This is a genomic window from Streptococcus suis (assembly GCF_046032515.1).
In the GTDB taxonomy this organism is placed as follows: Bacteria; Bacillota; Bacilli; order Lactobacillales; family Streptococcaceae; genus Streptococcus; species Streptococcus suis_AL.
The window spans coordinates 1-57,671 of sequence record NZ_JARQPJ010000001.1 but is presented as its reverse complement, the minus strand read 5'-3'; the positions used below and the strand labels follow the sequence as shown (position 1 = coordinate 57,671).

Sequence of the window (57,671 nt, the reverse complement as noted above, 5' to 3'; positions counted from 1 at the left end):
TTGGGCTGTCCAATCAGGCTTGCCGATGGACTGGACAAATTCTGTCAGACGATTAAAAAACCATTGACGAGAATAGGTCTGTCCCTTCTTATCGAAGATATAGCGTCCAGACAGATGGGACTCCATATAGGGTATCAATTCCTTGGGCAGAGTGAGCACCCGCTTGGCTCCTCCCTTCTCAACTGTCAGGACTTGAAAATCCAAATTGACCTGCTGACTAGTCAGCTCTGCTATTTCACTAGGAGTCAGCCCTAGTAAGGCAATCAAAAGAGCAATCAGTTGCCCATCAAGCCAAGGACTTTCTTGAAAGAGGAGAGTTAAATCCTCACGCTCCAGTTTCTTTTTGACGCTGGCTGGTTCTGACATCGTTTGCAATTTATAAAAACGATCCAGGAGATTATTTTCATAAAGAAAGTAGAGAAATTGATTGACCGCTGACATTTTTCTTTTCTGAGCAGCAGGTTTCAAGTCTAGAAGAGACTGCTGATAGACCAAAAGAGACTGTTGGCTAATCTCCCCCTTTGTTACTGTCACAAACTGCTGCAGGTCATAGGTATAGGACTTTTGGCTGTTGACACTGACCTTTTTGCTCTGGATAAAAGATTCAATCGCCTGCTTCATTTCTTGCCTTCTTTTGATGCTAGGGGGAAATTATGCAAGAGAGCATTAATGGCTTTGAGAATGGATTTGCGGGTAATGATTCCCATAAATTCTCTATTTTCCCCAAGGACGGGTAAGAAAGATTGATCTACTAGCTTGCGCATCACTTCTGTCAAATCATAATCCAGACCAACAGTCTCTTCATCTGTCTTTACAATCAAGGAAATATCTCTGTTTAACTCATCATCCGATAGTTCATTTTCAGCTTGATATTTAATGATTTCCGTCAAGCCAATGGTGCCGAAGAAAAGACCATCTTCTGTTACCACAGGTACGCGTGAATAGGTCATGTGACTGAGTAACAGTTTTGCATGGTCAATATTATGGGTATCGATAATAACAGCCAATTTATCTGCTGGTGTCAAGAAGGTTTCTTCTTGGTCCAACAAAAAGGCTTCAAATTCTCTTGCAATCATCTTGAAATATCCTTTGTCAATGCTGGGTAAAGTTGGTGCTGTCGATTGTAGTAATCCACATGGAAGTGATCATCATAGATGGTCACAAGAGCATAGAGACATTCTCTGATTAAGCCGCGTGGTTGACTAACGGAGCCAGGATTGAGGAAGAGGGTCTTGCCACGCACTTCGGCATCAGGCACATGCAGATGCCCATACAAACAAATATCCGCATCAACTTCCTGTGCCCAATAATCCAAGCGTTGCCAGCCATAGTTAATACCATAGAGATGACCATGGGTCTGGGCAATGGTCACACCATCCAATTGAGTAATGAGCTGGTCTGGATAACCGCCAAAATAGTCGCAGTTGCCATTAACCACTTGAATACCTTCCCAAAGACTATCTTGACTGTCCAGCTCCGAATCACCATTGTGGAAAATAGCATCAACCTTGCCAAGATAGTGTTTTTTAATCTCTTCTACAATCTGTCTATCCCCATGAGAATCACTCATGACTAGGATTGTTTTGCTTGCTCTTGCCATACTGGAAATGCCTCCACTAATTTTTCTAGTGCTTGTGCACGGTGGGAAATCTGATTTTTTTCTTCTAAGGTCAACTCTGCCGAGGTCTTGCCTGTTTCACCGACGAGGAAGAGCGGGTCATAACCAAAACCATTTTCCCCACGGAGGTCCATACCGATAAAACCTTCCCAGTCAGCTTCGACAACCAAACTATCACGATTTGGAGCAGCCATGACCAGAGTACAATGGAATTGTGCCGAACGATCTTTCAGGTCAAAGACCATAGCTAACTCATGCAAGAGCTTGGCATTATTGAGCTCATCTGTGGCATCTGGACCTGAAAAACGTGCAGACCAAACTCCTGGCAGTCCGCCAAGTGCATCAACCTTCAAACCAGAATCATCTGCCAAGACCATCTTGCCTGTCAGCTCTGCTATGGTTTCAGCCTTGAGCCGTGCATTTTCCTCAAAAGTCATCCCTGTTTCTGCTACATCTGGCAGGTCAGGATAGTTGTTGAGGTTCTCGACCTGGTAGCCAAAACGCTCAAAAAACTTACGGAATTCCTTGGTCTTACCTTCATTTTTTGTAGCAATTAAGATGGTATCTCCTACGCTTGCCAATCCCTTGTCTTGACCGAAGAAATCTGCCGTGCTAACTCCTGCTTGGGGCAGATGGACTAAGAGAAGTTTGTCGTTCTCTGTTACCAGAATAGCTCCTTGGTGTTGGAGAACCTTGAACTGACGATTGTTTAACTCATTCAAAATACCACAGGCAAATTGGAAGAGGGCAAAGTCCGACTGAAGTTTAATCACTTCAATTTTGACACACTGGTTAAAGTTCTCATCATCATAATTACCTGCAATCAGTTTGTCAAACAATTGACCAATCTGGTAAATTTCCTGCTCTCTCCCATTTTCACCAAATGAACCAAATAGATTGGCAAAGCTGGCTTTTCCGATAAACCAATTGTGTTCATCTCTGTATTCGTATATCTTGTCTGTCATAGTTCTACATGCTCCACATGAATATCAATGCCCATCCAGCTTTCAGCAATTTCTTTAAAAGCTGCCGGACTAGCTGTTGTGTAAAATCGGTGCTGAATATCCTTTTCGGTACGGCTGCGATTGATTTGAAAATAATTTAATAAAACAGAAATATCCCGCGCACACTCTGCACCACTGTCAATCAACTTGACATCCTTGCCCATGGCATTCTGAATGATAGGGCGAAGCAGGGGATAATGGGTGCAGCCCAAAACCAAGGTATCCACTTTCCCAACAAGTGGGCGAAGTGTCTCATAAACAACCTTTTTAGCAAGACTGGATTGGTGGCTATTGGACTCAACCAGAGGGGCAAACTTGGGACAGGCCAGACTGGCTACCTGCGTTTCTGGAGAAAGGGCCTGAATTTTTTCACGATAGATATCGGATTGAATGGTCATAGCCGTTCCTAAAACACCAACCTTACCAGTTTGCGTTGCCTTAATAGCTGCCGATGCTCCAGGCAAGATAACTCCCAAAACAGGAATATCCAACTTTTCCTTAACTTCTTCCCAGGCTACCGCTGTTGCCGTATTGCAGGCAAAAACAATCATTTTAACATTTTTTGTCAAAAGGAAATGGACCAACTGCCACGTATATTCTCTGATTTGTTCTGCTGGACGGGGTCCATAAGGTGCCCGTGCCGAGTCCCCGATATAAACGATTTCTTCATGGGGAAGTTGGCGCATTAACTCACGCGCAACCGTTAATCCCCCCACACCTGAATCTAAAAAACCTATTGGTCGATTATCCATACTACTGAGAATAGCCAGAAAATCTGACTAGCCTTTCTTTTCTACTCAAAAAATGGGATCTGGGAATGAATATCCCAGTCCCAGTTTGATTATTTTTTCTTGCTTGCCACTTTTTGTTGGCTCTTGATTTGGCGAAGTACTTGTTGTACTTTTGCTTCGCTTGGTTTTTGACCCATTTGGCTCATCATCAAACGCAAAGCATTTTCATCTAAAATTGGTTTGTCAGCAATATAGTTTTCAACTTGTTTGCGTGACAAGTAAATACCCAAGGCTACACCACCTGCAAAGGCCAATACAATCAATAAAATAGCTAAACCGATGTTCATCTGTCAATCTCCTGACTCTTCTAAAAATAATTCATTCAGAATTGCACTGCGACAATCTCTTAATGAATCTATTATACCAAATTCAGCAGTCTTTTCCAAGACTTACCTGTCAAATTCAAAACCGTAAATAGTTGCGAAATAGTCCTCAGGAGTTTCAGCTCGACGAATCATCCGCGCTGTGCCGTCTTCCTGCAAAAGAATTTCTGAAGAACGCAGACGACCATTGTAGTTGTAGCCCATAGAGAAGCCGTGGGCACCACTGTCATGGATGACCAAGGTGTCTCCTACTTCTGCGCGTGGTAATTCACGATTGACTGCGAACTTGTCGTTGTTTTCACAGAGGGAACCAGCCACATCCACCACTTCGATTGGCGCATCTGGGCGGGTAATGTTGGTGATATGGTGGTAGGCACCATAGAAGGCTGGACGCATGAGGTTGGCAGCTGATGCATCGACACCGATATAGGTCCGATAGGTTTCCTTACGGTGAAGGACCTTGGTAATCAAGTGACCGTGTGGAGCCAACATAAAGCGTCCCAATTCCGTAAAGATTTTGACATGTCCCATACCAGCTGGCGTGAGAATTTCCTCGTAAACCTTGCGAACACCCTCACCAATAACCGCAATGTCGTTTGGTTCTTGTTCAGGACGATAGTTGACCCCAATCCCACCTGATAGGTTGATGAAGTCCAAGGTCACGCCAGTTTCCTCACGAATTTCCAAGGCCAATTCAAAGAGTTGACGAGCTAAGACAGGGTAGTAGTCATTGGTTACAGTATTTGAAGCCAGAAAGGCATGAATCCCAAACTCCTTGACACCAAGCTCTTTCAATTCCTTGTAGCCCTTCATCAACTGGTCCTTGGTCATCCCAAATTTAGACTCTTCTGGGTGGTCCATAATGTCCGTTCCAAGTGAGAAGACTCCTCCTGGATTGTAACGGAGGCAGACCGTTTCTGGGATTCCAGCAACATTTTTCAAAAACTCAATATGCTCATAGGCATCCAGGTTAATGGTCGCCCCAACTTTTCTGGCATAGACAAATTCTTGTGCTTGGGTATCATTGGATGTGAACATGATGTCCTTAAAGCCCAATTTTTCACTCATCAACACTTCTACATCCGTTGCACAGTCCACTCCACAGCCTTCTTCTTGTAGAATTTTTAAAATAGCTGGAGTCGGTGTCGCCTTGACCGCAAAATATTCCTTAAAGCCCTTGTTCCATGAAAAAGCCGCATTGAGGGCACGGGCCTTCTCACGAATACCTTTTTCATCATACAAATGGAAAGGTGTCGGAAATTGTTCCGTAATGGTTTCTAAAACTTCTTTACTAACAAATGGTGTCTTGGTCATGTCGCTACCTCATCAAATATTTTTCCTATTATACCATAGAATTTGATTTTCAGAAAATGAAAACCCACTCAAACGAGTGGGGAATTAAATAAGCAAAGAAAGCTATATTTAACAATCTATTTGCTAAGGGGACTGTTACCAAATCAAATTCAAACACAAGCTCACCAAGTAGTTTATACACTTCTATACTGTATTAATTTGGACAAAATCGTGTTTCCCAATAGCCGTCCATACATACCCTATATGAAGGGATATAACATCCAACCAGAACAGCTCCGGAACAAACAATGTTACCAACATAGGATAGCTTTTTCCCTACTAGCTGACATACAAAGCCACCAATCTGTGAACAACCTTCATGCCATTTTCCTCCCCCCTCTTTATGCTTTGTACAAACCCAATACATACACGGTCTACCGACACTTCTTTCTCTCATCTGTGCCCTTATTTCTTCCTCAGTTTCTATCACTAAAGACGATTTATTGAAACTCATTTCTTCCCAAAGTTCCACCAATTCTGGTGAAATCTCTTCTACCGCTAGCTTAACAGAGGCATTAGTATCTAGGTTTATAATTGTAACTGTCCCTTCTCTTTCCAAGAGTGAGTAGTCAACCAATATAGTCTCAATGGTATTCGTTTGCACGTCAAAGCCAATCAGTAAAAGAGAAGAGATAGAAACTGATAAATTCATAGTAATATCTCTCCCTGATATTCGAGAGGTTATTTCTTCAGAATACGGTGTATCCACTGAATATTGAAATATATACTTCACCACATTTCCTTGATTATCTGTAATCTCTAGAATCTTCTTATTCTCCCTATCAATATTCGGATACAAATTAAATACCGCTGAACTCTCAACGACGTTAACCACTTCAGATGGGGTATCGGCAAAAACTGTATTTCCTAAACAAAACATTAAACAAATTACACTAAATAAAATCTTAATTACGTTTCTTGAAGCAACCATAGAATTCATCCTTTCCTTACTCTTTACAAGAGTCGTATTATATGCTAATATGTTATAAAAATACCTAAAAAAATGAAACAAGGTGAGCTTATGAAAAGTGAGACTATTTTTTACATCATTGTATTACTATTGATTCTATCAGCAACCTTTCTAAAGTATGTATCCCTACCCGAAGCTACATACATGCTACTTTTCTTCAATTACCATCCCAAAACAAACAAAGATAGAAGTCTCTTTATTCTCCTATTGCTTTTGTTGATAATTGTTTTTAATTTACCACATCTTTAGTATTAATATACAAAAAATATAGTATTTTGTCAAATAATTATACATTTCATCTCGTATACGTCCTACTTTGTTTCCTAACTTTCTGCCATCTCCATATCAGACGGGCTAGTTCCCTCAATCTCGTATCATTTGATCATTTTATGGCAAATCAGCAATTATTAGACACCTAGAAACCTTACGTTTTATGTTTCTAGGTGTTTTTATATTGGCTTTTTAGTATAAAAAGTCCAATATGATAATCTGCCCTAGAAACATGCGATTCGATAGTAAACGTCTATGAAATGGCTAATAATACTGATGAGATTGTCACAATTCAAAAGACTCTTGCCCGCTCTGAATGCTCGTATACGTTTTTACAAGTGTCATCACTCTCCCATCTAAAACTTGCAAAATAAATTATGAGCGCTATAATGTGAATATCATTAAAAAAGGAGTAATATATGTCAACATTAGATTTTGATTTTACAGAACGCTTGTATGCCAACTATCTAGCTAATCCAAGCCTACAGGCAACCGAAAATGCCGTGAGCCACAACGGACTTTTGAAATCCTTAGAAACACGCCAAAGCGCCATCGACAATGACTATGTCTTTTCAATCGACTTGACCAAGGACGCTGTTTCAAACCAAAAGGCTTCTGGACGTTGCTGGATGTTTGCTGCATTGAATACCTTCCGCCACAAGCTCATCTCTGACTTCAAACTGGAAAATTTTGAGCTATCACAGGCCCATACCTTCTTTTGGGATAAATATGAAAAGTCCAACTGGTTCCTCGAACAAATCATTGCCACAGCTGACCAAGAAATTGGTAGCCGTAAGGTAAAATTCTTATTGGATACCCCGCAACAAGATGGCGGTCAATGGGATATGGTTGTTGCTCTATTTGAAAAATATGGTGTGGTACCGAAATCCGTCTATCCAGAATCTATCTCATCCAGTGCCAGCCGTGAACTTAATCAGTACCTTAACAAATTGCTCCGTCAAGATGCACAAATCTTGCGAGACCTCCTTGCCAAAGGAGCTTCCTCGGAAGAAGTTCAAGTACAAAAAGAAAACTTACTTCAAGAAATCTTTAACTTCCTAGCCGTCAACCTTGGACTCCCTCCACGCAGCTTTGATTTTGCATATAGAGATAAAAACAATGTCTATCACCGTGATACAAATGTAACACCTCAGGCATTCTACGAGAAATACGTTGGTTTGAAACTATCTGACTATGTCTCCATTATCAATGCTCCTACAACTGACAAACCCTACAATAAATCTTATACAGTCGAATTGTTGGGGAACGTTGTTGGTGCCCCTGCTGTCCGCTACCTCAATGTAGAAATGAACCGGTTTAAAGAACTGGCTATTGCCCAACTCAAAGCTGGTGAGTCCGTTTGGTTTGGTTCCGATGTCGGTCAAAGTAGCAACCGTCAAACTGGTATTATGGCAACCAACACCTACGACTTCTCTTCAGGTCTGGGTATCCATTTCCATCAAGACAAGGCCGGAAGATTAGACTACTCCGAAAGTTTGATGACCCACGCTATGGTCTTAACTGGTGTTGATTTAGACGATAATGAGCAACCTCTCAAATGGAAAGTAGAAAACTCTTGGGGTGACAAGGTTGGTGACAAGGGATACTTCGTCGCATCAGATAGCTGGATGGACGAGTATACTTATCAGATTGTTGTCCGAAAAGAATTCCTCACACCAGAAGAACTAGCAGCTTATCAAGCTCAACCACAAGTCCTTGCCCCATGGGATCCAATGGGAGCTCTAGCATAACAAACGACATATAAAAAAAGAGGGCGCCCCTCTTTTTTATATGTCATAATTAGTCTCTACTCAAACCACCAAAGATACGGAGTAAGTTGAGGAAGAGGTTGATGAAGTCAAGATAGAGCTGAAGCGCCATGGATACGACCCAACCTTGGCCAACATTACCACCAGTTTGTTCGAAAACATTGCGGATACGTTGGTTATCATAAGCAATCAAACCTGAGAATACCAAAACAGAAATGATAGACATCATAAAGCTTAGACCTGAGCTACGAAGGAAGATATTAATAACACTTGCAATAATAATTCCCCATAGAGCTGCACGCAATGCCTGGGCCATACCAGAAAGATCTTTCTTCGTTGTCATCCCAATTACAGCCATGATAGCAAACATGAGAGCCGCTGACACGAAGGCGAGCACAACTGTTTCGCTAGTATAGAACATCAAAATCATGCTGATGGTAATCCCATTTGTTACTGAGTAGGCAAGAAACATTGGTAGAGCCATTGGACTATTTTTAGCTGCCATTGCTGAAGCAGAAACAACCAAGGCAATCTGACCAATCATAATCAGCATCATGATGATGGAACCTGCACTCAGCAGACTAAGCAATAAAGATTGAAAGACGGTCACAGCCAAGAAAGAAACTAGAGCTGACAGACCAATTCCCATGGCAACCACACCATAAATTTTACCGAAGAAACGGTTGAGGGCGGTATTATCCACCTGATTAATAATAAATGAATCGTTATTCATACTATTCTCCTTTAAATCATTTTATTGAAAACGAAAGACCTTACGATTTTTCCACTTGTGTTGTAAGGGCAGACTCCACTCTCTCACAGCCCAATACTTATCCACACATGTCACAATCCAAGATTCCTTGTAGCGAGGAGGAGCGATTGTCGCACCAAACATATGCTTCACAATGATGTCTTCTTCTAGTTTATTGAGTTGAATGAGTTTCTGAGCATTGCGTTTAGCAATTCGTGGATGAACCCAAGCATGGCTCTTGTTGAATTTGGTGTCTCTCCAATCATAGAAGAATAAATCATGCAATAGACCACCACGAGCTGTTGACTTGGCATCCCAACCAAATTTTTTCGCAATCTTATAGCTTGTATAAGAGACATTGATGGAATGTTCCAAGCGCGTGGAGTAATAATGATGAGGGATTTTCCCCAATTTTTGCACCTTGGGTGTGGCAATCAAGTGCCCCACGTAATGCATGTATTCTTTATCTTGTTTATATGCAACCATTCGTTAACCTCGTTGGAATATTATACCACACTATAGTACACTTGGCTTAAATAAAGCTAAACAATAAAATTCCTGCTGCAATCGCCACATTGAGGCTTTCCGCCTGCCCTGGCATGGTAATATGGACAAGTTGATCCGCCTCATCGGCTACAAAAGTTGAAATTCCTTGACCTTCATTTCCCATGACCAAGGCAAAACTCGGATTTGGCGTAACTTCCTTATAGTCAACCGACTGACTAGAGAGGGTTGTTGCCAAGATTTGTATCTGATTGCTTTTTAAAGCAGAAAAAATAGCAGTCATCGGCATTCGATAAACTGGCAAGTGGAAATGACTCCCTTGCATGGAACGCAGAACTTTCATATTGTAAATATCTGCCGACTTATCCGATAGAAATACTCCATCAAAACCAGCTGCATCAGCTGTACGAATCATGGTACCAACATTTCCAGGGTCCTGCACATCCTCCAGAACCAAAAATTTTCCTGTTAAGACATCAGGTAAGGTCTGATTTGGTAAAGACAGTTGAGCTACTACCCCTTGCGGTGTCCGTGAGTCTGCCAAATCCTGCATAATATCTGAACTGACAACTGTTACATTGGATAAGCCAGCAACCCGATGAACATATTCTTCTGATACCAAAATATGTTCAATAGGTACTTTGGCTGCCAAAGCCTCCTCCAACAAATGCCAACCTTCAATCAAATAAGAAGAAGTACGGTATTTTTTCTGTTGTAATTTCTTAACCTGCTTGACCAAATGATTGGCCTTTGAGCGAATGATCTCCATGAATGCCCCTTTTTCTTTTACTGCTCAGCAACTTCAATTTTCCAACGGCTAAATCAATTATCTTGATTTTTGAACAGTCTTACCCAACCATGATATAATAAAGTAAATGTCTTGTCAAAAGGAGAAACTTATGCGAAAGGTAAAAATGATTGCATCTGGTCGTGTGCAAGGAGTCGGCTTTCGTTGGTCTGTTCAATTTTTAGCTGTGGAAATAGGAGACATCTACGGCAGAGTTTGGAATAATGATGATGGAACTGTCACCATTTTAGCTCAGTCAGATAATGCTGAGAAGCTCAGCCATTTTATCCATGAAATTCGGAAAGGGCCTTCTCGTATGGCCAAAGTCACCTATCTCGATGTCACCCTAGCCAACTTCGAAGACTATAAGGATTTTCAGGTGGCTTATAGATAAAACTTGTATATTTTGAACAAAAAAAGTAAAATAGAATGTATCTTGTAAAAAAAGGAATGTATCATTTTGAAAAAGAATAAACGAATTTTATTAACAGGTCTAGCCCTGTCTACGCTAGTATTTCTATCAGGATGTGTGCAGACAAAGAACGGTGTTCCTACTGGTGAAGGTTGGGTCTACAACTTCCTTGTTGCCCCAATGGGAAACCTGATTAAATTCTTCGCGGAAAACCAAGGACTCGGTTTCGGTGTTGCTATCATTATCGTGACATTGATTGTTCGTCTCTTCATCATGCCACTAGGTATTTACCAATCTTGGAAATCAACCTATCAGTCTGAGAAAATGAATTACCTCAAACCAATTTTAGGTCCAATCCAAGAACGCATGAAAAATGCAAGTTCCCAAGAAGAGCAATTGGCTGCCCAACAGGAATACTTTGCTGCTCAAAAACAATATGGTGTCAGCGTATTTGGTGGAATGGGCTGCCTTCCTATCTTGATTCAAATGCCATTCTTTACGGCGCTCTTCTATGCAGCTCGTTACACGGAAGGAATCTCAGAAGCAACCTTCCTTGGCATTGATCTCGGTTCTGCAAGTCTCATTCTAACAGCTATTGCTGGTATCCTCTACTACGCTCAATCACTTCTGATGCAAGTCGGTATGGACGAAGAACAGAAGAAACAAATGAGAGCTGTGGCAATCATGAACCCATTGATGATTGTTATGTTCTCTTGGTCTTCACCTGCTGGCGTTACCCTCTACTGGGTAGTCGGTGGATTTATCGGTCTTGTTCAACAAGCTCTTACAAACTTCATCTTGAAACCACGTATCCGTGCTAAGGTTGAAGAAGAATTTAAAAATAATCCTCCAAAACCATATAAATCAACTATCAAGGATGTAACTCCTAAAGCATCCGCTATCATCGAAGAAAAAACTTCTAAGAAATCAAACCGTAACGCCGGTAAACAACGTTCTAGATAAAAAATCACAACCATCTGTTTCAGATGGTTGTTTTCTTATAAAGTATGTTTAGTTTACTTTTTGAACTTGCTTCAACTATCTGGGAAATAGTTGGAGGTTGGAAATAGGGAGTGGGAAAGAGCTCAACCATTCATAGAAGAGTTCGTCAACAATTTTTCTTTTTAAGTTGTTGAGCTGAATCGAACTCTGTTCGCCTCAGTGCTCGTCGAAGGAATAAAAGAGCCTACTAAACGACTATACAAAAAGAGAGAATCTTTCGACTCTCTCCACACCTTATTTCGTTTTTTCAACCTTCAAGATTTTTACATCATAGCTACCAGCAGGTGTTTCAATTGTTGCAACATCTCCTGTTTTTTTACCAATCAAAGCATGGCCAATTGGGCTTTCGTTTGAAATCTTGTTTGCAAAGGCATCTGCACCTGCAGCACCAACGATATGATAGACTTCTTCCTCAGTCTCACCAACTTCTTGAACAGTCACAGTCTTACCAATTGCCACTTCATCTGCAGCAACTGCATCACTGTTTACGATTTCAGCATAACGAATTTTTGTTTCGATTGTTGAGATTTGACCTTCAACAAAAGCCTGTTCATCTTTAGCTGCTTCGTACTCAGAGTTTTCTGAAAGGTCTCCGTAAGAACGAGCAATTTTAATACGTTCAACAATTTCTGGTCGACGAACTAGCTTTAGTTCCTCTAGTTCTTTTTCTAATTTTTCCTTTTCTTCCAAGGTCATTGGATATGTTTTTTCTGCCATTTGTCTTTCCTTTTCTTTTCTTTTATTTTTCATGAAAACAAAATTATGTGGAAAACCACATAATTTTGTTGTAAGAATTTACTCATTATTAAGATGTGCATTTACATACTTAGCAACGTTTTGGTTATGTTCATCAATATTATTTGTAAAGTAAACATTTCCAGTTGTAACATCTGCTACAAAGTAAAGATAGTCTGTCGTGTTGGCATTAATCACTGCCTCGATAGCCGAAAGGCTTGGACTATCCACTGGTCCAGGCAGCAATCCTGGTGTCCAATAAATGTTGTATGGTGACTCAATTGATGTATCAATCGCTGCATCTTCTGCCAAAGTTGTTTCTTGACCAAGTTTACCCTGAGCATACAAGATTGCAATATTGGATTGTAGAGGCATTGCTGCATTCAAGCGGTTAAAGAAGACACTTGCAATGTTTCGACGATCTTCATCAGTCGAACCTTCTTTTTCAACCAAAGATGCCAAGGTAAGAACTTCATTTACAGTCAAATTCTTAGCAGCAATCGTTTCATAATATGGTTGTAAACGATTATCCATCGCGGCAATCATTTGCTCAACGAGCTCTTCGATAGTTGTTTCATCGCTGTATTCATAAACCGCTGGGAAGAGGTAACCTTCCAACTGATAAATAACTCCACTATCAGCAGCTGGTAAGCTGGCAAACAATTTTGGATAAGTAGCAACCATTCGATTAATAAAATCTTGGTTGGTCACAGTAGCCATAAATTGTTCTGTGGTAAATGGTGTTTTATCATTTTTATCTTCTGTCTTGGTATTATCTGTAATAGCCTGAGCAATTTGTGTCAGTGTATATCCTTCGACAATCAAAATCTTACCTGCGGCTTCTTTTTGAGCTGTCGGAGTGCCACTTTCTTGAAGTGCTTTGGCGATGTCATCCACAGACATATTTTGTTTTAAATTATAAAAACCACTTTGGAAATTATTATAGCTCTTAATTTTAGAGTAGTAATTAAAAATAGTAGCATTCTTAATCAACTTGTTATCGACTAAAATTTTACCAATTTCTAAAGTTGAAGACCCTTCTGGAATCTCTACCTGAATAGCTTCTGTAGCTTTTGCATTAACTGGTTCCAGACTAGATTTTACCCACATATAGCCAGTAAGACCTGTCACTAGAACCGCCACTACAATAATCGACATGATAACAGAGACAATGCGTTTAGCGGCTTTATCCTGTTTTTTGCGACGTTGCTTGTTTGCTCTGTGCGACGATGATCGTCTAGACTGTGTTGGTTGCACCTGCTCTTCTGTCGCTGCAACTGGAGCTACTGCCTTCGTTGCAACAATTGTTTCTTCCAGCGAGATAACCTCTGTATCACCCGTTACAGCTGATACATCTTCCGTTGGAAATTCCAAAAATGTATCTTCCAAAGAAGACTTCTCTGAAAGGACAGGCTCAACCGGTTCGGAAACCAATGAGCTTGATGGAGCCTCGTCAAATTCTACAGTATTAGCAGCTACAAGGTTTCGTAGCTCTTCCAAGTTCCGCTCCACCGTATCTTGAGGAACCGGACTTGAAATGACTTCTTTTTCAATCTCAAAAGTCTCTGGAGTAGCCAAAGTTTCTGATGTTGGCTCTTCAATACTTTCCGTCATCACTTCTGATTCTTGCTGTTCTTCTGGCAAGTATGAATCAGGGAAAGCAATACCTTCTACTTTTACAATTTCAGTCTCTCTATGGGGGGCTTTTTCTTCGGCAAGACTAGGCTGGAGCTCGTTGATAATTTCGTTACGCTTATCAACAAGAACATCCGCTGATTGTTCCGCCAAACGTTTCACCTTCAATTCTTCCAAATCTCGTAAAATTTGATCGCGGAAGCTTGAAGACTGCGTGTTTTTTTCATTCGTATCCTTTGTCACGCTGTTACTCCTTTCACACAGTTACTATACATTATATCTTAAAGGCTTATGAATTGCAAGAACTTCCCTTTCTACAAGGCTTTCCAGTACATATCACTCCACATTTGTCCTCCAAATTGCGACAAGGAGGGGCCAAAGTCTTCAAACTGGTTCATTTCATAGTAGCCAATCAAATACTCCTTACAGGTCAGGGAAACTCCTTCAAATCCTCCCGCTAAAGCCACTTCTTTTATGGCTGCCAACAAAAGAGTCCCCACTCCCTGCCCCTTATAGGTATCCGCTACGGATAGACTGGCAATAGCTAGGTGACCGCCTGTCGGCATGTCACTCTCTGTCAAGTAAAAAATATCGTCTGTAACAGTCTTCGAAACAGAGGGACAGGATAATAAATATCCTGCTATTTCCCCATCGTGTTCCATTATTAAACATGTTTTACTCAAAGCATTCAGATAAATGGCAAGAACAGACTCAGCTATCCGTTCCTCTTTAGAAAAATTGGCATTTTCAATCAAAACAACTTGTTCTAAATCCGAAGGAGTAGCAAAACGAATTTCCATAATTTTCTCCCTTATATAGCGGAAAAACAGGGGCCATAGGCCTCCGTCTTTCTTTTTATTGGACGTTATTTGTGAGATTTGACAAGAGTCTTTCGAAGGAGTATTCATAGGACTGAATATCACCAGCTCCCATAAATACATATACTGCATTGTCATGGTCTAAAAGTGGTGAAGTGTTTTCAACTGTAACAAGTCCACCTTTTTTGTTGATTTTAGCTGCCAAATCTTCTACCTTAACCTGACCGTTGTCTGTTTCACGCGCTGAGCCATAAATTTGAGCAAGGTAAACTGCATCTGCTCCATTCAAAGCATCTGCAAACTCATCGAGAAGCGCAATGGTACGAGTGAATGTATGTGGTTGGAAAATGGCTACCAACTCCTTGCTAGGATACTTCTGACGTGCCGCATCAATGGTTGCAATGATTTCCGTTGGATGGTGAGCAAAGTCATCAATGATAACAGTATCATTGACAATTTTCTCCGTAAAGCGACGTTTGACACCTCCAAATGTCTTCAAGTGTTCTGCAACCAGTTGCAAATCAAATCCAGCAATATAGAGATTAGCAATAACAGCTGTTGCATTCATCACATTATGCTTACCAAAGGTTGGAATTTGGAATTCTCCCAACTCTTCTTCACCATGGCGAACTTTGAATTGTGAACCACTTGTAGAAGGCTTCAAGTCATAAGCAACAAAATCATTATTGTCTTCCAAGCCATAATAGTAGATTGGAGCATTTGCCGTGATACGACGAAGTTGCTCATCTTCACCAAAAACGAAGAGAGCTTTTTTTACTTGCTTCGCATAATCATTGAAAGCATTGAAAACATCCTCTAGACTAGTGAAATAATCTGGATGGTCAAAATCAATATTGGTAATGATGCTGTATTCAGGATGGTATGGGGCAAAGTGACGTTCGTATTCATCGGATTCGAACACAAAATACTGAGCATTTGCCGAACCGCGACCAGTACCATCACCAATCAAGAAGGAAGTATCTGTGATATTGCGCATAACATGTGCCAATAATCCCGTTGTTGAGGTCTTACCATGGGCACCAGCAACACCGAGGCTCGTAAAACCTTTCATAAATTCACCTAGAAATTCATGGTAACGTTTGTAGGTATAGCCCTGGGCATCAGCATAAGCGATTTCCACATTGTTATCTGGACGAAAAGCATTACCAGCAATCAATTCAACATCTGCTGTAATATTTTTCTCATCAAACGGTAAAATCTGAATCCCAGCTTGTTCAAGCCCACGTTGTGTAAAGTAGTATTTCTCTACATCACTACCTTGAACCTTATGCCCCATTTGATGCAACATAAGAGCAAGTGCGCTCATACCTGATCCCTTAATTCCGATAAAATGATAGGTTTTTGTCATGTTATTCCTCTTCTATATGTGTCAAATTCAATTCTTGTGCCACTTGGCGATCTCGTTGTTGTCTGCGCTCAGGATAATTGTAAACCTGACTCTTTCTTAAAAAGTCATACGAATTTTTCTTTATAACCTGCTCCTGTTCTCTATCTTCTTTCTTCAAAGAATAGACAGCTGGCATATCAGCGAGAATATAGTCTGTCTGACGTAGGTTGTCCGCCAAACGTGTCAACCGACCTGCCTTAGATTCAGTTGTTGAAACGACAGGAGGTTTCACCACAACTTTAGCTGGTGCTGGTTTTTCATCTCTTAAGTAGGTTGCTGATCGTTTTTTCTTCAAGTCTTCTCTAGCCTGTTCGCGAGCCAACTGCCCCTGTGTTTTCACTGGAGAAGGCTTCGCTTTAGTCAGTTGCTGAAGGCGTTCCTTGCGAGAATAATGGCTTGGCTTAGCTTCAAACAGAGGAGGCAGGAGCTCATCTTCCGTTTGTGCTACTGGTTTTGCCGACGCAACTCGCTGTGAATCGGTAGACCAGCTAAATTCCTTTTCTTGATAAGGTCCCCTGATATTGCTAATCAGGTCGCTCTCATCATATAAACTCATAATTGGATTTTCTCCAACTAGTACCTCATCATCTGCGACTAGTGGAAATCTTTTTTCATGTCTAATCATAAGTCATCCTTTCGAACCCTTATTATACCATACTTAGGCCTTATTTCCTAATTCTACGCTGAGTCAACTGTTTCCATATCACTCAATCCCTAAAATCTCGCGAATGTCCTCAACCGTCAAATTCGCTCGGCTTTCATTGCCATCAAGGACTGTTTTGACAAGGTTCTTTTTATTTTCTTGCAATTCTTGAATCTTCTCTTCGATTGTCCCTCTAGTAATCAGGCGATAGCATTCAACCTTTTCAGTCTGCCCCATGCGATGAGCCCGACTGATAGCCTGAGCTTCCACGGCAGGATTCCACCAAAGATCGACTAGGATGACTGTGTCTGCACCTGTCAAATTCAAGCCAACGCCACCTGCTTTCAAGGAAATGAGAAAGGCATCTCGACTTCCTGCATTGAAGGCCTGTGTCATTTCTTGGCGTTGGTTAGCAGGGGTTGAACCAGTCAGAGTATAGGATGTCATCCCAATTTCTTTCAGCTGTTCTTCTATTTTTTCCAGCATATTTCTGAATTGGGAAAATATCAAGACCCTGTGTTCACCTTCTTTTAGCTGCAAGAGTAATTCTTTCAAACTATTAAGTTTGCCACTCTCACCACTAAACTCTTCCATGAAAAGGCTGGGTGTATCGCAGATTTGACGTAAGCGAGTAATTCCTGATAGGATTTCTATCTTGCTACGATTGATTTGAGCATCATCTGCGCCAGCTATTTGAGTCCGCATTTGTTGAAGCTGGGCTAGGTAGATGGCTTTTTGTTCATCTGTCAGTTCATTAAGTACATTGACTTCTATCAAATCAGGCAATTCCTGAAGAACGTCTTCCTTATGACGTCTGAGAACGAAGGGTTGAATGGTCCGCGCAATGTCCTTGGCTGCTAATTTACCGAAGTCTTGTTTGCCTGGCAATAAACCTGGTAAGACAATTTGGAAAATGGACCAGAGTTCCGTCAAATGGTTTTCAATCGGCGTACCTGAGAGGGCAAAGCAATTCCCAACCTCAAACTCACGCAGTAGCTGTGCAATCTTAGATTGGGCATTTTTCATGACCTGCGCCTCATCTAAAATGAGGTAGTCAAAGCGTTCCTGTCTATAGAGCGCGACATCCTGTCTGAAGGATGGATAGGAGGTAACTAAGACTTGGTGACCATTGGCAATGATCTCTTCACGCTGTTCCTTGTTTCCATGGACAACTGCCACATCTAAACTTGGAGCAAACCGCTTGCACTCATCTAACCAGTTATAAATCAAGCTGGATGGTGCCAATATTAAAACTTTGGAATCTTTTGTCATCCGACTGGACAGAAAGGCGATCGTTTGCAAGGTCTTTCCAAGCCCCATGTCGTCAGCTAAAATTCCACCAAAACCATACGTATCCAGCATAGTCAACCACTTAAGCCCTGTCTGCTGATAATCCCTAAGCGACGTTGTTACTTCCACATCAGGAAGAGGGAACAAATCTGGCTGAGCTAGATAGCTTGCCATTTCCTCAAATTCCTTGGAGAAACTGACTTGGTTGAATTGTGACAAGGATTGAGCCAATTGGTAACCGGCAAGAGCATGGACTTGTACCTGCCCCTCCTTACCATGACGGACCCGCAGATAGACTAGGGTTTGACTGATTTTCTTGGTTTCCTCATCAAAAACAAATACCTTACCACTCGGGCTAGTATAGTGATCCTCTTGATTCAGCAAGGCTGTAATCGCCTGATCGATTTCAGATTGTTCGATACCTGATAAGTCAAATGAAATATCCAAAAGTGAGCCGTTACGTACAATTTCTAATTGAGGTTTGGCTTCAATATATAAAGCCTGTAGCCTTTCTGCTAGATGAACCTGCCCCATTTTTTGTAATATAGGCAATTGTTGTTGGAAAAATGGATAGAGCTCCTGCTGACTAAGAGCCGCTCTCTGGGCATGATATGTCCCCCTAAAGCCAGCTAGACGAATAGCCTGATAGACCCTCTCCAAATGTTGGAAATGACTGGCAAAAGGCAGGAGAGCCAAATCCTCCTCACTCCTTACCTTACGTCCATCAAAATCCAAAACCAATTGGAGTGATAAACTCTCATTTGCCTCCATCTGAATATGAAATTCTGGCTTGAAATCATGAATGATGAAGCGCTTAGGTGCCTTAACAGTCCCAATTGTCTGCAAATCCAGCAAGCTTAAAGCCAGACGATTTTGGTCAGGGAAATCCACCTGCACCTTTCTCAAACCTGATTCGGTTGGAACAAGTTCGGAAATTTGGTAAATCAGATGTTCTTGATGGCGATTGACACTATAAACCGTGCCATTTACTAAGAGATAGCGCCCATGAAAAAGTGGTCGGACTGGTTTTTCGTGAATAACCATTTCAATCATCTGCGTGTGAACGGTCACCTCAAAATGATAGAGCCCTTCCTCCCCTGTCAACGGAAGAACCATCAAGGAGGAATAGGACTGCTGTTGATAGGAAAAGTTAAAATGTTCTAGCTGATTTAACAGCTCCAACCCCTCCTCAAAATAGGCTTGTGGCAGACGAAAATGTCGTCCAAAATGAGTAAGAATATCTGAATCTATACCAACTTTCTCTGGTACCAAGGCCCAGAGAAAATCCAGGAGAGCCTGACTTGGTTCATCAAAATTTTCATAAGTAACTTGCTCATAATAATTTTTCCCTATTTGATAGTGACCGTTGGCTTTCACAATGCGCAAAAAAGCTCCGATGTCCCGCACAATGTACGAACGTGTATCTGGCAAGCGGGTAATTTTCAAGGTCCAATCTATCTGACGATCATAGGGCAATAAGCTCCCTTCAACTGATAACTGATACTTAAGCCCCAGTTCTGGTTCTGGTCGCAAAATTTCATCTAAAAAGAGACCGCCAAAATAAGTCCGACGGACGGTTTCCCTATGTTGTTCACCATCTTCTTTCAAAGACTGCTTCATATCCTTGCCTGAGGCATCATTTTTTAAAAAATACTCCGTGGCAGCTAGGTGTTGACAGTAGCCCTTACTTTGAAATAACTGGCAACTACACTGTAAATCGCTATCTGCATCGCCGTAAGTAAAGCGCTCACCAGCAATATCCAGCACCATCTTTCCATTCTCACTATGAAGAACAGTCAGTTTTCCAGCCTCGTACAAATCAATTCCTTCTTGGCGAATCCGCCCTGGCATCATGCGACCCATTCTAACTCCTTTATCCTTCAACCAATCATCAGCTCTTCTGTAAAATATATCTAATACTCTTCGAAAATCAAAATTATCCGTTGTCAACTTGCCTTGATGAACTCCAGTTCTATCTTCGACTTCGTTTCCTAGGCTACTTTTGATTTTCATTGAGTATAAAATATTATCTTTTCATTATAGCATATTTTCAATTTGAATTGTTTAAATAGGTATCAAAAAAACACCAGCTGGTAAACTGGTGTCTCTAATGAATAGCTAAATAATAAATCGTTGCTTGCCACATTTTCAAGATTGTTTTTCCGCTTTTCCAAAGCCAAAATAGAGCAAATAGCAAGAAAACAATTGCCACTACTACGTTAATCAAGCCTTTTCCATCCAAGAAAAACTTGAAAAAGAAGACAGTCACACAGGTAAGCAAGGCAAGGAGTAAGACATGAATCAGAACGCCCAACCAGCCCAGCCAGTAGCGAATTCCAAAGGGAGGGTGTTTCTTTTCATCGAAGTCTGCTAGACCAGTCAAAAACTCAACTAGCAACTCACCAAAAAATTCCATACTAGCCTACCTTTCTTACCCGTCGATAATATTTGGTTCGTCGAATCATCATCTTGATAGCCTTAAAGGAAAGTAAGGTTAGCATACTAGCCACGAATAGACAAAAAAGGAATATCACAACCGATGGCTGTTTATACTGATTATAGACCATAATTGAACCACCAGTAAAGGCGATAAAATAGGATGCCAAAGTCACCAAATTGAGCCAGATACAAGCCACTAGTCCCAGCCAATAGCGAAAACCAAAAGGTTTGTACTGACTATCTTCATAAAATACAAGAAAAAATGATGAAAAAGAAAGCAATATCAAAAAAGAACGCCAAATTGGAACCGCTACCATACCAACACCTCCAAGTCCATTCTAGCATATTTACGAATAATTGCAAAAAGGGAGTGGGATAGAACTCGCAAATTGTTAAAAGAGTTCGTCAACAAGTCCTTATTTCTAGTTGTTAAGCTGAAACAGTCTATCCCCAGACTGTTTCACTCCCACCCCCGCACAGCTCAAAAGGTTCAGTGAACCTTTTGAGGTTGGAAATAGAGCGAACTTTGTTCGCAACAGTCGTAATGGTCAGATTTGGAGTGTAAAACACGAATTGCTGAGATTTGCTTCGCAAATACTATCTCCAACCTTTAACAGTCCACTGGACTGTTAAACCCAATCAACCACTGCGCTGAGATGTTGACCCGAACTCTGAGAAACGTGACTGGACTTTTTGCCCAGCCTTACTTCCGTTTCCGTGCAATCAGATGAATCGGTGTTCCTTCGAAGACAAAGGCCTTGCGGATTTGATTTTCCAAGAAACGCATATAGGAGAAGTGCATGAGCTCTTCTTCGTTGACAAAGACCACAAATGTCGGTGGCTTGGTCGCAACCTGGGTCGCGTAGAAAATCTTGAGACGTTTGCCCTTGTCAGTTGGTGTCGGGTTAATGGCAATAGCGTCCATAATAACATCGTTGAGCACAGCCGACGGAATACGGGTATTCTGGCTCTCACTGATGGCCTTGATCATCTCAGGCAACTTATGCAAGCGTTGTTTGGTCAAGGCTGACACAAAGATAATCGGTGCGTAAGACAAGTATTGGAACTGATCACGAATATCGTCTTCCCACTGCTTCATGGTATGGTTGTCTTTTTCAAGCGTATCCCACTTGTTGACTACGATAATCATCCCCTTACCAGCTTCATGGGCAAAACCTGCGATGCGTTTGTCATACTCACGAATGCCTTCTTCTGCATTGATAACCATCAATATGACATCCGAGCGTTCAATGGCACGCATGGCACGCATAACAGAGTATTTTTCGGTATTTTCATAGACCTTACCAGACTTGCGCATCCCTGCGGTATCAATCATAGTAAACTCTTGACCTTCTGGGTCTGTAAAGTGCGTATCAATAGCATCACGAGTCGTTCCAGCAACAGGCGACGCAATCACGCGCTCTTCACCCAAAATAGCGTTAATCAAACTTGATTTACCAACGTTTGGACGACCAATCAAGCTGAACTTGATAATATCTGGATTTTCTTCTGCTTCCTGAGCTGGTAGGTTTTCAATGATAGCGTCCAAGACATCCCCTGTTCCGATACCGTGTACAGAAGATACTGGATAAGGATCGCCAAGACCGAGTGAATAGAAATCGTAGATGTCATTGCGCATTTCAGGGTTATCGACTTTATTGACAACCAAAATAACTGGTTTGTTTGTCTTATAAAGGATACTCGATACATACTCGTCAGCATCCGTCACACCTTCTTTGCCTGATACGACAAAGACGATAACGTCCGCTTCATCCATGGCGATCTCAGCCTGATGCTTGATTTGCTCCATGAAAGGTGCATCCACATCATCAATACCGCCTGTATCAATCAAGGAAAACTTACGATTCAGCCACTCACCAGTAGCATAAATACGGTCGCGGGTCACACCTTCCACGTCTTCTACGATAGAAATACGTTCCCCCGCAATACGGTTAAATAGTGTTGATTTACCAACGTTGGGACGGCCAACGATGGCGATAGTTGGTAGAGCCATAGCTCCTCCTCTTCTAGTTTACAATAATTTATTCTTTTCTAAGATAGACTTTGTTTCTGGTTGTTCAGCCTGACCAAACTGGGCAACCATACGCTCGGACCAGGTTTCTGTCTGACGGGCACCTGCATAGGCTGTCTGAACTTGGTCGTAGGCTTGGATTACTTCCACGTCTTGCTCCACATATTCTTCCTGAAAGACAATGGCTTCACTTGCCAAACGTGGTTTGACAGGATGGTTTTGAGCTGGTCGACCAAGGGCAATGCAGAAAATTGGATAGGTATAATCTGGCAAGTTGAACAGCTCTGCTATTGCCATAGCCTTATGGCGAATCATACCGATAAAGACACCACCGTAACCTAGGCTTTCAGCTGCTAAAAGGGCATTTTGCCCTGCTAGGCTCGCATCAACTGAAGAAATCAGGAGATTCTCTGTTCCTTTGGCATCAAAGTCTGAACCATGGAGTTGAGCCGCCTTGCTGGCACGATTATGATCGCCCACAAAAACCAGAATGGCCTGAGCCTGTAAAATAGCTGGCTGGGGCACCAAATCATAGAGAGCCTGTTTTTTTTCCTCCGACTGCACCACAATGATGGAATAAGACTGGAAATTCTTCCAGCTAGACGCAGCTCGCCCAGCTGAAATAATAGCTTGCAAATGTTCCGCCTCAATGGGCTCTTCCGTAAAACGACGGACGGAAGTATGGTTCAGCATCAAATCAATGGTTTCATTCATCGGCGGTTATTTCCTTTCAAATGCAAATCGCGAGCCAGATAGCGAATCCGCTCCATAACCCGTTTGGCCTGCCAGGTCTCATCACCAGACTTGCCAGAGGCGAAATGACGCTCCAAATCATCAAAGGAGAAATTGGAGGTAAAGAAGGTCGGCAGATTTTCCTGCATGCGGTATTGTAGAATGACCTGCAGCACATCGTCACGCACCCACGGACTATGTTGCTCTGCTCCAATATCATCTAGCACCAATACCTGAGCCATCTTGATTTCATCAATTCGCTCCTTGACAGAACCATCTTTGATGGCATTTTTTATATCTACCACAAAGGTTGGATAATGGAGCATGGTGGTTGATTGAAGATGGGTCTTGGACAAGAGATTGGCTAAATAAGCCATCAAATAACTTTTTCCAATACCGAAATTGCCATAGATGTAGAGCCCTTTTGGTTTTTCCTCAAATCGTTTGACAAAATCTGCAATAGCCAGCATGACTTCCACACGATTTTCATCACTCTTATCAATATCCGCCACTGTTACATTCTTCAAACTCGCAGGCATATTGATGAGCTGGATACGGTTCTTGATAGCTTCCAAACGACGGTATTCGACCAATTCTTCTGTCTCAAGATAGGAAACATCCGCATAGCCCTCATTCATAACCAAAACAGGTTGATACCCCTTGGCAATATAGGATTCATCCTGCTTGACAAAGAGGTCACGCTGACTGATATATTCCAAAAACTTAGAAATGGAGAGGGTGATTTCCTGCTGGGTCAAACCTTCTTTTTTGATAAAAGAAGCGACTTCAGGATCACTCACTATCTCCTGATAGAGTTGCTGATAAGATTTTGGACTTGGATTGGTTGTTTGCGACAACCTGTCTTGAACTGATTTCATCAGCCACCTCCTTTGTTTTCCATTTCTTCTAATTCACGATAAAGAGCCGCCAGCTTGGCTTGACCTTCCTGCGTTTGTCCTTGCTGAACCTCTTCCTTACTCCACTCAGGCACATTGGTTTTGGTTTCTTGCTTGGGTTTACTTTGTGGCTGACCTGTCTTCAACTCTCTTAGGTAAAAAACAGCTGCCTCTGCACTGCCAATTCCCTTGTAGGAAAAATCATTGCCTAGCTTCATGGCGTATTTTTCATTTAGATTGGCTGAGTCCACCTTGTTAAAGGTATAGAGGACCAAGACATTGATAACTTCGTCAAGCAGACCCAAATTGGCCAAATCCGTCAAGCATTTTCGTTCTGTTCCTGTCACAGCTGCCTTCCGTTGCTCCTTGATAAAGGACAGGAAGGTTAGGCTGGATTTTGATTTCGCTTCACGAACAATTGCTTGTTCTTGGGCAGTGAGGTTGGCGCTTTCTGTTGGCAATGACTGACGTGACTGCTGCAAGCGTTTGGTCGAGATCGTCTGTCCAATAGCTGTTGCTTTAGCCTGCCGATAGGTCTCCAACCAAGTCCACCCTGCCTGCTCTGCTATGTAACTAAGCGCAATAATATCCTCAGCTTCATCCTGAAAAAGAAGCTTATCTTTAGCCATTAATGCCTTGAAGGCAGACCAGTCAAAATCATGTTTCGGTTCAAAAACAACTGGAGCCTGCCCATCCATGGTAAAGACCTGAGAAAATGTTTTTGAGATATTTTGTTCTTGATTGGGTTGGTGAACAAGCAGATTCTCCATGCTTGACTCCCCAATCTTCCTTGCCAACAAGTTCTTATACAAGGGTTTCGCTAGAAAACTTTGTACGGTCAGAGGGGCTTGTAGCGCCAAACCTGTTAATTCATCTGCACGATAGAGTTCTAGGAGCCCCATGGCAGTCAGAACATCCAGAGCCTTCTCCAAACGATTCATCCCAAAATCCATGTGATTGAGAATGACAGTCCATTTGTAACGTCCTTGCCCTTGATCGGCAAAACTATAAAAGTAATAATAAAGCGCTAAAGCATCAAAACCGATAATCGGCTGGTAGCATTGGCTAAGACTGATAATATCAGGTGTAAACGGGCTGATTTTTATATAGGCAAATAAATCATTTGGTTTCATCTTTTTTTCCCGGTTTCACCTTACTTCCTTTGGAAATCATCTGCTTAAGCAAATTTTCTAGCTCTCCAACATCTTTGAAAGAACGATAAACCGATGCAAAACGCACATAGGTGATTTCATCCAATTCGACCAATTCTTCCATTACCAAATTCCCAATGACATCGGATTCTATTTCACTATCACCTTGTGCTCGAACCTTCTGTTCAATCCGATTCACCACTTCATCAATATCATCGGTTGACACAGGGCGCTTTTGAGCAGAACGAATAATCCCATTGAAAATCTTTTCACGTGAAAACTGCTCTCTAGTTCCGTCTTTTTTCACAACGACTAGAGTTTTCTCTTCAATCCGTTCATAGGTGGTAAAACGTTGACCACATTGGTCGCAGGAACGACGACGACGGATGGTATTGCCATCTTCAGCCTGACGACTATCAATGACACTTGATTTCAAACTCTGACATTTTGGACAACGCATACTCTTTCTCCTACATAAACTTTATCACTTCAGTATAGCATAAAAATGACAAAAATAAAAGAAAGCGAGAATTACTCACTTTCTACCAATAATTCATCTTGCTTTTTCAATCGACTGGCAACCCATTCACGAACCAAGCGATAGACAACCGCAAAAATTGGGGTAAAGAAGACCATACCAAGTAGGCCAAACAAATTACCACCAATCAGGGCTGCAGCCAGAGTAAATAGGGTAGGAAGACCAACTGATTGACCAACCACGCGCGGGTAAATCACATTCCCTTCAATCAACTGAAGAATCTGGAAGAGTACGATAGACCAGAGTGCCAAGAGCGGATTTTGTACCGCCACAAAGAGAGCACTAATCAAACACGCTGAAAAGGGACCGATATAAGGTACAAATGATAGGACCCCTGCCAAAATACCAGCCATGCTGGCATAAGGAATTCCTGAGAGCGAATAACTAACAAAGACAAGTGTCCCAATGATACACGCCTCAACAATCTGACTCATCAAGAATCGGTCATAGGTATCAACAATAACTTCTCCAATATAGTTCACTACTCTGACAGCCTTCTCTGGCAAGGTAGCCTGCAAGAACTTTCTCGTCATCGCCTGCAAGTGTTCCTTGCTCCCTAAAATCGCTAGAGTGAAGAAGAAAGCCATTATCAACGTCATAGTGTTCGAAAAAATCCCCGTCACATTGGATACCAAGCCAGATAAAATCGGTGTGACCAAACTTGAAATAAGTGTTAAATTCTTCAACTGATCCAAAAAGCTGGCAATCTGGTCTCCGATTTGTCCCGACAAAAGACCATTTGATTCAAGAAAATTAGTTAGGGCATTTACCGATTTTGGAATGGCTGTGCTGCTAACCGAAACCAGTTCTGAAACAGTCGTCACCAATGTAGGAAGAACAATCACCACCAGTCCTGTCACAATTAAAGCAAATCCAATTAATACTCCAACAATTGCCAAAGACCGCTTGGATTTCTTTAAAAAAGAAATTTTTTCAAACTGATCTTCTAATTTTTTCATGGGAACATTGAGAATAAAGGCAAAAATAGCTCCAATAAAAAGCGAATTCATACTACCTAATAATTGTTGAATAGCCCCATAAATACTAGACCAGTTGAGAACAGCTAACAATGTCGCTCCAGATAAGAGTATCAATATGACTTTTTCTTTAAATGATGTATTCATAACTTTTCCATTCTTACTTATTGGCTATTATTTTATCACACGCTTATAGAAAAAGAAAGAGGGGCTGGACAAAAAGACCAACCTCTCTTTTCAAAGTTCGTGTCAACATCTCAGCGCAGTGGTTGATTGGGTTTAACAGTCCAGTGGACTGTTAAAGGTTGGAGGTAAGATTTGCGAAGCAAATCTCAGAAATTCGCGTTTCACACTCAAAATCTGACCTCTACGACTGATGCGAACAGAGTTCGCTTCATCTCCAACCTCAAACTATCTCCCAGACAGTTTTGTAGCGAACTTTGTTCGCTCTATTTCCAACTTCCAACTGTCCCCCAGACAGTTGGAACTATGCGGGGTGGGAGTGAAACAGTCTGGGAATAGACTGTTTCAGCTCGACAACTAGAAATAAAGACTTGTTGACGAACTCATTTTTGAAAAATAGAGTTCTTTCTCACTCCCTCCACTCTACTCTAAATCAATCACGCATGGCATATCCGACACCACGAACTGTTTTTATATATGAATCTTGATGTGGCAAATCCAGTTTACCACGTAGATAGCGAATATATACATCGACGACATTGGTCTCAGAAGCCGCTTCATATTTCCAAACACGCTCAAGAAGTTGTTCTCGACTAACAGGCTCCGGGCTATTCATTAAGGTTGCCAGCAGATCATACTCTCGGCGGGTCAAATTAATCAATTCATCACCTCGAGTCACTGTTCGATTTTGAAAATCAACCTTCAAATCACGATAGGCCGCATGCATGTGAACCTGTTTACAATTATTGTCAATAAAATCACGACCACGAAAAATCGCAGAGATTTGCTCCACTAAATCACTGATGACAAAGGGCTTCACTACGTAGGAAACAGCATAAGAGAGGACTTCTTCCCCATATTGACTAACTTCTGTCGGCTCAACTACCACAATCATGACCGTGGCTGGTTTTATCGCTAATAGTTCTGTAGCCAATTCCTTGCTGGACATGTCTGAAAGCTGAAAACTCATCAGAATCAAGTCAAAATCCGTTTCATGTGCCAAGGACATAGCCTCTTTCCCTGTCGATGCATAATCAACAAGATAGTCTTTTTTCTGCAATTCCATGGAAACAAAATGCGAGAGATTGCGTTCTTTACCAGCAATCAAAATTTTCTTAGCCATTGTCCATCCTTTTCTATTCTTTCAAATGGTGTAGGAATCGTATTATGACTAGAAAGAAGGGCGCTTCCACGCCCATCTTTTCTATTTTGATTCGCTATACCAGTCGTAATGGAAGATTCCTTCTTTATCTTTACGGTTATAAGTGTGAGCACCAAAGTAGTCACGTTGTGCTTGAATCAAGTTCGCTGGCAAGTTTTCAGAACGGTAGCTATCGAAGTAGGTAATAGCTGCTGAGAATGTTGGTACAGGAACTCCTGCTTGAACTGCCAAGGCAACAACATCACGAACTGCCTGTTGATACTTAGCTGTTACATCAAGGAAGTACTCATCCAAGAGCAAGTTTGCCAAGTCTTCATCACGTCCGTAGGCATCTGTGATTTTTTGCAAGAAGCGAGCGCGGATGATACAACCTGCACGCCAGATTTTTGCGATTTCACCAAATGGCAAGTTCCAGTTGTTTTCTTTTGATGCTACGCGCAACTGTGCAAAACCTTGTGCATAAGACATGATTTTTGAGAAGTACAATGCTTGACGGATTTTTTCTACCAATTCAGCCTTGTCGCCTTCGTATGCAAACGGAGCTGGTTTTGGAAGGACCTTGCTTGCTGCTACACGCTCATCTTTGTAGGTTGAGATATAACGAGCAAATACAGATTCTGTAATCAATGACAATGGCACACCCAAGTCAAGTGATGATTGGCTTGTCCATTTACCAGTTCCCTTGTTACCAGCTGCATCCAAAATGTAGTCAACGATTGGTCCATCTTGACCTTGATCGTCTTTACGTTTCAAAATATCTGCTGTGATTTCAATCAAGTAGCTATCCAATTCGCCTTTGTTCCACTCAGTGAAAATATCAGCCATTTCATCTACTGACAAACCGAGTAAGTGTTGCATGAGGCCATAAGACTCCGCAATCAATTGCATGTCGCCATACTCGATACCGTTGTGTACCATTTTTACGTAGTGACCAGCTCCATCTGGACCGATATAAGTCACACATGGTGCTCCATCTTCTGGTGCTTTTGCTGAAATTTCTTCCAAGACATCTGCCACCAATTCGTAAGCTTCTTTCTGACCACCAGGCATGATAGATGGACCTTCAAGGGCTCCTTTTTCACCACCAGATACACCTGTACCGATGAAGTTAATACCTGAGTTTGCCAATTCTTTTGAACGACGGATAGTGTCTTCGTAGAAAGTATTACCACCATCGATCAAGATGTCACCTTCATCCAAGTGCGGCAAGAGCGCTTGAATGGTTGCATCTGTACCAGGACCAGCTTGAACCATAAGCATGATGCGACGTGGTTTTTCGATAGATGCCACAAAGCTTTCCACATCGTAACTTGGTACCAAGTTTTTACCTGGATTGCTTGCAACAACATCTTCTGTTTTATCAGCAGAGCGGTTGTAAATAGCTACTGAATAGCCACGTGATTCAACGTTAAGTGCAAGGTTGCGGCCCATAACGGCCATCCCTACAACACCAAAATTTGCTTTAGTCATTTGTTTACTCCTCTAATTTGTATCCTCTTCATTATACACCGAATGGGGAAAGTTGACAAGAATTTTCAGATAATTTAACTATCTTGCCAATCTGAGTTAGTCCTCATCTCCAAATAACCCTTGTAATTGGGCAAAAGGACTATTGGCCTCTTTTTTCTCTTGAGCTTTTTGTTGGAAATCTTCTTCAGTCATTAAAGTCCAAGCTTGACCAGATGGTAGTTCCTGTCCAGCTTCTTCTTCAGGTGTCAAGACTTTGATTGGTATAGCCAGTAAAATATTATCTGCTACACTCTCATCAAGGACAATGTGGTCATCTTCTACTACCAGTACCATATCCTCATCAATCAAATCTTGTTCTTTAAGAACTGCTTCATTGGCAACAAAGAGTTCATTGACGTTTTGGACCTCATGCAAAACAACTGGTTGCAGAGAACGACTGGATGCCAAGGTAATATCATAAGTCATCTGGTAGTCCAAGAAAAAGAAACCTGATTCAAAGCGAACATTTCCACTTACTTGTACAGGCGACAAACCTAAAACTTCGCTATTTCGAGCTTGTAAGTCTTCCTGCAAGTCCAAGGTCTTCTCAAAGGAAATTCCATCTGGATTTTTCTGAATATCGTAAATATGAAACATTGTATTCCCCTATTCAGCTAGTTCTGTGATGTAGTTATAAACTTCTTGTCCAGCAACTGCACCATTTCCAACAGCCGTCGCAATCTGACGCAGTTGATTTTGGCGAATGTCACCGATGGCATAGATACCTGATTGAGTCGTTTCCATCTTTTCATTAGTGATAACCCAACCAGCTTCGTCTGTAATTCCTAGGTCCGCAACTGTATCAGTCATCGGATCCAGACCGACATAGATAAAGACACCACCGAAGTCCAGTTCACTGACTTCTTCAGTTTTCACATTTTTGATAACCACGCTTTGTACACGTAAGTCATCGCCCTTGATTTCTTCGACTACGCTATCCCAGATGAAGTTGATTTTTTCATTGGCAAAGGCGCGGTCTTGGATGACTTTTTGAGCACGAAGCTGATCACGGCGGTGAACAATTGTCACAGACTCCGCAAATTGTGTCAAGAAGAGAGCTTCTTCGACCGCAGAATCTCCACCACCGACAACCAAGAGTTTTTGTCCACGGAAGAAGGCACCGTCACAGACTGCACAATATGAGACACCGCGGCTATTGTAAGTATCCTCACCTGGAATACCTAACAAGCGATGTTTTGCCCCCATGGCTAGAACGACTGTCTTTGTCTCCAAAACACCATCCTCAGTGATCACTTTCTTAATTTGTCCTTCTTCCTCAATACGGACTAGGGTGCCAAAAATATGGTCCACACCGAATTTTTCCAAGGGTTCAAACATTTTTTCAGCCAAGGCTGGACCTGAAATATGGTCATAGCCTGGATAGTTTTCAATTTCCGCGGTATTGTTCATCTGACCACCATAAATACCACGTTCCAAAAGAGCTACCTTTAAATTGCTACGCCCTGCATAAAGAGCTGCAGTCATCCCCGCAGGACCCGCACCAATTACAACTGTATCGTACATATACTTTTTCCTTCTACGCTTTAAACATTAATAAGATTCCCACTACTCCAAAGGCTGCAATGGGAATTGTCATCACATTAATCATCAACAAATCAAACAAGAAATCTTGTCGTTCTTGCAAGGTTTTATCCACACCCTTTATCGCACGCCAGATAAACCAGACCAGACTAGAAGTGATAATCAACAAGGAAGCTATTAGCAATCCTTGTAAATAAAAACTTAGAATGTTTTGTAACATCTTTTTCCTCGATTACTTTAAAAGGTTTGACGCTTGGCTTTACGTTCTGCACGACCCTTTGCACGCGCTTCAACTCGCTTGGTCTTGCGACGTTTTTCATCAACAGCCCATTGAATTTTCTTCTTGTAGCCTGGTTTGACTTTTTTCTTTTTCTTCTTGACCAAGCCAATCATTTCCAAATCTAGTTTTTCGCGAGATTTTTCACGGTTAGCACGGCGGTCACGGTCGTAGGTATCGACAAATTCGCCATTTTTCATTTCTTTTGGCAAGAATTTGATATTGAGTTTTTCTAGCTCTCGAATATCTGCATCATCGCTTGGCTGATAAAGGGTAATGGCAATACCTGATAAACCATTACGACCTGTGCGTCCCACACGGTGAACAAAGAAGGAAAGATCCTGTGGAATGGCATCATTGATGACATGACTGACGCCCTCAATATCAATCCCACGTGCTGCTAAATCCGTTGCAACAATGTACTGATAGTCCAAGTTCTTCACCTGGTTCATCATCCGCTTGCGCTCACGTGGAGGAATATCCCCATGAATCTTTGCGACACGAAGACCGTTCGCAGTCAAATAGCTATGCAATTCATCTGCACGTGTCTTTGTATTGACAAAAATCATAGCCAAATAAGGCTGCATGAGCTTGGTCGCTTCCAAAATCTGCGCGTTACGGTCACGGCCCTTGGTTGAAATCAGCCAATTTTCAATGGTATCTGAAATGACCGTATGGGTCTTGATTTGTTCCATGACTGGATTTGACAAATACTTTTTCAAAAACGGTTGGAGTTTCTGCGGAATGGTCGCTGAAAAGACCATAAATTGCAAGTCTTTTGGCAGGCTGCCAGCAATCTTATCAACTGTTTCCAAAAAGCCCATGTCCAAGGTCATATCTGCCTCATCAACCACAAAGGTTTTGGCTTTATGGATAGCAAGGTCACCTGATTTGACCAAATCATAGATACGCCCTGGTGTCCCAACAACAATGTGAGGCTGACTAGCTTGAAGCTTGTCAATTTGACGGTTCTTATCCGTACCGCCAACATAATTGGTCACACGAACTTCGATGTCCGAATGACTAGCCAACTGGCGTGCCGCTTGATAAATCTGAGTAGCCAGTTCACGAGATGGGGCTGTAATAACAGCCTGAACTTGGTCCAATTCCTCATTTAATTTTTGGAAAATCGGGATCAAGAAGGTATGGGTCTTACCCGAACCTGTTTTTGATTCCCCTATCAAGTCTCTCCCTGATAAAACAACAGGAATCAATTTCTCCTGAACTTCTGTCGGCTGGACAAAGTTAATTTCTTTCAAAGCCTCCTGAATATAAGGCTTGAGTTTCATATCTGTAAATTTCATAGTTTCCTCTTTAGTTGTATTTCCCTCTATTATAGCACGATTTAGGTGGACAAGCAAAAAGGACGGATACCCGTCCTAATCAACTCTCACTTGCTTCAGTAAATTCTGCCTCAATAATTCCAAGTGCCTTCTCTTCTTCCAAACTTGCTTTAAAGGCCTCAGTGAGTTCTAATTCGCCATCAAAATCACCATTTATTTTTTTAACAAATGTGTCTGCCAACATCCCTCCCATGGGCTGGAAGGTAAAATAGGTCAAACCTCCTGAAATCAGACCACCCAAAATAGGAACTGCATTGGCAATGGTCTTTTCAACAGTCTTTTTGGTAATTTTCACACCAATCACTGCGGCTACCTTTTTCACCAAGGGATACCAAGTTGTCTTGGTCAAGGCCTGCATAGCTACTTTTTTACCGATATTAGCTCCGACTGTCTTGGATACTTTATTGAGAAGAACTGCTGAACCACCTGCTCCAAACATGACACCAATGTAGGCAATAATGCGGATTTGAACCTCTTCTGAAATTTTCTTCCCTTCGCCAACAAATAATTCATCTTCACCAAAAAGATAAGCGATTTGTTGCGACAAATTCAAGGCAAAACCAAAATACTGAGCTATATCAGCAGTACCTGCCGCCACCGCTGTAAATGGATTCCCCGGTAAACCAGCTGCGAAAGAAATCAAAGATGTTTTCGTAGTCATATCATTAATGATTTTTTCAGCTTCCTTACGCAAAGCTTTTGTAGTGAAGACCGCTGTTGGTCCATCCGCAATAATTTTATCTAGATAGGGACTATCTTTAAAACGAGTCTTCAAAAATTCTTCCCGATTGACTTTAACCATAGGAAGTTGACTAGCAGCTGTCATGGTTTGAATAACCACTCCATATAACTGTTCTTGATTGAATTGTTCCATTTTTATCCTCCACCAGTTCTCTCTCTATTTTACCCCCCCCCCCCCCGACCATATTTTTCAAGGCAAAAAAACAGCATTTCTGCTGTTTCTGACATTTTATAGATAAAGAATAGCTAGGGTAATCAAGCTCATGATGAGACCGACTGACCAGAGGAAAAAGTCAACTTTCCACTCGCTCCATTTTTCAGCTTTTCCGGTCAAACCTCCGAGCTCTAAATGGTGATGGAAAGGAGTCATACGGAAGATACGACGACCTTCTCCAAAGCGTTTTTTGGTGTATTTAAAATATGAAACCTGCAACATAACAGAGGACGTTTCAATGACATAGACCAGGCCGATAAGGAGGAGGGTCCATTCCTGACGGAGGGCAATTGAAATAGTTGCCAACATACCGCCGAGAGCCAAGCTTCCCACATCCCCCATGAAAATCTTCGCTGGTTTACGGTTATAAACAAAGAAACCGAGCAAGCCACCAATCATGGTCACACAAACTAGAAGAATATCAAATTTTTGCTCATTGAAGGCGATAACAGAGTAAGCTAGAAGGCTGATAACAACTGAGATAGAAGCCAATCCATCAATACCATCTGTCAAATTAACTGCATTTGAAAAACCGACCAGCCAGAACAGAACAAATGGGAAATAGAGAACTCCCAAATGTATCATGTGACCAAATACATTCAATTCTCCGCCACCTGCTCCTCTTACGTGAACAAAGTAGAAGACAATCCCTCCTAAAATTTGTAGAGCAAGCTTTTGTTTAGGATTAAGGCCTTCATTTATTTTACGGAAAATTTTTAAAAAGTCATCCAAAAATCCTACTACACCATAAAGGGCAAGGATGAAGAGGATGGCAAGGACACCACCCGTCAACAGTTGAAAGGCCGTTGCAAACAACAAGCTGACAAGAATCGCAACAACGAGAAAAACTGTTCCCCCCATTGTTGGTGTACCTGCCTTAAACTGATGTTGTTTCACATCTTCGTGCATCTGTTGCCCCTCGATGCGTTTGGCTTGATAAAATGTAATAAATCGTGGGATTAAGAGAACGGTTGCTAGAAAAGCTACCAATCCCGACATAAGTGCGAATTGCATGTTAGTCTCCTAAGGTTATTGTTATTTTCTCGGTTTTATTCAAAGCGGTACCAACCTCTACACTTTGGTCGACTACTTTTGAACCCGTTCCTTTATAGGTCACTTCGATACCAGTCCATTCAGCAAATATATCCATATTCTCTTTGGTGATTGCGTACAGGTCTGGCATTTCTTCGAATTTATTTGTCAGGAGTAGAACCTGTTGGTTGGCGATTACGTTACTTCCTTTTTCGACTGAAACTTTTTTAATTTCAGCACCGTTTCCAAGGATAACTGGTTGAACTAATTGACGACGAAGTTCCTCGGCCGACTCGCCTGGTGCCTTACCAATGAGGTCTGGCAATTGATACTCTGACTCATTAACAACCTGTGCCAATGCTGGTGCAGGTGAATCCAGATTCAAATTGTCTTTCAACAGCATCGCTTCTTTCAATGTAGGACTGACAATGTCACGCCAAGACAGGACATTTAATACTTCCGGTTGGCGAATGGTCACATACATGATAAATTCAGGGTCCTCAGCAGGAATCATGGCTACTACAGAGTTGATGTAGGCACCTTTAATGTACCCTTGACCATCTTCGCTGGCAATTTCCGCCGTACCTGATTTGACCGCAATATCATAGCCATCAACTTGAATTGCAGGCCCCTGTAAGTCATGTGAGTAGAGCGTACCATAAACAGGGTCAGTACCGACATTAATCATATAGCGAAGTGTATCATCGGCAGCTTGTTCAGAAACTGGATTTCCTACTTCTTCTTTCGAAGAAACTCTAGCTGTATCTGTATTAGGATTATAAAGAGCTGAGATGAATTTAGGCTCTAGCATAATACCGTTATTCGCAATGGCGGTAAAACTACGAATCATCTGTGCTTGGTTTGCAGAAATACCCTGACCAAACGATGACATGGCGATAGAAACAATGTTGTCCCCTGGTACCATTCCTGGTGCCTCGTCCCCCATACCAAAACGCGTTGGATAGCCAAAGCGGAATTTAGCGAGGTAATTTAGCCATTTTTCATCTCCCATCTGTTGCTGCAATAAGGTCATCCCAACGTTACTGGATAGGGAGAAGCCTTGCGCATAATTGAGAGTCACAGCTGAATAACCTGCATTGAGGGTCCAGTCATTGATTTTCGCGTCTGCGATAACGTACTCATTATTGGTATAATAGGCATTTGGGTCAAAGGTTCCATTATCGATAGCTGACGCTACTGTTAGCACCTTCATTGTTGAACCAGGCTCAAAGGCCTCTTGGTATAAGAGTGACCGCTCTAGCAGTCCTTCTTGGCCTAGACCTTCTTTGGTATCTGAATCATAGCTTGGCCTTTGGGTCGTCGCCAGTATTTCACCCGTCTTGGCTGAAACCAAAGTTGCATTCGCATATCGCCCTTTGGCGTTATCAAAGAAGGTATTCATATTGGTTTCAAGAGAACGTTGCAGATCGGCTGAAATTGTCGTATAGACATCCTGCCCATTTACTGTCTCCGTTTCAACCTTTTCTGTCCCAGGTAGGACACGGCCTTGACTATCTTTCTCGTAGATAACCTTTCCATCTTGACCAGCTAGAATATCATTCAGATAATATTCTAAACCACTCACACCCTGTAAACTATAACTACCATCCTTGTTTTCAACCGGATTAGCTAACCCGACAAAAATTGAAGCAAAATTTCCATTCGGATACATCCGCCCTGGACTAGCGTCAAAGGCAATCCCTTCAATACCTGCCGCCTTCATCTCTTCTTGGATTGAGGACATTGTACTATAGGAGATGTTCTTGCCTAACGTCCCAAAGTATACCTGCTTCAGTTCAGGTTGATTCAGCTGCTCCATAACATAAGCCGTCTCCATTCCGAGATGCTTTTTAAAGATTTCTGCTACTTTGCTGAACTGAGAAGACTGCACATACAAAACTTTTTTCAGTTCTGACACATATTCTGTGTCAATGATGGCATAGACTGTATAGGTCGTTGAATCTTCTGCAATAGGAATTCCTGTACGGTCGTATATCGTCCCCCGTTTAGCTTGAACGGTAACTTCACGCTGGTGTACCGCATCAGCTCTTTCTGACAAATCCACCCCAAATTTACTATCGGTTCCGATAATATAGGCAAAGTTAATTAAAAAGAGAAAAAAGACGAAAACCGTCAAAAGAAGTAGGCTCTGTCCTACTCTTCGACGATTTTTTGACGGAACATATCGTTTTTTCAAGACATACCGCAAGAGTTTATTATTTCTTCTGGGCATTATTCGGCTACTCCAATATTGTCATTATTAAAAGTTAATCCAGCTTTTTCAGCAATTTCCATCAATCGAGCTGAACGTGTCAATTCATTGACAGCTTGCTTTGCATCGTTGATTTCAATCTGTTTTTGGCTAATATCTTGATTGACTTTGGCCATCCCAGATTGAAGCTGCAAAAGCCGCGTTTGCATAAAGATAATTCCTATGGCAAGGGCTAATCCAGATAATACGATGCTTGAATAGAAGGCTTTTTCTACACGTGTGAAGGTTCTAATTTTATCACCGATAACCCGCATAGTGGCTTCTCTACGTTTTTCTTGCAACATAGACTCTCTCCTATTTATGTACTTTCTTAGCTACACGCAGTTTGGCTGAATGCGCGCGATTATTTGCCTCTAATTCTTCTTGACTAGGTAAGATAGGCTTACGATTGACCAATTCAAGTGGCGCCTTCAAGTCATCTGGAATAAATGGCAAGCCTTTTGGAACATCAATCGTACTGGCTTCTTTGAAGAGTTGTTTGGTCAAGCGATCTTCTAAAGAATGGAAAGTAATAACAGAAATCCGTCCATCCAAAGCCAATAAGTCAATGGCCTGCTGGATAGATTCGTCTGCTGCACCTAATTCATCGTTGACTTCAATCCGAATAGCCTGAAAAATCTGCTTGGCAGGGTGGCCCTTCTTCTTAAGTTCCTTGGCTGGCTTAGCAGATTTGATCAGTTCTGCCAACTCAGTTGTCGTTTCAATAGGTTTGATGGCACGTGCCTGTTCAATCTTACGAGCAATCTGCTTGGAAAATTTATCCTCACCGTATTTAAAGAAAATCCGTACCAAATCATGATAGTCATAGTTATTGACCACATCATAGGCCGTCAAATGTCCCTCACGATTCATCCGCATATCAAGCGGAGCATCTTGTTTGTAAGAAAAGCCACGCTCCCGCTCATCCAACTGCGGACTAGACACACCAAGATCGTAACAAATCCCATCAATCTCTGTCACCCCAAGCTCTGCCAAGCGAGTCTTGAGATTGCGAAAATTGTCCTTGATGAAGGTTACTTGCCCCTTTTCAATGTAGGTTGCCAAGCGAATGTGGGCATGGTCGATGGCCGTCTGATCCTGGTCAAAGGCATAGAGATGCCCTCCTTCCGTCAACTGACTCAAAAGGTACTCACTATGACCTGCCCCACCCAAGGTAGCATCTACATAAATTCCATTTGGTTTGATGTCTAACATATCTACTGTTTCGTGCAAAAGCACAGTAGTGTGATTAAATTCCTTGCTCATATCTTATTTATTGTACCACAAAATAAATCAAAAAGTTGTTGCAAACTTTTTACAAAAAATGTGTCAAATATAGTTGACAAGCTTTCTTGATGGGTATATAATAACATTACAGAAAAGTGTCGGATATAATTGACATCAACAGGGAGGGTTCCCACATTTTTTTACAGTTGTATGTCAGATATAATTGACAATCATTTAAAAGGATAGCCAACCTATCCTCTCATTTTTAGTCAAATGTGTCAGATATAGTTGACATAGAAAGGAGGGCACATGAACCGTGTCAAAGATTATCGCCTACTACTAGGAATTTCCCAGCTGGATTTGGCCAAGGCCATCGGCGTATCCAGGCAGACCATCAACATGATTGAAAACAACAAGTACAATCCCTCGCTAGACCTCTGTATTAACCTAGCCAAAGCTTTACAGACCGATCTCAATAGCCTCTTTTGGAATGAATAGAAAGGAAAAATTACCATGAAAAAGAATGTACGTCAAGCTCTTATCTCTACCCTTATTTTTATCCCGCTCTTTGCCCTCTTTCAGCTTTGGGGCAATAGCGGAGCAGACATCATGCAGATCATCAGCCATGTGAAGTTCTGGGTGCAACTGCTGATTGCTGGAACCGTCTACTTCCTAGGATTATCTTACCTACCACTCATTTTCCGTCGTAAGTAAATAGGAGGATCGTATGAAAAAGGAAACCTTTCAAGATAAATTGATCAAACGATTTTACGGTATCGCAGGTCCCTTAGACGAATTTCGCCAACAAGAAGCCTTCCGACTAGGCAATACCTGCTTTATCCTGCTCTTTTGGGGAACTCTAGCTCTTACCCTACTGGCACTTGCCTTATCTAAGCGATTCCCAGAAGTCGTCGCCTTTGGCTATCCCGTTTCTCTGCTCCTAAGCTATCTAGCAACCAGTAGCTACATCATGTATAAACTTCGCCACAGCCAACTGGACAGTTTAGATGTAGAAGAACTGACTAGCAAGGAACAGAAACAACTCAAGGGTGCAAGTATCAAATTCGCCCTCTATTTCACCTGTGGTATGTATATCTGGAACACTGGATTTGATGCCTGGCTGGAGGGACTCAATCCTCTCGACCACCTATTTGACCTCCGAAAATTCCTGTCAGCCTGTCTAGGTGGTGTTTTCACGGGCATTGCTCTTGAAATCATGTTACGCAAACGCATGAAAAAGGCAGAAAAACTAACTGTCAGCTCTGCTATTTCCAAAGAAGAACCCAAGTGGCTCCAAACTATGATACGGTACTTCTATGGTATCCGTGGTCCTTTAGACGAGTACCGACGGACCAAGGCTGACGCTATTGGCGGTCATGCTTTTATCTATCACTTCTACTTCCTTGCTCTTGGAAATGCTGTCGCCTACTTCCTAGCTATCCGCTATCCTGTGGAGGTTGCCACCTATTATCCAATGACAATTGCTCTCTTTAGCTTTATCTTGCTAGGTGTCGTCAATATGCAGACCCTCCATGCTGACTTGCCCCAATATGACTTGGATGAGCTTAGCCCAGAGGAAAGACAGGGACGAACCCTCAACCCACTGCTCTGGGGACTGGGAGTTGCCCTGCTATCTAGCCTCTTTGCTGGGCTGGCAGACCTCTTTAGCCTCCAGCTTCCCCTACTGGATTCTATCTTCCACGTAAAATCCCTCCTTTTCGGTGGTATGATGGGCCTCTTTGCTAGTATAGCCCTGTCAGCCTTTGCCTATCTTCATAAACTGGAAGCGGAAACTACTAAGAAAAAATAAGGACCTAACACCATGAATAAACCTTTTACACCCAAACAAACCTGTCAATTTTTTGTTCTATTTTATGGTTTACTTTCTGCTTTCTTTATCTACTCTTACATGGTCAATGAACCAATTAGCAGTGGTGCGTTCCTGCTCACACTACCGACCATTCAAATCATCAAATCCTATAAAACAGCAGAGGAAAAACGCTACTTTCTCATTCAATCTGTCTTTGCCCTGTTTGCCATGACCTTGACTTATTCTGTAGGCATTTGGCTGGGGCATATCAAGCCACTGATTCTCATCCTACCTGCTGGATTTGCCATCGCTATTCTTTATCGACTGTATTTCAAAAAGGAGTAAGCTAATGAAATTTGACAAACTAAAACTTATTCTCGCTTTGATTGTTCTCTCCTATACAGCAATTTGCAGCCTGTATATACATAGCTATTTGACTGGGGACACCCCACCAATCTTTATCTTACTGTTCACTATTCTTCCAATTTTAAATAGTGACTGGCAAACTACCAGCCCAGAAGCAAATGCTGTCCAAAAAGCTATCTATCTTTATCGTAAACCACTGCTCTGGTTTCTCTTTGCAGGTTTTGCCCTAACTTTCTCCATTGGATTTTTCACTGGGAAAATCCAGCCACTGCAAGCTGGATTCTGGGGAATGTTAGCCATCCTACTCTTTGTTGGACAATTAAAAAAGTAATCCACATTCAAGATTTTACAAAGCAAATTTTTTTCTATACAATAGACTGTATATGACAATCAAATCTATTCTCAAACAACTCAAATTATTTGATTATATCTTAATCGGATTCACCCTCATCTTATCCTTTCTTCCAGCAATTTTTACCTATGCACATCTGACAACAGATACAAATGAGACAAAAACGATTGCCTATGTTCGCATCAATGGTGAGGTGGTCGACCAATTTGAATTATCAAAGGACACTCCACATCAAGAAAAGAACTACTATCCCAATGAAGGGCAATACAACATCATTGAAGTTGATGGCGAACGCATTCGTGTCAAGGAAGACAATAGCCCAGACCAAATTGCCGTAATGACCAGCTGGATTAGTCAGCCGGGCGAATTATCCGTTTGCCTGCCACATAACCTGTTGATTGAAATCAAATCCGTCGGGGGAGAGGATACTGACGAAGAAGAACTTATTTTGCCACTATAAGAAAGAAGACACAGCCTGATGAACGACTGTGTCTTTCCTTTTTAGAAAATAAGGGCTAAAGCAAGTATCACCACATATAGCAGCGCAAAGAGTACAAAACTCTTCACTGCTTCTATAAAGGTTTCTCGTTTGACTTGCTTTTTCAAAAATGTTTCTAGACTCTTATAAGCAGGCCAAACACCGATTAAACCGATCAGTGCCCAGATTGGTAAGAATCCAGTCAGACAGTAGATTATCCACAGCAACCATGGTAAACTTGCCAAGACAAAATACAATTTAAGAGCATTTTTCTTGCCAATATAGTAAACCAGAGTATAACGATGGTTGCGAATATCTTCTTCTAAATCACAGGTATTGTTGGCCAACATGATATTGGCAATCAAGGTTGCCAAAGGAAGAGACATGAAAATAATTTCTATTATTTTTGTCCAAGAGAATTGCAAGGTCATCCACTGGCCGCTCACTTGGCTGGTCAATAGCCCAGCTGGGTCTTGGATAAAGACTGCTAAGAAGAAAATCCCAAATCCCATGGTTACTCCAGAGAAAACTTCACCCAGTGGCATTCTCGAAAGCGGAATCGGTCCAAAGGTATAAAAGATACCAATGAGGAAACAGAAAGCTCCCATCGGAAGGAGTAGCCAGCTGGTCCGCCAAACAAGCACCAATGAAATAACCACTGAAAAAATAAGTAGGGCAAGGACGATTCCAATCATCTGACGGAAATCTAGGGAGAATTTTCCAATCACATTGCTTTCCTGACGATAGGTTTCATCCTTGGCCTTGTGGTAATCCATGCTATTGTTGATGGCAGTTGTACACATGTCAAAGCTGAGGACGGCAATGATGAAGAGGAGAGTATTGAGCCAATTGAAAGCTTGATAGCGATACAGGCTCCATAAAATTCCCAAGGTCATCGGGAAAACACTAGCTACCTTGGTCTTCATTTCAACAAATTCTAGAAATACAGGCAAACTGAGCCCTTTAGTTGATTTATTCATTGACAAGATGATACTCCTCATTCGTTAATTCAAAACTTTCCTTCAAGCCATCACTCAGATGAACGCCCTGCTCCTTATCGATGAAAACAGCTTCTACACCGTCAATCTGATTGATAAAGTCAAGACCTTTTTCCACACCTAGTAAGAAGAGAGTTGTGGATAAGGCATCTCCTTGGATAGATGTTTTGGAAAAGACTGTCACACCTGAAATATCGTTTTCCACAGGATAGCCAGTTTTTGGATCCAGAATATGGTGGTATTTAACACCGTCCACCTCTAAGTAGCGCTCGTAAATACCTGAAGTAACAACCGAATCATGTGTCCCTGGCACAGAACCGACCGTTGATCCACGCACTTGGTCTGGGTCTTGAACTCCAACATTCCAACCATTTTGTGTCGTTGGCGAATCCCCCATAACCACCACATTCCCGCCTAGATTGATGATAGCTGTCGTAATCCCTTTGCTGGCAAACAATTCTCTGACCTTATCTGCAATGTACCCTTTAGAAATCGCTCCTAATTCTAAGGTCATTCCCTCTTTGATAAAGACAGTCTTCTTTTCCTTATCTAAAGTAATGTCTTTATAATTAATAAATGGCAGAGCAGCCTTGATTTCTTCATCACTGGGCTTGCGTGCATCCTCGTCTCCAATTTTCCACAGATTGCTCACAGCTCCAATGGAAATGTCAAATAGCCCCTGACTTTCTTTACTCATGTCAATAGCTGTTTCAATCACTTCAAAGGTACGCTCATCCACCTCAACAGCTTCTTTTCCCGCAGCCTGATTGATACGGTAGACATCTGCCCCTTCCAAGTTTGTAGACAGTAGGCTTTCCATCTCCTTGATATAGGAGATAGCTTCAGCCATCACTTCTTCTTGGTCTTCATGATAGATACTTAATTGAACAACAGTGTGAAGCAAGCTTTCACTACGTGTCAAAGGCGTCTTCACAACTGGTAAGCTTGCTGATTGAGATTGTCCACAAGCTACTAAGCATACTGTGAACAGTACCAGCCCAAGTAGTCGAATCAATTTTTTCAATAGTTTTCCCTCATATAAACAAGAAGACACAGTTGCGACTTGATGCTCCTGTGTCTTATCAGTATTGACTAAATTAGTCAAGAGTTACAGTTTCTGTATTTCCTTCGGCAGCTGCAGCAAGAAGGGCTTCTGTGCTCTTCTTGAAATCATTTGTAGTCTGTGTTGCACCTGAAACAACTTCAACAGCTGAAAGATCTTGTTCTTTTACCAAAGCAGCATTGAGTTGTTCAATTGCTTCACCAGCAGAAACTCCTGCTTTGTCCTTCATGTTTTTGTTGTATTCTTCATTTGTTGATTTTAAGCTACCATCTTCAGCTTCGTAATCAAACTTAGATTCGCTAATTTTACCATCTTTAACTGTCAAAGTGTGAACGATTTTATAGCCGTAATCGTCTTTGCCTGACTCAGCTTTGTAAGTACCATCTTTCAATACTACTGTTTCTGTAGTTGAAGATGAAGTTGAAGTAGATTCTTGTTTAGAACCGCAAGCAGCAAGTGCAAAGACCGCACCAAGAACGACCAAACTTTTCAAGACAACTTTAGTTGTTTTCATAACAATACTCCTTTTGTAAAGTAAATAGTTTTTCTATTTATTATGATATACCTAATTAAAGAAAAAGTCTAGATATATTTTTAAAAATAATGACTAAAAACCGTTTCGACAATGCTATCCAATGATTGGAGAGAAAAGCGATTCAGTCTGTCTAAATGACTTCTCATTTTATTTAAATAAGCCACAATCAATCCTTCCGTTTTGGCAATGGCATTCGTTGCAAATAGCTTATTTATTATCACATTCAGCCCCTCTTGACTAGGGGTTTGAATGTAGTTCTGTAAGTGCTGACGAATAGAACGATCCTCACTCATCGCAAACAAAAGTGGTGCTGTATAAATTCCATTTTGAATATCTTGCAATCTGGGCTTACCCGACTTTTCAACATCTAAGCGGTAGTCAATCAGATCATCTCGGATTTGAAAAGCCATCCCCAGAGCTTGACCAGCACGAAAGGCTAAATGACTATCCTTCTTTGATTGCCCTGGAATAAAGCTGCCCAGCTGACATGCTAAACCGAATAAAAAAGCTGTTTTCCCTTGAATTTGCTTGAGATAGGCTTTCATCGTCATTTGGGTATCAAATTGATTGACCAACTGTGATAACTCTCCACGAAGAATAATTTCCAGGAGCTTATCATTGCCCAAATCCAAGTCATTCTCCGTCAACTCCTGCAATCGAAGTCCTTTCCCAAGCAAGCGTCCTGAGTAAGCCAGAAGATAGTCTCCCGTATAAATAGCGATTCGGTTTGAAAATTGTTGATGGGCTGCTTCAACACCCCGTCTCTTATCTGCACCATCAATCACATCATCATGAATGAGAGTTGCTAGATGCAAAACCTCTAAATGGGCGGCAAAATACAGTTTTGATTTACTAATCTGTCCTTCCGTCATTTGTGCAAAGAGCAGACAGAGGCCGGCACGTAGGTATTTCCCAGGTGCCTCTACATATTCAACAATCTTTGAAGTCACTGCTGGATGTAGGACCATCATTTCAGATAGAATAATGGACTTAACCTCCTCAAGCCCCCGTTTCACATCAGGATGAGCATTCCAAATTTGATGTACCACTAATGTTTTAAATTTCCTTTATTTTTTATCCTTTAAACTGTAAATGTGCTTGGGCTTCCCATAAATCTTTTGATCAAGGAATCGACCCAACCAAGGCATAATCCAGTAGTCTAGACCGAAGGCTCTACCCGCACCATTCATCAATGAAATCGCCGCTGGGATAAACCAAATATTGACCCAATAGAACATACCTGACAAGCTAAACATAACGACCAATGCAACAGTTGCTGCAGATACAATCCACACAAATGCACCAGCAATCAAGGCAAGACCAATACCAATTTCAGCAAGAGTCATGAATTTCTGCATAAAGAGAGCAACTTCTTGGTTTGGCATCATAAATTCCATGATTGATGCGAACCAGTCAGGCATTTGATCAAGGACTGCCATCGGTGCTTCACCATAAGCATAACTCAAACCAAAAATTGGTTCAGCCGCTTCTGCCGTAGCAGTTGCCGCTTGTGAGGCACTTGAAACCGCCTCAGCAGCAGATGCACCAGATACTGGATCAGCTAACCAAGGGAATGGGAAGACAACTTGATCCCCAAACCATGATGTTGTTCCAAATAGACCAAAGGCTTTCTTGATACCTTCGTAGAGCCATACTGAACCATAAAGGACACGCATTGGCACAGACCAGAGAAGATTTCCTTTGCCTGAAGTATGACCTCCGAAAATGTTTCGCTTATTCTGAATGTCAAAGAATTCATGACGAACATAAGAACCCATGTAGAAGAAACTACGGATGGTAAAGAAGTAGAGTAGGTTTACCATGTGTTTGACAGCCATTGCCATAAAGCCTGACATGTGGTATTTGTCCATCAAGAAGGCTACACCGTAGCGTGCTCCAATAGATACCATAAACCCATCGTATTTGCCTTCGTAGCGATGTTTTTCGCCACCCTTGATGGCTGCAATAATATTGCTTGCTGCCGTATGACCTGTTTGCTCAGCTGCTTGAACAATTTGTGGAGTTGGTTTTCCTTCTGATTCTTCAAAGTAGACCAAGTCACCTGCTACATAGACATTTTCCTTGCCTTTCGCTTCCATGAACTCATTGGCTACCAAACGACCTGCACGCGCTTTTTCAATACCAAATTCACTTGCATCTGTATTGGCTTGAACACCAGCTGTCCAAATAGAGGTATAGGTAGGAATTTGACGACCTGATGAAAGTGTCAAGCTATCTTCTTGAACGCTTGCTACGCCATCACCAAGCACCAACTCCACACCTTTTTTCTCAAGGTATTTACGAGCCTTGACTTGCTCTTTTTCAGTAACCATAGCCAAGATGTTTGGCGTTGCCTCAACAACCTTAAGTGAGAATTCTTTTGGATCCAACTTGAACTCACGTGCCAAAATTGGTACCCAGTCAATCAACTCACCGATCATCTCAATACCTGTGAAGCCAGCACCGATAACGGTAAAGGTTAAAAGAGCGCGACGTTTGGCTTCATCATGCTCACGCATGGCACGATAGCAAGCATCAATCATGTGGTCATGCAAACGTTCTGCTGCTTCGATAGACCAAAGTGTAAAACCGTGTTCTTTAACACCTTTCACACCAAAGTCATTAGCCTCACCACCCATTGCAAGGAGCAGGTAATCAAAATCCAGAGTTTGGTGTTCCGCAACTACTTGTTTCTTATCGTAGTCAATCTCAACAACCTTGTCTGTTACCAATTGAACCTTTGGATATTTTTTGAAGATACGTTGAAGGTCATACTTGATTGCATTGGCTTCTACACGCCCAGCCGCAACTTCATGCAACTCTGTCATATAGGTATGGAAAGAGTTCTTATCAATCAAGGTAACTGTTACATCTTGATCCTTTTTAAAGTTTTTCCCTAGCAATCGAGCTGCTGCAATCCCCGCATAACCAGCACCGACAATCACAATATTTTTCGTCACAATGTTTCCTCCTTGTGAAAATCAAAACAAATTACATGTTTCCATTATAACGCATTCCAAGATAGTTGACAAGCGAATTTCAATAATTAGTAATATACGACAGACAAAACTTGCCAGAGTGAATAAAAACAAGTATGATAGTAAAATAGATATTCAACTAGAAAGAGTTTTCTATTACAGTTCCATGAATTCCAAACGACAAACCCTTAATTTTATTACCATGTTAGCTGCTCAAGCAGTGGTTATTTCCTTAATTGAGCGAATGATTACGCCGCCCTTTGCCTTTGCTCCAGGTGCCAAACTAGGACTTGGAAACTTGATTAGCTTAATCGCTATTTTTACCCTCCCTACAAAGGATAGCCTAAAGGTTGTCGCACTACGCTTGCTCATCTCAACCTTTCTGGGAGGCACCTTTTCAACCTTCCTCTATGGCTTTGCCGGAACTACCTTGAGTTATGTAGGAATGCTCTCTGCCAAGCAGCTCGGTCCAAAACGTGTCAGTCCTATTGGAATTTCTATTCTGGGTGGGATGTTGCACAATCTTGGTCAGCTTCTTGTTTTTGCTACCATCGCCCGTTCTTTCTATGTACTGAACTACCTACCAATCCTCGCTTTTACAGGAATTTTATCAGGCTTATTGGTCGGACTGGCTGCTACCTACCTTCTCCAAAAGGTCGGACCTTTACGTCACTATCATCAACAAGTCTTAGCAGAATGGAAATAAAGGGAGTGGGAAAGAACTCGACTAGTTCAAAAAGAGTTCGTCAACAAGTCTTTATTTCTAGTTGTTGAGCTGAAACAGTCTATTCCCAGACTGTTTCACTCCCACCCCCGCATAGCTCCAACAGTCAGAGTAGTGACTGTTGGAGGTTGGAAATGAAGCGAACTCTGTTCGCATCAGTCGTATAGGCCAGATTTGGAGTGCAAAACACGAACAAATCTGCCAATCAACCACTGCGCTGAGATGTTGACACGAACTCTGAGAAGTGGTCCTGGGCTTGTTGCCCAGCCTCTTCTTTTTATGGTCCGCACCACTTTTTCATTATCCATAATAATTTCCCCATAATCCTGGTGTCACAAATAAAATGAGCCACCTCATGTAAACACCACTTATAAAATCCATGGTAATAAAAAACAAGGAAGCTTTCAAGAAGAGAAAAAATCAGGTTCTTTGCGTGTTTTAGTCGTACATTTTCTTTCTTTTGTGCTACAATATCTTCATCTTTTATTTTTTTGAGAAAAGGTAGAATTATGTCACCATTTAGGATCAAACTTTCTCCCAGTCAGCGAATCATTATCAGTTTCTTATTCGTGATTCTGACTGGATCAATTTTACTAAGTCTTCCCATCTCACAAATTAGCACCTCTACAGCAAGTTATTGGGATCATCTCTTCACATCTGTCTCCATGGTTTGTGTGACAGGGCTATTTACCAAAGCCGTTGCTGAAACCTATTCTACTTTTGGACAGATTATCTGTATGATGCTAATCCAAATTGGTGGTTTGAGCTTGATAGGATTTATCGGTCTCTTTGCTCTACGCGGTGGTCGTAAAATGAACTTCATCAATATGGCGACCTTACAAGAGGCTCTAAACCGATCTGACACAAAATATTTTCGTAACTTCCTCAAATCAGCTTTTGGTTTTACCTTGGCGGTCGAAGCCTTTGGAGCCCTCTTACTGTCCTTTCATTTTGTACCCGAATTTGGATGGGCGAGAGGTTTATTTACCTCGATTTTCGTAGCTATATCAGCCTTTTGTAATGCTGGTTTTGATAATTTTGGCACAACTAGCATCATGCGCTATGTGGATAATCCTCTAATCAATATAACATTAGCCAGTCTCATTATTATGGGAGGTCTTGGATTCTCGGTTTGGTTTGACCTTCAGACACAAATCGGGCAAAAACGTAGCCTACGAAAACTAGGGTTCCATACAAAGATTGTTCTAGGCCTAACAGCCATTATACTAACCCTCGGAACTCTGACTACCTTACTCACCGAATGGAATAACCCTTCTACTATCGGGCAACTATCATTTGGTCATAAATTATTAGCCAGCTTTTTCCAGACGGTCACCATGCGAACCGCTGGTTTTGCCAGTATCGACTACACGAAGGCTGAACCAATCACCCTCTTGCTCTATATCTTTCAGATGATGCTTGGCGGAGCCCCAGGTGGAACAGCCGGCGGTATTAAAATAACCGCCTTCCTAACCTTAGTGCTCTATGCTCGTAGCGAGATTCTCGGTCTCCCTCATACCAACTTTATGGGACGAACCATTGATAACCTCAGCATCCGCAAAGCTTTTGCGACATTCTCCGTCTTCCTGCTTATGTTTATCATAGGACTCTTCGCACTTGCCTTAACAGATGACCGACAACCACTTCTATTTTTAATGTTCGAGGTCATGTCAGCACTAGCCACTGTGGGTGTTACTGCCAATCAGACACCAAGTCTAACCATGGCCGGTCAAGCAGTCATTATGGCGCTCATGTTCTTCGGCCGTATCGGTCCACTTTCTATTCTCGCAAGCCTTTCTGTTCGAAAATTATCTAAAACCGAAAGTCTTCAATACGCAAAATCATCTATGCTTGTTTAAAAGGAGAAATCATGCCAAACTATACTATCGGAATTCTCGGCCTGGGAGTTTTTGGTACTACCATTGCAAAAACATTACATAATTACGATTGCAATATCATTGCTATTGATAATCATGAGCAACGTATCAATCATCTAGAGCCTATTCTCACGCGCGGTATTGTCGGAGACATCACCGATCGCTCGCTCCTACGTGCAGCAGGAATCGGTAACTGCGATGCTGTTGTTGTAGCTACTGGCGAAAACTTGGAATCCAGTGTCCTTGCTGTTATGCATAGCAAGGTCCTAGGCGTTCCTATGGTCATTGCCAAAGTCAAAGGAACAACTGCGAAAGAAGTCCTTCTCCGAGTTGGTGCTGATAAGGTTATTTCTCCTGAACGCGAAACAGGTATTTCCCTAGCCAAACAATTACTCCACCGCGACACAACCAGCCTTTTTGAGCTTGACGGTAATGTTTCCATTGTTGAGTTTCACCCGCCAGTAAAATGGATTGGCAAAACACTCGGCGAATTAAAACTCCGTCAACACTATAAACTCAATATTATCGGTTACCGAAGTGGCAAAAATCAGGAATTAAACATCCAACTAACTCCTGACTATGTCTTCAAATCTGACGAACTCATCTTAGCAGTAACAGACCATAACACTGTCGATCATTTTGAAGAGCTGACAAATTAATACTCAATGAAAATCAAAAACAGACTAGCTCCAAAGTTTTGGAGAACCTTTGGAGGTTGGAGATAGGGCGAACGCAGTTCGTTACTACTTACGCAGATAGAACCCTGTTACTATTTTGTTTCAAGGTAACAGGCTGAAAGGCTCCAGTGGAGCATTTCACTCATCAAATCAAGTCAACAAGGTCTGATTTTGATTTTCGAAGAGTATAAATAACAAATTTACGCCCTATACTCCGTTCTCAGGAGAAATATTTTATCCCTAGAAAGCCTACTAGACTATCATTTATCTAGTGGGCTTATCATCTGTCAAAAGGAGACGTTATGAATGATTTAACCAAAGGAAAACCGATTGCGGTCATCTTACAATTCGCTATTCCCTTGTTGATTGGATCTTTTTTTCAACTGGCCTATAATTTTGCTGATTCCATGATTGTGGGGCATACTTTGGGAAAGGATGCCTTTGCAAGTGTCGGTTCAACAGCCAGCCTGATTTTTTTAATCATCGGCTTTGCCCAAGGTGTCACCAATGGATTAACCATTATTTCTGCCCAACGCTTTGGAGCTGGCGACTTAGAGGGGCTTAAAAAATCTTTTGTCCACGGACTCTTCTACGCTTCCCTCATCAGCCTTTTACTAACAGTCTCAGCCTTAGCATTTTTGAAACCTATCTTGGTCTTAATGCAAACGCCTGTGAGTATCATTGACCACTCCCATGCCTTTCTAACGGCCATGTTTGGCGGATTGACCTTTACTATTTTTTATAATTTCCTGTCTTCAGCCCTACGCAGTCTCGGAAACTCTAAAACACCTCTACTTGCTCTAGTTATCGCTTGTTTTATCAATATTGGTCTGGATTTTTTCTTTATCTTAGTCATGAACTGGGGCGTTTTCGGAGCTGGCTTTGCAACTATCCTTGCCCAAGCCTGTTCGGTCCTCTTTCTTATTTTTTACATTATCCACAAGGTACCTCACTATCATATTGGACTAGCTGATTTAAAATTGGATAGGGATAATCTCAAGAAACATGCCCAGCTTGCTTTTCCAATGGGATTTCAAGCCAGTATTATCGCCATCGGAGCCATGACCTTGCAGTTTATGGTCAACCAATTAGGAACAGACGCCATCGCCGCCCAGGCCATTGCCCTTCGTACTGACCAGTTGGCTATGTTGCCCATGGTCAATCTGGGCTTGGCTATCGCAACCTTTACTGCTCAGAACTACGGTGCCAAACTCTATGACCGTATTCGAGAAGGGGTGCGCCACTCATTACTCCTCAGCATTGCTTGGGCCATTGTATTTGCGGTCATTCTCATCTTGGGCAATCGTTTCTTTTCTGGTCTATTTCTGCCAAATGCCAGTCAAACAGTGCTGGACTTGGCTCTTGTTTACTACATCATTAACGGCTCTTGTTACTGGATTGTCGCTTCCCTCTTTATTCTTCGTAGCTTTATTCAGGGACTTGGCAAGGGCTTTATCCCAACACTAGCAGGCTTTGGGGAATTGATTTTCCGTGCAGCAGTCGCCATCATCGGCATGCAGTATTTCGGTTTTTATGGAACCGCCGCCGCTAACCCAGCCGCCTGGATTGGCAGTATCATCGTCCTGATTCCAAGTTCCATCATCTTTATGAAAAAATTAAAAGCTGGACAAAGTATATAAAGAAAACGCATGAAAGTCTCATGCGTTTTTTAAATAGTATCTTCGTAAGAATTGGATAAGCATAGCTTGCCAAAGGAGTACATAGCTGATACCTAAGAGGATTGCCAGGCCTCTATGCCAATTCACATCTGGAATGAAACTGACCAAAATGGAGAAAAGTAGAATGGTTACTACCATAATCTTGTCCCTCTTAGATCCCCACGGTAAATACTCTGACAATTGTTTTTCAGGATACTTTTTGACTTCTTGATGTAGGGAATAGCTTAGGCCCAGACCAACTCCTGTTGCCTCAACAATTCCAGAAAAGTACATAAAAGGCAGAAAGAAAATCGTGCTGTATGCACATGCGATGTAGGTAAGAAACAAGAGAAAATAGAGTAGTTTTTTCATGACAAATCCTCCCTGAACCTATTATATCTCTATTTTATCATTTACAAACTAAGTAAACAAGTAAATACATATTCTCAAAAGCACAAAAAAGACTAGAAAACCTAGTCTTTCCTTGTTTATTATCATTTATTCTTAGGAATTTGGATCATCCAAACTACGGCCATGCAAGCCCTTTTCACGTTGGACTTGACGAAGTTTCTCTGGCGTCACATCGTTGCCTTCTTCATCAACCAATTTAATCCCCTCAATATGATGACGGATTGCTCGACGATACCCCTCAATATATTCTTCCCTGAGCTGAGCCTGTTCAACTTTTTCCTCTGGTGTCAAGGTACCAGCTTTTTTCTTTTTAGCCAATTCATTGATCCGATCGATTTTTGCTTGTTCCATGTCTGCCTCCTACTTACTATTCAAGAGATTGAAGACGGCCACTGCACTTGCCTTATCCGCCAAAGATTTCAGTAGAGCCAAACGGTTGGCTTTGATTGCCGCATCATCTGCCATAACCATGGTATTGTCGAAGAAGGCTGCGATGACTGGGCTAAGAGCAAAGAGCTTGTCCAAGTTGCCCGCCATGTCTTCTGTCAACTCCAAGCCTGCCACTGCTGCAGCAAGGGCTTTCTCCTGTTCATTTTCAAAGAGTGCCTCGTCAATCGCAGTCGCCTCCGCCTTTTCAGCCAAGTTGAAGACCCGTGACAAGTTTTCCACGGCTTCCTTGTAGTCAGCCTCTTTTGATTTTTGGAAAATAGCAGAGCTGGCTGCCAGTTGCAGTCTAACGACAAAGGTTGAGCTGGCAAGTACAGCCTCGCGGATGTCTTTCGGAATGGTCTTGTCCATCATCTTCTCTACACGAGCACGGATAAAGTCCATAACAGCTGGCTGGTTGTCATAGGTCAAGCTGGCAAAGTTCAAGCTGTAGAGCTCCGCAATCAACTGATCCAATGGAATTTCCCAACCAAATGCTTCCAAAATCCGCACGATACCCTGTGTCGCACGACGAAGAGCGTAAGGGTCGTTTGAGCCAGAAGGAATCAAACCAACAGAGAAGAAGGATAGAAGGGTATCAAATTTATCAGCCAGTGCCAAGACCGCACCGACCTTGCTTTCAGGCAATTCGCCTTCTGCTGAGTTTGGCAAGTAGTGCTCACGGATTGCTGCTGCCACCGCAGGTTTTTCCCCTGCAAGAAGGGCATACTTCTCACCCATGATCCCTTGCAATTCATCAAACTCGCCGACCATGCCTGTCAAGAGGTCAAACTTGTAGATGTCCGCCGCACGTGCCACATCTGCTTTTTCATCCGCAGACAAGCCTGCCAAGTCAGCCAGTTTTTCTGCGATAACTTTGGTGCGTTCCATGTGCTCGTAAAGTGAGCCGATTTTCTCATGGAAGGTCACGACTTTGAGGCGTTCCACCAAGTCAGCAATCTTGAGTTTTTGGTCTTCACGCCAGAAGAACTCACCATCTTCCAGACGGGCCACCAAGACTTTTTCGTTTCCTTTGATGACATTGTCAAGGTGCTGGTCGTTTCCGTTACGGACGGAGATGAAGTTTGGCAAGAGTTTGCCAGCCTTATCACGCACCACGAAGTAACGCTGGTGGTTTTTCATAGAAGTAACCAAAACTTCCTCTGGCACTTCCAAGTATTTGGTGTCAAAGGAGCCCATGAAGGCAGTTGGGTACTCGACCAAGTTGAGAACTTCATTGAGCAAATCTTCATCAATTTCGACTGTCACATTGTGTTTATCCTCGATAGCCTTGATTTGCTCGACGATCATCTGTTGACGCTCTGCTGGATCAGTGATAACAAACTGTGCACGCAAGTCTGCCTCGTAAGAATCTGCACTTGCAATCTCAGTTTCATTTCCAAGGAAACGGTGACCACGGCTGATGCGACCAGATGTAATGTCCAAGAAGTCCATATCCAATGCTTCATCGTCCAAGAGAACGGTCAAGGTGTGGACAGGACGGATGTAGGCGAATTTGTTGGACCCCCAGTTCATGCTGACAGGGAAGGTCATAGCCTTCAAGACCTCTGGAATGCCTGCCAAGACTGCCTTAGCTGGCTGACCAGCTTCGTGCTTGGTCACGTAGACATACTCTTCGCCCTTGATCTCGCGGAATTCGATGTCAGCAGTCGTCAAGCCTTTACCACGGACAAAACCTTCTGCCGCCTTAGTGAAGTTCCCGTCTGCGTCCAAGGCAATCTTCTTAGCAGGACCCTTGAAATCTTCTGTAAGATCAGTCTGCTGGTCTGCCAAACCACGCACACGAACAGCCAAGCGGCGTGGTGTTGAAAAGACGTCGATGCTGTCAAAAGCCAAACGGTTGTCTGTCAAAAAAGTCGCCATGCGGTCACGCAACTGGTGCATGGCGGGGGTTACGATGTAGGCAGGGATTTCTTCCAAGCCAAGTTCAACAAGTAAATTCTTTGTCATTATTCTGCGTCCTCCTTCAACAATTCTGCTCGTGTTGCTTCGTCTAAAAGTGGGAAGCCAAGTTTCTTCCGCTCTGCCACAAAGGTTTTGGCAACGACACGAGCTAGGTTACGGATGCGGGCAATGTAGCCTGCACGTTCGGTTACAGACACAGCACCGCGGGCATCCAACAAGTTAAAGGTGTGAGAGCATTTGAGTACATAGTCAAATGCTGGGTGAACCAAGCCCTCTTCCAAAGCCCGCTCTGCTTCTTTCTCAAACTTGGTAAAGTTTTCAAGGAGCATGTCTTGGTCGGATACTTCAAAGGAATATTTTGAATGCTCATACTCTGGCTGGATGAAGATTTCGCCGTATTTGACACCGTCTGCCCACTCGATGTCGTAAACGGAGTCAACTTCTTGGATATAGGATGCCAGACGCTCCAAACCATAGGTTACTTCGGCTGTGACAGGGCCAGTCGCCAAGCCACCGACCTGTTGGAAATAGGTAAACTGCGTGATTTCCATACCGTCCAGCCAAACTTCCCATCCTAGACCAGCTGAACCAGTTGACGGATTTTCCCAGTTGTCCTCAACAAAACGAATATCATGCTCCAAAGGATTGATGCCCAAACGCTCCAAAGACTCCAAGTAGAGTTCTTGGATATTAGAAGGTGACGGTTTCATAACCACTTGGAATTGGTGGTGCTGATAGAGACGGTTTGGATTTTCCCCGTAACGACCGTCCGCAGGACGACGACTTGGCTCAACATAAGCCGCATTCCAAGGCTCAGGACCGATTGCACGCAAGAAGGTGTAAGGGCTCATAGTACCCGCACCCTTTTCCGTATCGTAAGCCTGCATGAGCAAGCAGCCCTGCTCATTCCAAAATTGTTGTAAGGTTAAAATGATTTCTTGAAAAGTCAACTTCTTTGACATATTCTTCCTTCTTTCTATTTATATTGTAAAATTGCTAGTTCTTCACACTCGGTACAGCTTCCACAAAGACAGGCTGCTCTACCTTGTCCACATAGGAGCAGGTCATAGCTTCTAGGTCAGTGACCCACTTGTAAATACCTGCTTCTGCTGTTTCTTGACAGAAGGTGAGAAAATCTGTTTGTCCAGCCTGGTGATTGCGTAAGATAGTCACAAACTGGTCCAGATTGGCTTGGTCCGAAACAGGTACCGTCGCTTGATAGCCCTGTTTTTCCAGAGTCTGCCCTGTCTGTGAGCGATAGGTAACCTGCCCAGACTGAATATCCACCGTATTTTCTACCATACTCAAGTCCTTAAAATAGGCAATCAGTTTGGGAAAATCAGGCCCAGTAAACTGTACATGACCTCGATTGATGTTTTCTAAGGTGAACATTGGTCTCCTTTCTTTATAGTAGCTGTCTTCCACCTTGAGATGAAAAACAAGAAATACTCGGTCGGCAGACAAAAAGAACCACATTCTCTTCCCCTGTCAACAGACATAGGGGCGTTGAGAACGCGGTTCCACCCTAATTTATTACTTCATTTGTATGATTCTGATTGAGTCGGACAGAGTCACGACTGGGAAAGCGCCAATTATTTCAAGACTGGCTTGGCTTTCACTCTCCCAAGCTCGCTAAACAGGCTTTTGAAATAACCTTCTTTCATGCTTAGTATTGTAGCAGAAAAATCAGCATTTGTCTAGAAAGACCACTATTTATCCGAACACAATCTCACTGACAAATCCTACAAGGCTATTGCAGGCCTATCGCAATCTAATAGATATTTTTCTGGTACTACTCCCAAGAATTTTTCTGCCTGTTGACTGATAAAATCTAGGGCATTTTCCAAATCTTCTACTCTATCAGAATTGACCAACTCCATAACCAAGAAAGCATTCTTTGTCTCATCCGTAATCATGGTTCGCTCACCATCGCGCCAATTGAAACAGCGACAAACGGCGCCTTTATCATCCTTATAGCAAACTTCACCTGGTAAAGTTGGATTATTGGTTTCATCACCAATGAGATAGAATTCATCCCCACCCTCAGTGACCGTTAGTTGGAGATTGCCTACAAATGTATCTAAATCTTCAGCACCACATGGAAGACCAAAACGTAAACTCGCCGCATTATAAATGTCCACTAATGGAGAAATTGTTGTGACTGGACGATCACTAGTTGAACGTTTCAAAAGGGCTTCGATACTAGAACGCGCGCCTTTTTTTGTTTTAAATTTTTGATAGGCTTGACGATATGTACGAATGACCTCGTTCTCACTAAAGGTATCTTCCGTAAGAAATTTCTGGGCAATGCTGTTACTCTCCTCAAGCAAGTTCACAAGTTCTTCTGGCGATTGCGATGGAGCCTTATAGTCTTTCAATAAGAGAACTCCGATTTTTGCATCTGGAAATAGACTCCAAAACGATGAATCAACAATAAATTGTGACATATTCTCACTCCTTTTTAAAAAAATCAGCACCCTATGAACATCTTCTAAGACCTAACGATGTTCATAAAATGCTGTTGCATGACTACCCGGTGGCAGTGTTTATTTTATTAACATTATTGTATAAAATCCCAGAGAGAATGTCAAACATTATCTCAGAATATGGGGAAACATACTCTGAGGTTAGCCACAAGAAAATTAAAACAATCCCAACTGGTTTCAATTCTGGAACATCATAATTTGCCAATGCTAATACAGGAATACTCAAAATAATATAGGGAAGTAACATGGTTGACCCTGCAGCAACATCTACTAAATCTTTGTCAGGGTCCTCAACAAACCAAACGAAAGGTAAGAATAAACGAAGCCATTTTGCTCTCTCTGTAGATCCTAAAATTGGTCGAATAAATAGAGTCAACAACTTGTATCCAACAAAAGCAAATATGGCTAAGATATCCTCTCTAGTTAGAGCTAACATCTACCCACTACAGTTGACAAAGAGCCAAAAGAGCCAAAAAAAATGGTCCAAAGGACCATTTTTCGGCTCTATAATTTCTGTAGTGGGTAAAACCACCGTGGAGATTATGGAGCCTTTTTAAGTATATACAAAAAGTCCCAT

The 57,671-nt window shown here is 42.1% G+C and carries 61 protein-coding genes (1 of these 61 running past the window's edge); 13 read left to right on the top strand and 48 right to left on the bottom strand.

Annotated elements, in window-relative coordinates; translation table 11 throughout:
* From xerD to P7J49_RS00270, 8 genes are all read right to left on the bottom strand, one after another.
* On the bottom strand, positions 1 to 621 hold the 5' portion of the coding sequence (gene xerD / locus P7J49_RS00305; RefSeq protein ID WP_408568713.1) for a site-specific tyrosine recombinase XerD. The gene continues 111 nt to the left of window position 1, outside the view; only the first 621 of its 732 coding nucleotides appear in the window; it begins with the start codon at positions 619 to 621; its stop codon lies off the left edge, out of view.
* A complete protein-coding gene (gene cbpB / locus P7J49_RS00300; RefSeq protein ID WP_125069858.1) occupies positions 618 to 1,076 on the bottom strand; it encodes a cyclic-di-AMP-binding protein CbpB in 459 nt (152 codons plus the stop codon). Before cbpB ends, xerD begins: the two co-directional genes overlap by 4 nt.
* Entirely contained in the window at positions 1,073 to 1,600 is a 528-nt protein-coding gene (locus tag P7J49_RS00295; RefSeq protein ID WP_408568712.1) for a metallophosphoesterase, read from the bottom strand. The genes cbpB and P7J49_RS00295 overlap by 4 nt, the downstream gene beginning before the upstream one ends.
* Positions 1,573 to 2,583, bottom strand: a complete 1,011-nt coding sequence (locus P7J49_RS00290; RefSeq protein WP_408568710.1) for a nucleoside-triphosphate diphosphatase — start codon at positions 2,581 to 2,583, stop codon at positions 1,573 to 1,575. The genes P7J49_RS00295 and P7J49_RS00290 overlap by 28 nt, the downstream gene beginning before the upstream one ends.
* Entirely contained in the window at positions 2,580 to 3,374 is a 795-nt protein-coding gene (racE, locus tag P7J49_RS00285; protein ID WP_398591461.1) for a glutamate racemase, read from the bottom strand. Before racE ends, P7J49_RS00290 begins: the two co-directional genes overlap by 4 nt.
* A gap of 89 nt (positions 3,375 to 3,463) precedes the next feature.
* On the bottom strand, positions 3,464 to 3,700 hold the full coding sequence (locus tag P7J49_RS00280; RefSeq protein WP_136671539.1) for a YneF family protein: 237 nt from the start codon (positions 3,698 to 3,700) through the stop codon (positions 3,464 to 3,466).
* A gap of 102 nt (positions 3,701 to 3,802) precedes the next feature.
* Entirely contained in the window at positions 3,803 to 5,050 is a 1,248-nt protein-coding gene (locus tag P7J49_RS00275) for a diaminopimelate decarboxylase (protein ID WP_211839890.1), read from the bottom strand.
* 193 nt (positions 5,051 to 5,243) lie between these two features.
* Positions 5,244 to 6,020, bottom strand: a complete 777-nt coding sequence (locus P7J49_RS00270) for a hypothetical protein (protein WP_408568707.1) — start codon at positions 6,018 to 6,020, stop codon at positions 5,244 to 5,246.
* A gap of 728 nt (positions 6,021 to 6,748) precedes the next feature.
* Between P7J49_RS00270 and pepC the strand changes: the two genes are divergently transcribed.
* Entirely contained in the window at positions 6,749 to 8,080 is a 1,332-nt protein-coding gene (gene pepC, locus P7J49_RS00265; protein ID WP_408568705.1) for an aminopeptidase C, read from the top strand.
* Between the two features lie 49 nt (positions 8,081 to 8,129).
* Here pepC and P7J49_RS00260 read toward each other — a convergent pair whose 3' ends face one another.
* Genes P7J49_RS00260 through P7J49_RS00250 form a run of 3 tightly spaced genes read right to left on the bottom strand, consistent with a single transcriptional unit; the run spans position 8,130 to position 10,122 of the window.
* Positions 8,130 to 8,831 carry a Bax inhibitor-1/YccA family protein gene (locus tag P7J49_RS00260; protein WP_009910586.1) on the bottom strand — a complete coding sequence of 234 codons (702 nt, stop codon included), beginning with the start codon at positions 8,829 to 8,831 and terminating at the stop codon, positions 8,130 to 8,132.
* Between the two features lie 21 nt (positions 8,832 to 8,852).
* Positions 8,853 to 9,335 (bottom strand): HD domain-containing protein, encoded by a 483-nt coding sequence (locus tag P7J49_RS00255; protein WP_002942738.1) that lies wholly within the window; start codon positions 9,333 to 9,335, stop codon positions 8,853 to 8,855.
* A 46-nt stretch (positions 9,336 to 9,381) separates the two neighbouring features.
* Positions 9,382 to 10,122: a TrmH family RNA methyltransferase gene (locus P7J49_RS00250; RefSeq protein WP_398595478.1), complete on the bottom strand. Its 741-nt coding sequence runs from the start codon at positions 10,120 to 10,122 to the stop codon at positions 9,382 to 9,384.
* A 130-nt stretch (positions 10,123 to 10,252) separates the two neighbouring features.
* On the opposite strand from P7J49_RS00250, the gene P7J49_RS00245 reads away from it, so the two are divergent.
* Positions 10,253 to 10,534 (top strand): acylphosphatase, encoded by a 282-nt coding sequence (locus tag P7J49_RS00245; protein ID WP_002942735.1) that lies wholly within the window; start codon positions 10,253 to 10,255, stop codon positions 10,532 to 10,534.
* 66 nt (positions 10,535 to 10,600) lie between these two features.
* On the top strand, positions 10,601 to 11,515 hold the full coding sequence (yidC, locus tag P7J49_RS00240; protein ID WP_024417731.1) for a membrane protein insertase YidC: 915 nt from the start codon (positions 10,601 to 10,603) through the stop codon (positions 11,513 to 11,515).
* A 273-nt stretch (positions 11,516 to 11,788) separates the two neighbouring features.
* On the opposite strand, the gene greA is transcribed toward yidC, so the two are convergent.
* The 25 genes from greA to rsmH form a co-directional block, all read right to left on the bottom strand.
* On the bottom strand, positions 11,789 to 12,271 hold the full coding sequence (gene greA / locus P7J49_RS00235) for a transcription elongation factor GreA (protein WP_002938298.1): 483 nt from the start codon (positions 12,269 to 12,271) through the stop codon (positions 11,789 to 11,791).
* A 78-nt stretch (positions 12,272 to 12,349) separates the two neighbouring features.
* A complete protein-coding gene (gene mltG, locus P7J49_RS00230; RefSeq protein ID WP_408568703.1) occupies positions 12,350 to 14,167 on the bottom strand; it encodes an endolytic transglycosylase MltG in 1,818 nt (605 codons plus the stop codon).
* A 71-nt stretch (positions 14,168 to 14,238) separates the two neighbouring features.
* Complete coding sequence (locus P7J49_RS00225; RefSeq protein WP_172051052.1) at positions 14,239 to 14,724, bottom strand: GNAT family N-acetyltransferase; 486 nt, start codon at positions 14,722 to 14,724, stop codon at positions 14,239 to 14,241.
* A 55-nt stretch (positions 14,725 to 14,779) separates the two neighbouring features.
* Entirely contained in the window at positions 14,780 to 16,111 is a 1,332-nt protein-coding gene (gene murC / locus P7J49_RS00220) for a UDP-N-acetylmuramate--L-alanine ligase (protein ID WP_024378795.1), read from the bottom strand.
* A 1-nt stretch (position 16,112) separates the two neighbouring features.
* A complete protein-coding gene (locus tag P7J49_RS00215) occupies positions 16,113 to 16,775 on the bottom strand; it encodes a hypothetical protein (protein WP_172052171.1) in 663 nt (220 codons plus the stop codon).
* Positions 16,776 to 16,853: 78 nt separating this feature from the next.
* Positions 16,854 to 19,946: an SNF2-related protein gene (locus P7J49_RS00210; RefSeq protein ID WP_408568923.1), complete on the bottom strand. Its 3,093-nt coding sequence runs from the start codon at positions 19,944 to 19,946 to the stop codon at positions 16,854 to 16,856.
* 244 nt (positions 19,947 to 20,190) lie between these two features.
* The gene (locus P7J49_RS00205; RefSeq protein WP_044672775.1) at positions 20,191 to 20,499 is read right to left on the bottom strand and encodes a hypothetical protein; all 309 of its coding nucleotides are present in this window, start codon (positions 20,497 to 20,499) and stop codon (positions 20,191 to 20,193) included.
* Between the two features lies 1 nt (position 20,500).
* Positions 20,501 to 20,839, bottom strand: a complete 339-nt coding sequence (locus P7J49_RS00200) for an MFS transporter (RefSeq protein ID WP_408568701.1) — start codon at positions 20,837 to 20,839, stop codon at positions 20,501 to 20,503.
* A gap of 386 nt (positions 20,840 to 21,225) precedes the next feature.
* A complete protein-coding gene (gene der, locus P7J49_RS00195; RefSeq protein WP_408568699.1) occupies positions 21,226 to 22,536 on the bottom strand; it encodes a ribosome biogenesis GTPase Der in 1,311 nt (436 codons plus the stop codon).
* Between the two features lie 18 nt (positions 22,537 to 22,554).
* Positions 22,555 to 23,268, bottom strand: coding sequence for an NADPH-dependent oxidoreductase (locus P7J49_RS00190; protein ID WP_408568697.1), 714 nt, complete (start codon positions 23,266 to 23,268; stop codon positions 22,555 to 22,557).
* Positions 23,265 to 24,164, bottom strand: coding sequence for a primosomal protein DnaI (dnaI, locus tag P7J49_RS00185; RefSeq protein ID WP_044690361.1), 900 nt, complete (start codon positions 24,162 to 24,164; stop codon positions 23,265 to 23,267). The genes P7J49_RS00190 and dnaI overlap by 4 nt, the downstream gene beginning before the upstream one ends.
* Positions 24,164 to 25,315 (bottom strand): replication initiation/membrane attachment protein, encoded by a 1,152-nt coding sequence (locus P7J49_RS00180; protein ID WP_408568695.1) that lies wholly within the window; start codon positions 25,313 to 25,315, stop codon positions 24,164 to 24,166. Before P7J49_RS00180 ends, dnaI begins: the two co-directional genes overlap by 1 nt.
* The gene (nrdR, locus tag P7J49_RS00175; RefSeq protein WP_002938341.1) at positions 25,302 to 25,793 is read right to left on the bottom strand and encodes a transcriptional regulator NrdR; all 492 of its coding nucleotides are present in this window, start codon (positions 25,791 to 25,793) and stop codon (positions 25,302 to 25,304) included. Before nrdR ends, P7J49_RS00180 begins: the two co-directional genes overlap by 14 nt.
* 71 nt (positions 25,794 to 25,864) lie before the next feature.
* Positions 25,865 to 26,995 (bottom strand): AI-2E family transporter, encoded by a 1,131-nt coding sequence (locus P7J49_RS00170; protein ID WP_002942701.1) that lies wholly within the window; start codon positions 26,993 to 26,995, stop codon positions 25,865 to 25,867.
* A 469-nt stretch (positions 26,996 to 27,464) separates the two neighbouring features.
* Entirely contained in the window at positions 27,465 to 28,154 is a 690-nt protein-coding gene (locus tag P7J49_RS00165; RefSeq protein WP_012027645.1) for a DNA-binding response regulator, read from the bottom strand.
* An 81-nt stretch (positions 28,155 to 28,235) separates the two neighbouring features.
* Positions 28,236 to 29,663 carry an NADP-dependent phosphogluconate dehydrogenase gene (gndA, locus tag P7J49_RS00160; RefSeq protein ID WP_408568692.1) on the bottom strand — a complete coding sequence of 476 codons (1,428 nt, stop codon included), beginning with the start codon at positions 29,661 to 29,663 and terminating at the stop codon, positions 28,236 to 28,238.
* 96 nt (positions 29,664 to 29,759) lie between these two features.
* Positions 29,760 to 30,299: a YceD family protein gene (locus P7J49_RS00155; protein ID WP_408568690.1), complete on the bottom strand. Its 540-nt coding sequence runs from the start codon at positions 30,297 to 30,299 to the stop codon at positions 29,760 to 29,762.
* 9 nt (positions 30,300 to 30,308) lie between these two features.
* Entirely contained in the window at positions 30,309 to 31,226 is a 918-nt protein-coding gene (trxB, locus tag P7J49_RS00150) for a thioredoxin-disulfide reductase (protein WP_002942687.1), read from the bottom strand.
* A 13-nt stretch (positions 31,227 to 31,239) separates the two neighbouring features.
* On the bottom strand, positions 31,240 to 31,464 hold the full coding sequence (locus tag P7J49_RS00145; RefSeq protein WP_408568688.1) for a DUF4059 family protein: 225 nt from the start codon (positions 31,462 to 31,464) through the stop codon (positions 31,240 to 31,242).
* A gap of 17 nt (positions 31,465 to 31,481) precedes the next feature.
* Positions 31,482 to 32,825 carry a DEAD/DEAH box helicase gene (locus P7J49_RS00140; protein ID WP_408568686.1) on the bottom strand — a complete coding sequence of 448 codons (1,344 nt, stop codon included), beginning with the start codon at positions 32,823 to 32,825 and terminating at the stop codon, positions 31,482 to 31,484.
* 79 nt (positions 32,826 to 32,904) lie between these two features.
* Positions 32,905 to 33,738 (bottom strand): hypothetical protein, encoded by an 834-nt coding sequence (locus P7J49_RS00135; protein ID WP_408568685.1) that lies wholly within the window; start codon positions 33,736 to 33,738, stop codon positions 32,905 to 32,907.
* Positions 33,739 to 33,834: 96 nt separating this feature from the next.
* Positions 33,835 to 34,833, bottom strand: coding sequence for a phospho-N-acetylmuramoyl-pentapeptide-transferase (mraY, locus tag P7J49_RS00130; RefSeq protein ID WP_024376390.1), 999 nt, complete (start codon positions 34,831 to 34,833; stop codon positions 33,835 to 33,837).
* 1 nt (position 34,834) lies between these two features.
* Positions 34,835 to 37,084 carry a penicillin-binding protein PBP2X gene (pbp2X, locus tag P7J49_RS00125; protein ID WP_408568683.1) on the bottom strand — a complete coding sequence of 750 codons (2,250 nt, stop codon included), beginning with the start codon at positions 37,082 to 37,084 and terminating at the stop codon, positions 34,835 to 34,837.
* A complete protein-coding gene (gene ftsL / locus P7J49_RS00120; protein WP_002937992.1) occupies positions 37,084 to 37,407 on the bottom strand; it encodes a cell division protein FtsL in 324 nt (107 codons plus the stop codon). Before ftsL ends, pbp2X begins: the two co-directional genes overlap by 1 nt.
* 10 nt (positions 37,408 to 37,417) lie before the next feature.
* A complete protein-coding gene (rsmH, locus tag P7J49_RS00115; protein ID WP_029186135.1) occupies positions 37,418 to 38,368 on the bottom strand; it encodes a 16S rRNA (cytosine(1402)-N(4))-methyltransferase RsmH in 951 nt (316 codons plus the stop codon).
* Positions 38,369 to 38,638: 270 nt separating this feature from the next.
* Between rsmH and P7J49_RS00110 the strand changes: the two genes are divergently transcribed.
* The 6 genes from P7J49_RS00110 to P7J49_RS00085 are packed head-to-tail and all read left to right on the top strand — an operon-like array spanning position 38,639 to position 41,317.
* Positions 38,639 to 38,827: a helix-turn-helix transcriptional regulator gene (locus P7J49_RS00110; RefSeq protein ID WP_002942681.1), complete on the top strand. Its 189-nt coding sequence runs from the start codon at positions 38,639 to 38,641 to the stop codon at positions 38,825 to 38,827.
* 15 nt (positions 38,828 to 38,842) lie between these two features.
* Positions 38,843 to 39,043 (top strand): hypothetical protein, encoded by a 201-nt coding sequence (locus P7J49_RS00105; protein WP_408568681.1) that lies wholly within the window; start codon positions 38,843 to 38,845, stop codon positions 39,041 to 39,043.
* 13 nt (positions 39,044 to 39,056) lie between these two features.
* The gene (locus tag P7J49_RS00100; RefSeq protein WP_408568680.1) at positions 39,057 to 40,139 is read left to right on the top strand and encodes a DUF3278 domain-containing protein; all 1,083 of its coding nucleotides are present in this window, start codon (positions 39,057 to 39,059) and stop codon (positions 40,137 to 40,139) included.
* Between the two features lie 12 nt (positions 40,140 to 40,151).
* Positions 40,152 to 40,484, top strand: coding sequence for an MFS transporter (locus tag P7J49_RS00095; protein WP_408568678.1), 333 nt, complete (start codon positions 40,152 to 40,154; stop codon positions 40,482 to 40,484).
* 4 nt (positions 40,485 to 40,488) lie between these two features.
* Positions 40,489 to 40,836, top strand: coding sequence for a hypothetical protein (locus P7J49_RS00090; protein ID WP_408568677.1), 348 nt, complete (start codon positions 40,489 to 40,491; stop codon positions 40,834 to 40,836).
* A 52-nt stretch (positions 40,837 to 40,888) separates the two neighbouring features.
* Entirely contained in the window at positions 40,889 to 41,317 is a 429-nt protein-coding gene (locus tag P7J49_RS00085; RefSeq protein ID WP_408568675.1) for a NusG domain II-containing protein, read from the top strand.
* 41 nt (positions 41,318 to 41,358) lie between these two features.
* On the opposite strand, the gene menA is transcribed toward P7J49_RS00085, so the two are convergent.
* The 5 genes from menA to P7J49_RS00060 form a co-directional block, all read right to left on the bottom strand.
* Entirely contained in the window at positions 41,359 to 42,315 is a 957-nt protein-coding gene (gene menA / locus P7J49_RS00080) for a 1,4-dihydroxy-2-naphthoate polyprenyltransferase (protein ID WP_408568673.1), read from the bottom strand.
* The gene (locus P7J49_RS00075) at positions 42,308 to 43,357 is read right to left on the bottom strand and encodes an FAD:protein FMN transferase (RefSeq protein WP_408568671.1); all 1,050 of its coding nucleotides are present in this window, start codon (positions 43,355 to 43,357) and stop codon (positions 42,308 to 42,310) included. Before P7J49_RS00075 ends, menA begins: the two co-directional genes overlap by 8 nt.
* Positions 43,358 to 43,430: 73 nt before the next feature.
* Entirely contained in the window at positions 43,431 to 43,910 is a 480-nt protein-coding gene (locus tag P7J49_RS00070) for an FMN-binding protein (protein ID WP_408568670.1), read from the bottom strand.
* A gap of 80 nt (positions 43,911 to 43,990) precedes the next feature.
* Positions 43,991 to 44,980: a polyprenyl synthetase family protein gene (locus P7J49_RS00065; protein WP_408568668.1), complete on the bottom strand. Its 990-nt coding sequence runs from the start codon at positions 44,978 to 44,980 to the stop codon at positions 43,991 to 43,993.
* 18 nt (positions 44,981 to 44,998) lie between these two features.
* Positions 44,999 to 46,891 (bottom strand): FAD-dependent oxidoreductase, encoded by a 1,893-nt coding sequence (locus P7J49_RS00060; RefSeq protein WP_408568666.1) that lies wholly within the window; start codon positions 46,889 to 46,891, stop codon positions 44,999 to 45,001.
* A gap of 184 nt (positions 46,892 to 47,075) precedes the next feature.
* On the opposite strand from P7J49_RS00060, the gene P7J49_RS00055 reads away from it, so the two are divergent.
* From P7J49_RS00055 to P7J49_RS00040, 4 genes are all read left to right on the top strand, one after another.
* Complete coding sequence (locus tag P7J49_RS00055; protein ID WP_408568664.1) at positions 47,076 to 47,615, top strand: Gx transporter family protein; 540 nt, start codon at positions 47,076 to 47,078, stop codon at positions 47,613 to 47,615.
* Between the two features lie 527 nt (positions 47,616 to 48,142).
* The gene (locus P7J49_RS00050) at positions 48,143 to 49,492 is read left to right on the top strand and encodes a TrkH family potassium uptake protein (RefSeq protein ID WP_408568662.1); all 1,350 of its coding nucleotides are present in this window, start codon (positions 48,143 to 48,145) and stop codon (positions 49,490 to 49,492) included.
* 11 nt (positions 49,493 to 49,503) lie between these two features.
* Positions 49,504 to 50,169, top strand: a complete 666-nt coding sequence (locus P7J49_RS00045; RefSeq protein ID WP_002942648.1) for a potassium channel family protein — start codon at positions 49,504 to 49,506, stop codon at positions 50,167 to 50,169.
* Between the two features lie 320 nt (positions 50,170 to 50,489).
* Positions 50,490 to 51,827, top strand: a complete 1,338-nt coding sequence (locus tag P7J49_RS00040; protein ID WP_029185442.1) for an MATE family efflux transporter — start codon at positions 50,490 to 50,492, stop codon at positions 51,825 to 51,827.
* Positions 51,828 to 51,845: 18 nt separating this feature from the next.
* On the opposite strand, the gene P7J49_RS00035 is transcribed toward P7J49_RS00040, so the two are convergent.
* From P7J49_RS00035 to P7J49_RS00005, 7 genes are all read right to left on the bottom strand, one after another.
* Complete coding sequence (locus P7J49_RS00035; protein ID WP_408568660.1) at positions 51,846 to 52,217, bottom strand: hypothetical protein; 372 nt, start codon at positions 52,215 to 52,217, stop codon at positions 51,846 to 51,848.
* A 132-nt stretch (positions 52,218 to 52,349) separates the two neighbouring features.
* Positions 52,350 to 52,607: a DUF896 family protein gene (locus tag P7J49_RS00030; protein WP_024396477.1), complete on the bottom strand. Its 258-nt coding sequence runs from the start codon at positions 52,605 to 52,607 to the stop codon at positions 52,350 to 52,352.
* Positions 52,608 to 52,616: 9 nt separating this feature from the next.
* Complete coding sequence (gene glyS, locus P7J49_RS00025) at positions 52,617 to 54,653, bottom strand: glycine--tRNA ligase subunit beta (protein WP_408568658.1); 2,037 nt, start codon at positions 54,651 to 54,653, stop codon at positions 52,617 to 52,619.
* Complete coding sequence (glyQ, locus tag P7J49_RS00020; protein ID WP_002939388.1) at positions 54,653 to 55,570, bottom strand: glycine--tRNA ligase subunit alpha; 918 nt, start codon at positions 55,568 to 55,570, stop codon at positions 54,653 to 54,655. Before glyQ ends, glyS begins: the two co-directional genes overlap by 1 nt.
* Before the next feature lie 34 nt (positions 55,571 to 55,604).
* On the bottom strand, positions 55,605 to 56,084 hold the full coding sequence (locus P7J49_RS00015; protein ID WP_024378145.1) for a DUF1398 domain-containing protein: 480 nt from the start codon (positions 56,082 to 56,084) through the stop codon (positions 55,605 to 55,607).
* 266 nt (positions 56,085 to 56,350) lie between these two features.
* Positions 56,351 to 57,055 (bottom strand): B3/4 domain-containing protein, encoded by a 705-nt coding sequence (locus tag P7J49_RS00010; RefSeq protein ID WP_408568656.1) that lies wholly within the window; start codon positions 57,053 to 57,055, stop codon positions 56,351 to 56,353.
* Between the two features lie 82 nt (positions 57,056 to 57,137).
* The gene (locus P7J49_RS00005; RefSeq protein WP_408568655.1) at positions 57,138 to 57,530 is read right to left on the bottom strand and encodes a hypothetical protein; all 393 of its coding nucleotides are present in this window, start codon (positions 57,528 to 57,530) and stop codon (positions 57,138 to 57,140) included.
* Positions 57,531 to 57,671: the final 141 nt, after the last annotated feature.

Bases quoted from the DNA above. Each gene is read 5' to 3' on its own strand.
- P7J49_RS00015 (WP_024378145.1), bottom strand. From the start codon at position 56,084: ATGTGGTTCTTTTTGTCTGCCGACCGAGTATTTCTTGTTTTTCATCTC.
- der (WP_408568699.1), bottom strand. From the start codon at position 22,536: ATGGCTCTACCAACTATCGCCATCGTTGGCCGTCCCAACGTTGGTAAA.
- P7J49_RS00070 (WP_408568670.1), bottom strand. From the start codon at position 43,910: ATGAAAACAACTAAAGTTGTCTTGAAAAGTTTGGTCGTTCTTGGTGCG.
- P7J49_RS00035 (WP_408568660.1), bottom strand. From the start codon at position 52,217: ATGAAAAAACTACTCTATTTTCTCTTGTTTCTTACCTACATCGCATGT.
- P7J49_RS00190 (WP_408568697.1), bottom strand. From the start codon at position 23,268: ATGAATGAAACCATTGATTTGATGCTGAACCATACTTCCGTCCGTCGT.
- P7J49_RS00205 (WP_044672775.1), bottom strand. From the start codon at position 20,499: ATGGAATTTTTTGGTGAGTTGCTAGTTGAGTTTTTGACTGGTCTAGCA.
- P7J49_RS00295 (WP_408568712.1), bottom strand. From the start codon at position 1,600: ATGGCAAGAGCAAGCAAAACAATCCTAGTCATGAGTGATTCTCATGGG.
- P7J49_RS00110 (WP_002942681.1), top strand. From the start codon at position 38,639: ATGAACCGTGTCAAAGATTATCGCCTACTACTAGGAATTTCCCAGCTG.
- gndA (WP_408568692.1), bottom strand. From the start codon at position 29,663: ATGACTAAAGCAAATTTTGGTGTTGTAGGGATGGCCGTTATGGGCCGC.
- P7J49_RS00085 (WP_408568675.1), top strand. From the start codon at position 40,889: ATGACAATCAAATCTATTCTCAAACAACTCAAATTATTTGATTATATC.
- racE (WP_398591461.1), bottom strand. From the start codon at position 3,374: ATGGATAATCGACCAATAGGTTTTTTAGATTCAGGTGTGGGGGGATTA.
- rsmH (WP_029186135.1), bottom strand. From the start codon at position 38,368: ATGAGCAAGGAATTTAATCACACTACTGTGCTTTTGCACGAAACAGTA.
- P7J49_RS00245 (WP_002942735.1), top strand. From the start codon at position 10,253: ATGCGAAAGGTAAAAATGATTGCATCTGGTCGTGTGCAAGGAGTCGGC.
- P7J49_RS00225 (WP_172051052.1), bottom strand. From the start codon at position 14,724: ATGGAAATTCGTTTTGCTACTCCTTCGGATTTAGAACAAGTTGTTTTG.
- P7J49_RS00280 (WP_136671539.1), bottom strand. From the start codon at position 3,700: ATGAACATCGGTTTAGCTATTTTATTGATTGTATTGGCCTTTGCAGGT.
- P7J49_RS00010 (WP_408568656.1), bottom strand. From the start codon at position 57,055: ATGTCACAATTTATTGTTGATTCATCGTTTTGGAGTCTATTTCCAGAT.
- pbp2X (WP_408568683.1), bottom strand. From the start codon at position 37,084: ATGCCCAGAAGAAATAATAAACTCTTGCGGTATGTCTTGAAAAAACGA.
- P7J49_RS00250 (WP_398595478.1), bottom strand. From the start codon at position 10,122: ATGGAGATCATTCGCTCAAAGGCCAATCATTTGGTCAAGCAGGTTAAG.
- P7J49_RS00105 (WP_408568681.1), top strand. From the start codon at position 38,843: ATGAAAAAGAATGTACGTCAAGCTCTTATCTCTACCCTTATTTTTATC.
- P7J49_RS00290 (WP_408568710.1), bottom strand. From the start codon at position 2,583: ATGACAGACAAGATATACGAATACAGAGATGAACACAATTGGTTTATC.
- P7J49_RS00045 (WP_002942648.1), top strand. From the start codon at position 49,504: ATGCCAAACTATACTATCGGAATTCTCGGCCTGGGAGTTTTTGGTACT.
- trxB (WP_002942687.1), bottom strand. From the start codon at position 31,226: ATGTACGATACAGTTGTAATTGGTGCGGGTCCTGCGGGGATGACTGCA.
- P7J49_RS00270 (WP_408568707.1), bottom strand. From the start codon at position 6,020: ATGGTTGCTTCAAGAAACGTAATTAAGATTTTATTTAGTGTAATTTGT.
- P7J49_RS00210 (WP_408568923.1), bottom strand. From the start codon at position 19,946: ATGGGTCGCATGATGCCAGGGCGGATTCGCCAAGAAGGAATTGATTTG.
- P7J49_RS00180 (WP_408568695.1), bottom strand. From the start codon at position 25,315: ATGAAACCAAATGATTTATTTGCCTATATAAAAATCAGCCCGTTTACA.
- P7J49_RS00215 (WP_172052171.1), bottom strand. From the start codon at position 16,775: ATGATTAGACATGAAAAAAGATTTCCACTAGTCGCAGATGATGAGGTA.
- glyQ (WP_002939388.1), bottom strand. From the start codon at position 55,570: ATGTCAAAGAAGTTGACTTTTCAAGAAATCATTTTAACCTTACAACAA.
- P7J49_RS00095 (WP_408568678.1), top strand. From the start codon at position 40,152: ATGAATAAACCTTTTACACCCAAACAAACCTGTCAATTTTTTGTTCTA.
- dnaI (WP_044690361.1), bottom strand. From the start codon at position 24,164: ATGAAATCAGTTCAAGACAGGTTGTCGCAAACAACCAATCCAAGTCCA.
- P7J49_RS00260 (WP_009910586.1), bottom strand. From the start codon at position 8,831: ATGAATAACGATTCATTTATTATTAATCAGGTGGATAATACCGCCCTC.
- P7J49_RS00040 (WP_029185442.1), top strand. From the start codon at position 50,490: ATGAATGATTTAACCAAAGGAAAACCGATTGCGGTCATCTTACAATTC.
- mraY (WP_024376390.1), bottom strand. From the start codon at position 34,833: ATGCAATTCGCACTTATGTCGGGATTGGTAGCTTTTCTAGCAACCGTT.
- pepC (WP_408568705.1), top strand. From the start codon at position 6,749: ATGTCAACATTAGATTTTGATTTTACAGAACGCTTGTATGCCAACTAT.
- P7J49_RS00005 (WP_408568655.1), bottom strand. From the start codon at position 57,530: ATGTTAGCTCTAACTAGAGAGGATATCTTAGCCATATTTGCTTTTGTT.
- P7J49_RS00255 (WP_002942738.1), bottom strand. From the start codon at position 9,335: ATGGTTGCATATAAACAAGATAAAGAATACATGCATTACGTGGGGCAC.
- P7J49_RS00100 (WP_408568680.1), top strand. From the start codon at position 39,057: ATGAAAAAGGAAACCTTTCAAGATAAATTGATCAAACGATTTTACGGT.
- greA (WP_002938298.1), bottom strand. From the start codon at position 12,271: ATGGCAGAAAAAACATATCCAATGACCTTGGAAGAAAAGGAAAAATTA.
- cbpB (WP_125069858.1), bottom strand. From the start codon at position 1,076: ATGATTGCAAGAGAATTTGAAGCCTTTTTGTTGGACCAAGAAGAAACC.
- nrdR (WP_002938341.1), bottom strand. From the start codon at position 25,793: ATGCGTTGTCCAAAATGTCAGAGTTTGAAATCAAGTGTCATTGATAGT.
- P7J49_RS00165 (WP_012027645.1), bottom strand. From the start codon at position 28,154: ATGGCTAAGAAAATTTTGATTGCTGGTAAAGAACGCAATCTCTCGCAT.
- P7J49_RS00055 (WP_408568664.1), top strand. From the start codon at position 47,076: ATGAATTCCAAACGACAAACCCTTAATTTTATTACCATGTTAGCTGCT.
- P7J49_RS00155 (WP_408568690.1), bottom strand. From the start codon at position 30,299: ATGTTTCATATTTACGATATTCAGAAAAATCCAGATGGAATTTCCTTT.
- murC (WP_024378795.1), bottom strand. From the start codon at position 16,111: ATGACAAAAACCTATCATTTTATCGGAATTAAGGGATCAGGTATGAGC.
- glyS (WP_408568658.1), bottom strand. From the start codon at position 54,653: ATGACAAAGAATTTACTTGTTGAACTTGGCTTGGAAGAAATCCCTGCC.
- ftsL (WP_002937992.1), bottom strand. From the start codon at position 37,407: ATGTTGCAAGAAAAACGTAGAGAAGCCACTATGCGGGTTATCGGTGAT.
- P7J49_RS00170 (WP_002942701.1), bottom strand. From the start codon at position 26,995: ATGAATACATCATTTAAAGAAAAAGTCATATTGATACTCTTATCTGGA.
- P7J49_RS00140 (WP_408568686.1), bottom strand. From the start codon at position 32,825: ATGAAATTTACAGATATGAAACTCAAGCCTTATATTCAGGAGGCTTTG.
- P7J49_RS00275 (WP_211839890.1), bottom strand. From the start codon at position 5,050: ATGACCAAGACACCATTTGTTAGTAAAGAAGTTTTAGAAACCATTACG.
- P7J49_RS00200 (WP_408568701.1), bottom strand. From the start codon at position 20,839: ATGGTAGCGGTTCCAATTTGGCGTTCTTTTTTGATATTGCTTTCTTTT.
- P7J49_RS00135 (WP_408568685.1), bottom strand. From the start codon at position 33,738: ATGGAACAATTCAATCAAGAACAGTTATATGGAGTGGTTATTCAAACC.
- P7J49_RS00090 (WP_408568677.1), top strand. From the start codon at position 40,489: ATGAAATTTGACAAACTAAAACTTATTCTCGCTTTGATTGTTCTCTCC.
- P7J49_RS00030 (WP_024396477.1), bottom strand. From the start codon at position 52,607: ATGGAACAAGCAAAAATCGATCGGATCAATGAATTGGCTAAAAAGAAA.
- menA (WP_408568673.1), bottom strand. From the start codon at position 42,315: ATGAATAAATCAACTAAAGGGCTCAGTTTGCCTGTATTTCTAGAATTT.
- P7J49_RS00145 (WP_408568688.1), bottom strand. From the start codon at position 31,464: ATGTTACAAAACATTCTAAGTTTTTATTTACAAGGATTGCTAATAGCT.
- P7J49_RS00050 (WP_408568662.1), top strand. From the start codon at position 48,143: ATGTCACCATTTAGGATCAAACTTTCTCCCAGTCAGCGAATCATTATC.